The organism is Pseudonocardia sp. UM4_GMWB1 (genome assembly GCF_017312155.1).
In the GTDB taxonomy this organism is placed as follows: Bacteria; Actinomycetota; Actinomycetes; order Mycobacteriales; family Pseudonocardiaceae; genus Pseudonocardia; species Pseudonocardia alni.
The window spans coordinates 281,635-337,238 of sequence record NZ_QJPN01000001.1; the positions used below are offsets into that span (position 1 = coordinate 281,635).

The 55,604-nt window shown below is 73.5% G+C and carries 56 protein-coding genes and 2 pseudogenes (2 of these 58 only partly in view); 18 read left to right on the top strand and 40 right to left on the bottom strand.

Going from position 1 to position 55,604, the window contains the following annotated elements; all coding sequences use genetic code 11:
* The 5 genes from DMP15_RS01405 to DMP15_RS01425 form a co-directional block, all read left to right on the top strand.
* Positions 1-228 carry the 3' portion of an STAS domain-containing protein gene (locus tag DMP15_RS01405; protein ID WP_083658628.1) on the top strand. 183 nt of this gene lie to the left of the window's left edge, so 228 of the gene's 411 nt are visible here — the last part of the coding sequence; its start codon lies off the left edge, out of view; it ends in the stop codon at positions 226-228.
* 38 nt (positions 229-266) lie between these two features.
* Positions 267-854 (top strand): DUF7002 family protein, encoded by a 588-nt coding sequence (locus DMP15_RS01410; RefSeq protein WP_435827767.1) that lies wholly within the window; start codon positions 267-269, stop codon positions 852-854.
* Positions 851-1,567 carry a hypothetical protein gene (locus DMP15_RS01415; protein WP_083658626.1) on the top strand — a complete coding sequence of 239 codons (717 nt, stop codon included), beginning with the start codon at positions 851-853 and terminating at the stop codon, positions 1,565-1,567. Before DMP15_RS01410 ends, DMP15_RS01415 begins: the two co-directional genes overlap by 4 nt.
* A gap of 120 nt (positions 1,568-1,687) precedes the next feature.
* Positions 1,688-6,160, top strand: coding sequence for a Pls/PosA family non-ribosomal peptide synthetase (locus DMP15_RS01420; RefSeq protein ID WP_337825368.1), 4,473 nt, complete (start codon positions 1,688-1,690; stop codon positions 6,158-6,160).
* A 93-nt stretch (positions 6,161-6,253) separates the two neighbouring features.
* Complete coding sequence (locus tag DMP15_RS01425) at positions 6,254-6,652, top strand: group I truncated hemoglobin (RefSeq protein WP_337825369.1); 399 nt, start codon at positions 6,254-6,256, stop codon at positions 6,650-6,652.
* Positions 6,653-6,778: 126 nt separating this feature from the next.
* On the opposite strand, the gene DMP15_RS01430 is transcribed toward DMP15_RS01425, so the two are convergent.
* Positions 6,779-6,946, bottom strand: coding sequence for a hypothetical protein (locus DMP15_RS01430; protein ID WP_167410012.1), 168 nt, complete (start codon positions 6,944-6,946; stop codon positions 6,779-6,781).
* A gap of 84 nt (positions 6,947-7,030) precedes the next feature.
* Positions 7,031-7,921, bottom strand: coding sequence for a LysR family transcriptional regulator (locus DMP15_RS01435; RefSeq protein WP_337825370.1), 891 nt, complete (start codon positions 7,919-7,921; stop codon positions 7,031-7,033).
* Positions 7,922-7,992: 71 nt separating this feature from the next.
* Between DMP15_RS01435 and DMP15_RS01440 the strand changes: the two genes are divergently transcribed.
* Positions 7,993-9,162, top strand: coding sequence for a TDT family transporter (locus DMP15_RS01440; RefSeq protein WP_337825371.1), 1,170 nt, complete (start codon positions 7,993-7,995; stop codon positions 9,160-9,162).
* 130 nt (positions 9,163-9,292) lie between these two features.
* Here the strand turns inward: DMP15_RS01440 and DMP15_RS01445 are convergent, their stop codons facing one another.
* The 4 genes from DMP15_RS01445 to DMP15_RS01460 all read right to left on the bottom strand — a co-directional run bounded on the left by DMP15_RS01445 (position 9,293) and on the right by DMP15_RS01460 (position 11,694).
* Complete coding sequence (locus tag DMP15_RS01445) at positions 9,293-10,162, bottom strand: sulfite exporter TauE/SafE family protein (protein ID WP_073575667.1); 870 nt, start codon at positions 10,160-10,162, stop codon at positions 9,293-9,295.
* Positions 10,159-10,500, bottom strand: a complete 342-nt coding sequence (locus DMP15_RS01450; RefSeq protein WP_073575666.1) for a rhodanese-like domain-containing protein — start codon at positions 10,498-10,500, stop codon at positions 10,159-10,161. Before DMP15_RS01450 ends, DMP15_RS01445 begins: the two co-directional genes overlap by 4 nt.
* Positions 10,497-11,306, bottom strand: coding sequence for a GntR family transcriptional regulator (locus DMP15_RS01455; RefSeq protein WP_083658624.1), 810 nt, complete (start codon positions 11,304-11,306; stop codon positions 10,497-10,499). Before DMP15_RS01455 ends, DMP15_RS01450 begins: the two co-directional genes overlap by 4 nt.
* A gap of 190 nt (positions 11,307-11,496) precedes the next feature.
* A complete protein-coding gene (locus tag DMP15_RS01460) occupies positions 11,497-11,694 on the bottom strand; it encodes a hypothetical protein (protein ID WP_337825372.1) in 198 nt (65 codons plus the stop codon).
* Positions 11,695-12,275: 581 nt separating this feature from the next.
* Between DMP15_RS01460 and DMP15_RS01465 the strand changes: the two are divergent.
* The 4 genes and pseudogenes from DMP15_RS01465 to DMP15_RS01480 form a co-directional block, all read left to right on the top strand.
* Positions 12,276-12,539 (top strand): annotated as a pseudogene (locus DMP15_RS01465) (hypothetical protein); the annotation flags it as partial.
* 75 nt (positions 12,540-12,614) lie between these two features.
* The gene (locus DMP15_RS01470; RefSeq protein WP_073575665.1) at positions 12,615-13,997 is read left to right on the top strand and encodes an MBL fold metallo-hydrolase; all 1,383 of its coding nucleotides are present in this window, start codon (positions 12,615-12,617) and stop codon (positions 13,995-13,997) included.
* A gap of 4 nt (positions 13,998-14,001) precedes the next feature.
* The gene (locus DMP15_RS01475) at positions 14,002-14,877 is read left to right on the top strand and encodes a sulfite exporter TauE/SafE family protein (protein ID WP_073575664.1); all 876 of its coding nucleotides are present in this window, start codon (positions 14,002-14,004) and stop codon (positions 14,875-14,877) included.
* Positions 14,878-14,951: 74 nt separating this feature from the next.
* Positions 14,952-15,578 carry a class I SAM-dependent methyltransferase gene (locus DMP15_RS01480; RefSeq protein WP_073575663.1) on the top strand — a complete coding sequence of 209 codons (627 nt, stop codon included), beginning with the start codon at positions 14,952-14,954 and terminating at the stop codon, positions 15,576-15,578.
* A gap of 4 nt (positions 15,579-15,582) precedes the next feature.
* Here DMP15_RS01480 and DMP15_RS01485 read toward each other — a convergent pair whose 3' ends face one another.
* The 8 genes and pseudogenes from DMP15_RS01485 to DMP15_RS01520 form a co-directional block, all read right to left on the bottom strand.
* A complete protein-coding gene (locus DMP15_RS01485; protein WP_304580119.1) occupies positions 15,583-16,086 on the bottom strand; it encodes a L,D-transpeptidase in 504 nt (167 codons plus the stop codon).
* Positions 16,083-16,556: a hypothetical protein gene (locus DMP15_RS01490; RefSeq protein WP_202417529.1), complete on the bottom strand. Its 474-nt coding sequence runs from the start codon at positions 16,554-16,556 to the stop codon at positions 16,083-16,085. Before DMP15_RS01490 ends, DMP15_RS01485 begins: the two co-directional genes overlap by 4 nt.
* The gene (locus tag DMP15_RS01495) at positions 16,553-17,413 is read right to left on the bottom strand and encodes a cytochrome c biogenesis CcdA family protein (RefSeq protein ID WP_073575662.1); all 861 of its coding nucleotides are present in this window, start codon (positions 17,411-17,413) and stop codon (positions 16,553-16,555) included. Before DMP15_RS01495 ends, DMP15_RS01490 begins: the two co-directional genes overlap by 4 nt.
* Entirely contained in the window at positions 17,410-18,153 is a 744-nt protein-coding gene (locus DMP15_RS01500; protein ID WP_073575661.1) for a DsbA family protein, read from the bottom strand. The genes DMP15_RS01495 and DMP15_RS01500 overlap by 4 nt, the downstream gene beginning before the upstream one ends.
* Positions 18,154-18,243: 90 nt before the next feature.
* Positions 18,244-19,182: a M56 family metallopeptidase gene (locus DMP15_RS01505; protein ID WP_073575660.1), complete on the bottom strand. Its 939-nt coding sequence runs from the start codon at positions 19,180-19,182 to the stop codon at positions 18,244-18,246.
* The gene (locus DMP15_RS01510) at positions 19,179-19,541 is read right to left on the bottom strand and encodes a BlaI/MecI/CopY family transcriptional regulator (protein WP_073575659.1); all 363 of its coding nucleotides are present in this window, start codon (positions 19,539-19,541) and stop codon (positions 19,179-19,181) included. Before DMP15_RS01510 ends, DMP15_RS01505 begins: the two co-directional genes overlap by 4 nt.
* Before the next feature lie 11 nt (positions 19,542-19,552).
* Complete coding sequence (locus DMP15_RS01515; protein WP_337825373.1) at positions 19,553-20,005, bottom strand: hypothetical protein; 453 nt, start codon at positions 20,003-20,005, stop codon at positions 19,553-19,555.
* 68 nt (positions 20,006-20,073) lie between these two features.
* A pseudogene (locus tag DMP15_RS01520) lies at positions 20,074-20,763 on the bottom strand (hypothetical protein); the annotation flags it as partial.
* A 71-nt stretch (positions 20,764-20,834) separates the two neighbouring features.
* On the opposite strand from DMP15_RS01520, the gene DMP15_RS01525 reads away from it, so the two are divergent.
* Complete coding sequence (locus tag DMP15_RS01525) at positions 20,835-21,896, top strand: YeiH family protein (protein ID WP_073575658.1); 1,062 nt, start codon at positions 20,835-20,837, stop codon at positions 21,894-21,896.
* Positions 21,897-21,902: 6 nt separating this feature from the next.
* On the opposite strand, the gene DMP15_RS01530 is transcribed toward DMP15_RS01525, so the two are convergent.
* On the bottom strand, positions 21,903-22,304 hold the full coding sequence (locus tag DMP15_RS01530; RefSeq protein WP_073575656.1) for a hypothetical protein: 402 nt from the start codon (positions 22,302-22,304) through the stop codon (positions 21,903-21,905).
* A 134-nt stretch (positions 22,305-22,438) separates the two neighbouring features.
* Between DMP15_RS01530 and DMP15_RS01535 the strand changes: the two genes are divergently transcribed.
* On the top strand, positions 22,439-23,038 hold the full coding sequence (locus DMP15_RS01535) for a rhodanese-like domain-containing protein (protein WP_073575655.1): 600 nt from the start codon (positions 22,439-22,441) through the stop codon (positions 23,036-23,038).
* 25 nt (positions 23,039-23,063) lie between these two features.
* On the opposite strand, the gene DMP15_RS01540 is transcribed toward DMP15_RS01535, so the two are convergent.
* Positions 23,064-23,987 carry an ATP-binding cassette domain-containing protein gene (locus tag DMP15_RS01540; RefSeq protein WP_139282807.1) on the bottom strand — a complete coding sequence of 308 codons (924 nt, stop codon included), beginning with the start codon at positions 23,985-23,987 and terminating at the stop codon, positions 23,064-23,066.
* An 88-nt stretch (positions 23,988-24,075) separates the two neighbouring features.
* Between DMP15_RS01540 and DMP15_RS01545 the strand changes: the two genes are divergently transcribed.
* Positions 24,076-24,750: a TetR/AcrR family transcriptional regulator gene (locus DMP15_RS01545; RefSeq protein WP_073575653.1), complete on the top strand. Its 675-nt coding sequence runs from the start codon at positions 24,076-24,078 to the stop codon at positions 24,748-24,750.
* On the opposite strand, the gene DMP15_RS01550 is transcribed toward DMP15_RS01545, so the two are convergent.
* The 9 genes from DMP15_RS01550 to DMP15_RS01590 form a co-directional block, all read right to left on the bottom strand.
* On the bottom strand, positions 24,747-25,964 hold the full coding sequence (locus DMP15_RS01550) for an NAD(P)/FAD-dependent oxidoreductase (RefSeq protein ID WP_073575652.1): 1,218 nt from the start codon (positions 25,962-25,964) through the stop codon (positions 24,747-24,749). The two genes, DMP15_RS01545 and DMP15_RS01550, sit on opposite strands and share 4 nt — an antisense overlap.
* A 71-nt stretch (positions 25,965-26,035) precedes the next feature.
* Entirely contained in the window at positions 26,036-26,236 is a 201-nt protein-coding gene (locus tag DMP15_RS01555; protein WP_062399393.1) for a ferredoxin, read from the bottom strand.
* Positions 26,236-27,579: a cytochrome P450 gene (locus DMP15_RS01560; RefSeq protein WP_083658621.1), complete on the bottom strand. Its 1,344-nt coding sequence runs from the start codon at positions 27,577-27,579 to the stop codon at positions 26,236-26,238. Before DMP15_RS01560 ends, DMP15_RS01555 begins: the two co-directional genes overlap by 1 nt.
* Positions 27,580-27,798: 219 nt before the next feature.
* A complete protein-coding gene (locus DMP15_RS01565; protein ID WP_073575649.1) occupies positions 27,799-29,322 on the bottom strand; it encodes an aldehyde dehydrogenase family protein in 1,524 nt (507 codons plus the stop codon).
* The gene (locus DMP15_RS01570; RefSeq protein WP_083658620.1) at positions 29,319-30,374 is read right to left on the bottom strand and encodes an alcohol dehydrogenase catalytic domain-containing protein; all 1,056 of its coding nucleotides are present in this window, start codon (positions 30,372-30,374) and stop codon (positions 29,319-29,321) included. The genes DMP15_RS01565 and DMP15_RS01570 overlap by 4 nt, the downstream gene beginning before the upstream one ends.
* Before the next feature lie 39 nt (positions 30,375-30,413).
* The gene (locus DMP15_RS01575; protein WP_253067746.1) at positions 30,414-30,854 is read right to left on the bottom strand and encodes an SCP2 sterol-binding domain-containing protein; all 441 of its coding nucleotides are present in this window, start codon (positions 30,852-30,854) and stop codon (positions 30,414-30,416) included.
* Between the two features lie 140 nt (positions 30,855-30,994).
* Entirely contained in the window at positions 30,995-32,539 is a 1,545-nt protein-coding gene (locus DMP15_RS01580; RefSeq protein ID WP_337825374.1) for an acyl-CoA synthetase, read from the bottom strand.
* Between the two features lie 142 nt (positions 32,540-32,681).
* Complete coding sequence (locus DMP15_RS01585; protein WP_253067744.1) at positions 32,682-33,071, bottom strand: hypothetical protein; 390 nt, start codon at positions 33,069-33,071, stop codon at positions 32,682-32,684.
* Between the two features lie 20 nt (positions 33,072-33,091).
* Positions 33,092-33,511 carry a hypothetical protein gene (locus DMP15_RS01590; protein ID WP_161151567.1) on the bottom strand — a complete coding sequence of 140 codons (420 nt, stop codon included), beginning with the start codon at positions 33,509-33,511 and terminating at the stop codon, positions 33,092-33,094.
* Between the two features lie 125 nt (positions 33,512-33,636).
* Between DMP15_RS01590 and DMP15_RS01595 the strand changes: the two genes are divergently transcribed.
* Entirely contained in the window at positions 33,637-34,575 is a 939-nt protein-coding gene (locus tag DMP15_RS01595) for an ATP-binding cassette domain-containing protein (RefSeq protein WP_161151568.1), read from the top strand.
* A 36-nt stretch (positions 34,576-34,611) separates the two neighbouring features.
* Entirely contained in the window at positions 34,612-35,103 is a 492-nt protein-coding gene (locus tag DMP15_RS01600) for a COG4315 family predicted lipoprotein (protein WP_073575644.1), read from the top strand.
* Positions 35,104-35,171: 68 nt separating this feature from the next.
* Here DMP15_RS01600 and DMP15_RS01605 read toward each other — a convergent pair whose 3' ends face one another.
* The 15 genes from DMP15_RS01605 to DMP15_RS01675 all read right to left on the bottom strand — a co-directional run bounded on the left by DMP15_RS01605 (position 35,172) and on the right by DMP15_RS01675 (position 51,956).
* On the bottom strand, positions 35,172-35,393 hold the full coding sequence (locus DMP15_RS01605; RefSeq protein WP_073575642.1) for a hypothetical protein: 222 nt from the start codon (positions 35,391-35,393) through the stop codon (positions 35,172-35,174).
* A complete protein-coding gene (locus tag DMP15_RS01610; protein WP_073575904.1) occupies positions 35,390-36,508 on the bottom strand; it encodes a peptidyl-prolyl cis-trans isomerase in 1,119 nt (372 codons plus the stop codon). The genes DMP15_RS01605 and DMP15_RS01610 overlap by 4 nt, the downstream gene beginning before the upstream one ends.
* Entirely contained in the window at positions 36,508-38,883 is a 2,376-nt protein-coding gene (locus DMP15_RS01615; RefSeq protein WP_073575640.1) for a hypothetical protein, read from the bottom strand. Before DMP15_RS01615 ends, DMP15_RS01610 begins: the two co-directional genes overlap by 1 nt.
* 86 nt (positions 38,884-38,969) lie before the next feature.
* Positions 38,970-40,397, bottom strand: coding sequence for an MlaD family protein (locus DMP15_RS01620; protein ID WP_073575639.1), 1,428 nt, complete (start codon positions 40,395-40,397; stop codon positions 38,970-38,972).
* A gap of 15 nt (positions 40,398-40,412) precedes the next feature.
* Positions 40,413-41,708 (bottom strand): MlaD family protein, encoded by a 1,296-nt coding sequence (locus DMP15_RS01625; RefSeq protein ID WP_337825375.1) that lies wholly within the window; start codon positions 41,706-41,708, stop codon positions 40,413-40,415.
* A complete protein-coding gene (locus DMP15_RS01630) occupies positions 41,708-43,051 on the bottom strand; it encodes an MlaD family protein (protein WP_073575637.1) in 1,344 nt (447 codons plus the stop codon). Before DMP15_RS01630 ends, DMP15_RS01625 begins: the two co-directional genes overlap by 1 nt.
* Positions 43,051-44,412, bottom strand: coding sequence for an MlaD family protein (locus tag DMP15_RS01635; protein WP_139282806.1), 1,362 nt, complete (start codon positions 44,410-44,412; stop codon positions 43,051-43,053). The genes DMP15_RS01630 and DMP15_RS01635 overlap by 1 nt, the downstream gene beginning before the upstream one ends.
* A complete protein-coding gene (locus tag DMP15_RS01640; RefSeq protein WP_337825376.1) occupies positions 44,412-45,350 on the bottom strand; it encodes a hypothetical protein in 939 nt (312 codons plus the stop codon). The genes DMP15_RS01635 and DMP15_RS01640 overlap by 1 nt, the downstream gene beginning before the upstream one ends.
* Positions 45,260-45,814, bottom strand: coding sequence for an MlaD family protein (locus DMP15_RS01645; protein WP_337825377.1), 555 nt, complete (start codon positions 45,812-45,814; stop codon positions 45,260-45,262). The genes DMP15_RS01640 and DMP15_RS01645 overlap by 91 nt, the downstream gene beginning before the upstream one ends.
* Complete coding sequence (locus DMP15_RS01650) at positions 45,811-47,097, bottom strand: MlaD family protein (RefSeq protein ID WP_073575634.1); 1,287 nt, start codon at positions 47,095-47,097, stop codon at positions 45,811-45,813. Before DMP15_RS01650 ends, DMP15_RS01645 begins: the two co-directional genes overlap by 4 nt.
* Position 47,098: 1 nt before the next feature.
* Positions 47,099-47,845 carry an ABC transporter ATP-binding protein gene (locus DMP15_RS01655; RefSeq protein WP_051050105.1) on the bottom strand — a complete coding sequence of 249 codons (747 nt, stop codon included), beginning with the start codon at positions 47,843-47,845 and terminating at the stop codon, positions 47,099-47,101.
* Between the two features lie 476 nt (positions 47,846-48,321).
* Complete coding sequence (locus DMP15_RS01660) at positions 48,322-49,203, bottom strand: ABC transporter permease (protein WP_062399364.1); 882 nt, start codon at positions 49,201-49,203, stop codon at positions 48,322-48,324.
* Positions 49,204-49,215: 12 nt separating this feature from the next.
* The gene (locus tag DMP15_RS01665) at positions 49,216-50,085 is read right to left on the bottom strand and encodes an MlaE family ABC transporter permease (RefSeq protein ID WP_301549064.1); all 870 of its coding nucleotides are present in this window, start codon (positions 50,083-50,085) and stop codon (positions 49,216-49,218) included.
* Positions 50,086-50,181: 96 nt separating this feature from the next.
* The gene (locus DMP15_RS01670; RefSeq protein WP_100879229.1) at positions 50,182-50,781 is read right to left on the bottom strand and encodes a hypothetical protein; all 600 of its coding nucleotides are present in this window, start codon (positions 50,779-50,781) and stop codon (positions 50,182-50,184) included.
* The gene (locus DMP15_RS01675; RefSeq protein WP_157818411.1) at positions 50,778-51,956 is read right to left on the bottom strand and encodes a LuxR C-terminal-related transcriptional regulator; all 1,179 of its coding nucleotides are present in this window, start codon (positions 51,954-51,956) and stop codon (positions 50,778-50,780) included. Before DMP15_RS01675 ends, DMP15_RS01670 begins: the two co-directional genes overlap by 4 nt.
* A 493-nt stretch (positions 51,957-52,449) precedes the next feature.
* Between DMP15_RS01675 and DMP15_RS01680 the strand changes: the two genes are divergently transcribed.
* The 3 genes from DMP15_RS01680 to DMP15_RS01690 form a co-directional block, all read left to right on the top strand.
* Positions 52,450-53,073, top strand: a complete 624-nt coding sequence (locus DMP15_RS01680; RefSeq protein ID WP_073575631.1) for a TetR/AcrR family transcriptional regulator — start codon at positions 52,450-52,452, stop codon at positions 53,071-53,073.
* Positions 53,074-53,152: 79 nt separating this feature from the next.
* Positions 53,153-53,992: an SDR family NAD(P)-dependent oxidoreductase gene (locus DMP15_RS01685; protein WP_073575630.1), complete on the top strand. Its 840-nt coding sequence runs from the start codon at positions 53,153-53,155 to the stop codon at positions 53,990-53,992.
* A gap of 71 nt (positions 53,993-54,063) precedes the next feature.
* Positions 54,064-55,604 carry the 5' portion of a flavin monoamine oxidase family protein gene (locus tag DMP15_RS01690; RefSeq protein ID WP_100879227.1) on the top strand. The gene runs 121 nt beyond the window's last position, so the window shows 1,541 of its 1,662 coding nt (coding positions 1-1,541); the start codon lies at positions 54,064-54,066; its stop codon lies off the right edge, out of view.

The following is a 55,604-nucleotide window of genomic DNA, read 5'->3' on the forward strand; positions in this document are numbered from 1 at the left end:
CAGACGCGACCGGCGCGGGCGCTGCTGGACCTGTCCGGCGTCGGATTCCTCGGGTCGCACGGTCTGACCGCGGTGGTCCGGTCCTCCCGGGCGGCCGGTGAGGCCGGGGTCCGTCTCGACGGGGTCACCGGCCCGGGCAACCGTGCGGTGATCCGGCCGGTGCGGATGACCGGGCTGGACCAGGTCATCACCTGGTACCCGGATCTCGACACGGCCCTGGGGGCCTGAGTCTGCACCCCGACGATCTCGTCCGCCGCGCGCCGCGCCTGTTCCACACCACGCCCGCCGCGTCGTGGCCCGGGATCGCCACGCACGGGCTGCTGCCGGTCGCGGGGCTGCTCGACCTGTTCGGGGTGACCGGCGACGAGCGGGAACGGCTGCTGACCACGCGTCGCCCGCGGGCGGTGCGGCTGCACCACCCCGAGCACGGCATCGCCTGGCTGCGTGACCAGCGCCCGCTCAACCCGGCAGCCCTGGGACGGATGCTCGACCCGGGGTCCGGGTTCGGTGTGGCCGACTACCTGCGCCGGATCAACGGCTGCGCGTTCCTGTGGGCGGACCCCGCCCGCCTGCGCCGGCTGCACGCGCTGCCCCGCTACGCCGACACCGAGCACGTCGTCCTCACCGTCGACACCGCGTCCCTGGTGGCCGCGCACGGCGACCGGGTGCTCGTGACCCGGATCAACTCCGGCGCCGCGCTGTTCGCGCAGGGGCGACGCGGGCCGGACACCTTCCTGCCGGTGGGGCGGGTGCCGTCGTCGTGGCGGCCGGTGGAGGTGGCCGTGCCCGGCGGCGTCCGGGACCTGCTCGCGCACCTGGTGGACGCCCCGGCCGTACCGGAGCGCTCCGGATGAGCCGGCCGGTCGCCGTCGTGCTCGCCGACGCCTGGACCCGGCCGTCGGCCGGCGACCACACCGACGACACCGAGGCCGTCGCCGACCTGCTGCGCCGCAGCGGGCACGGGTTCGACGTCCGGACCGCGGGCCCGGCGGGCGACCGTCCGCTGCGGGAGGCACTGTCCGACCCGGACACGGTGCTGTTCGCCCACCCCGGTGCCTCCGGCGACGACGAGTCCGCGTTCCGGCGGCTGCGCGCGGACAAGGGCGCGATCCGCCGGTTCGTCCACGGGGGCGGGTGCTATCTGGGCGTCTGCATGGGAGCGTTCCTGGTGGAGCGCGGCTTCCTCAACCTCGTCGGCCTCGCCGTCGACGAGTACTGGTCCCGCCCGGGGGCCGATCCGTCCACCCCGGACCCGGCCCTGGTCACGGTCCGGTGGCGTGGAGCCGAACGGCGGATGTACCTCCAGGACGGGGGCGTGATCCGGCCGACACGCCGGGCGCTCGCGGAGACCGAGATCCTGGCCACATACGCCGACGGCACGGTGGCCGCCTGCGTCACCCGGTGCGGTGACGGCGCGGTCGGTGTCGTCGGCCCGCACCCGGAGGCCCCGCCCTCGTGGTTCCACGACCACGGTGTCGACCTCCCGGCCGACCATGATCATGACCTGGGGGTCGATCTCGTCGACACCCTGTTCCGGACGGTGCACGGGTCGACGCCGCCGCCGTGACGACAGCGGAGCCCGCGTGTGGCTACGTATTCCACCCGACCGGGGTTCACCACTTTGCGAGTGACGATCGCCACCCCGACCTGCACTTTCCGTCCCCGCGGGAAGGGGTAGGCCGGTGTCATGTCCGACGTGTCCAACCGGTCGGCCCTCACCGGTGGGGTCGACGGCGGCGACGACCGCGCCACGCAGCCGGGGCAGCCCCAGGTGATCCGCCGGGACCTGCCGTACCGCCCCTCGCCGACCCGCCGTCCGGTACCGAGCCCCCGCCCCCGCCCCGGCGCCGTGCCGCTCGACCACCGCGTGCTGGTCCCCGGGGCGACCCTGGAGGCCTCCCGGGCCCGGCCCGGCGAGCAGCTCGCCGAGGTGTTCGAGGAGGCCGTCGACCACCACCCGGACGCCGTCGCCGTCGACACCGGCGACGCCACGCTGACCTACCGCGACCTCGACGGGCGCACCAACCGTCTCGCCCGGCACCTGCGCGGGCGCGGCACCGGCCCCGGCGACGTCGTCGGGCTGCTGCTCGACGACCCGGTGGAGAGCTACACCGCCATGCTCGCGGTGCTCAAGACCGGGGCCACCTTCGTCCCGATGGACGCGGGCTTCCCCGCGGACCGCGTGGCGTTCATCCTCTCCGACTCCGCGGCCGGTCTGCTGCTGGTCACCGACAGCGCGCTGGCGAAGGTCGGCGACCCCGTGCGGGGCGACGTCGAGATCCTCTCGGTCACCGGTGCGGCGGCCGCCGACATCGCCGCCTGCTCCGACGAGCGGCTCGGGCCGGACACCCGTCGCACACCGGGCCGCGAGCACCCCGCCTACCTGATCTACACCTCCGGCTCCACCGGCCGGCCCAAGGGCGTCGTGATCGGACACCCGGCGATCTGCAACTTCGTGCGGGTCGCCGCCGACGAGTACGGCGTCCGCGCCGACGACCGCATGTACCAGGGACTGACCCTGGCCTTCGACTTCTCCGTCGAGGAGATCTGGACCTCGTTCCTGACCGGCGCCACCCTCGTCCCCAAGCCGGCCGGGGTGTCGCTGGTCGGCGAGGACCTGCACGACTTCCTGATCGAGCGCCGCGTCACCGCGATGTGCGTGGTGCCGACGCTGCTGGCCACCGTCGAGGCGGACCTCGACGACCTGCGCTTCCTGCTCGTGTCCGGCGAGGCCTGCCCGCAGGACCTCATCCGTCGCTGGTGGACCCCGCAGCGCCGCTTCCTCAACGTCTACGGCCCCACCGAGGCCACCGTCACCGCGACGATGGCGCAGGTCCACCCGGACCGTCCGGTGACTATCGGACGGCCGCTGCCGACCTACGCCGCCCTCGTCCTGGACACCACCGACCCGACCAGGGTGCTGCCGTTCGGCGAGACCGGGGAGCTGGCCGTCGCAGGGGTGGGGCTGGCCGACGGCTACCTCAACCGCGACGAGAAGACCGCCGAGGTGTTCGTCCCGGCCCCGGTCGACCTGCCGAACAACCCGTCCGGACTGATCTACCGCACCGGTGACCTCACGCGGATCAACGCCGACGGCGAGATCGAGTACCGGGGCCGCATCGACCTGCAGGTCAAGGTCCGCGGCTACCGCATCGAGCTCTCCGAGATCGAGGCCGTGCTGCAGGACCACCCCTCGGTCGCGATGGCCGTGGTGGACACGTTCGAGCCGACGCCCGGCACGAAGGAGCTCGTCGGCTACTACAGCCTGGTCCGCGGCGCGGAACCGCCGACCGACCTGCGGGCCCGCCTGCAGGACCGGCTGCCGTCCTACATGGTGCCCCCCTACCTCGAGCACCTCGAGCTCATCCCGATGACGACCAGCGACAAGGCGGACCGCAAGAACCTGCCCGCGCCGACCGGCAGCCGCGTGGCCGCGACCGGCCCGGTCGTGGGCCCGGCGACCGACGTCGAGCGCGGCCTGGTCGCCGAGCTCGCCACCGTGCTGCGGGTCGAGCCCGCCGAGATCTCGGTCGAGGCCGACTTCTTCGACGAGCTCGGCGCCACCTCGCTGCTGCTGGCCGGGTTCGCCGCCGCCGTGCGCCGTCGCGACGACCTGCCGTCGGTGTCCGCACGCGACGTCTACCGCCACCCCACCGTGCGCCGGCTCGCCGCCGCGCTCGGCGACGTCGTGCCGACCGTGGCCGCGGAGCCGGTCGAGCCGGTGCGCGCCCGCCCGGTGGCGCACACGCTGACCGGGGCCGCGCAGCTGCTGTTCCTGCTCGCCTCCGGGTTCGCCGCCGCCGCGGTGCTGGTCCTCGGCTACCGCTGGATCTCCACTGCCCCCGACGCGGTGTCGCTCACCGGCCGGGCCGCGCTGTGGACCGCGGGGGTACTCGTCGCCGTCGTGCTGCTGCCGGTGCTCGCCAAGTGGACGCTCGTCGGCCGCTTCCGCGAACGGACCGTGCCCCTGTGGGGCGCCGCCCACCTGCGGTTCTGGGTCGTCTCGACGCTGATCCGGACCAACCCGATGGCGCTGGCCGTCGGCACCCCGCTGTACACCGCCTGGCTGCGGCTGCTCGGCGCGCGGATCGGGCGCGGCAGCGCCCTGTTCGGGGCCGTCCCGGTCGCCACCGACCTCGTCCGGGTCGGCGCCCGCACGATCGTGCACCCGGAGGCGTCGCTGCAGGGCTACCGGGCCGTGCCCGGTGCGCTGGAGTTCGGCCCGGTCGGCGTCGGCGACGACTGCGTGGTCGGCGAGGCCGCCGTGCTCGACATCCGGACCTGGATGCAGGACGGGTCGCAGCTGGGCCACGCCTCGGCGCTGCGCCCCGGTGTCACCGTCCCCGCCGGCGAGGTCTGGCACGGCTCGCCCGCCGGCCCCTCCGGCTCGGACTACCGCGGGCCCGACGCCGTCGGCGCGGGGCGGCTGCGCCGGGTCGTCTACTCGGCGGTGTTCGCCGGGCTGTCCTGGGCCGTCGCGACGGCGGTGTTCGCGCTGCTCGTCGGCCTGTTCGCCCGCTTCGCCCCGCAGGTGGCCGGGCTGATCGGCCTGACCGGTGCCGACATGGGCGCACACTGGTGGTTCTTCCTGATCGGCGCGATCGCGGTGGTGGCGCTGGTCGTGGCCGCCCTGCTGGTGGGCGTGCTCGCCGTGCTGACCCTGCCGAGGCTGGCCGCCCTGTTCGTGCCGGTCGACCGCACCTTCCCGCTCTACGGCGTGCGCCACGTCGCCCAGCAGATCGTGACCGGCGTGTCGAACGCGCGGTTCCTGGTGCTGCTGCTCGGCGACAGCTCGTTCATCACCGGTTACCTGAAGGGCCTCGGTTACGACCTGGACGACTTGCGTCAGACGGGGTCGAACTTCGGCACCCAGCTCCGCCAGGAGTCGCCGCGGCACGCCCGCGTCGGCTCCGGGACGATCGTGTCCGACGGCCTGCGGATGATGAACACCGAGCTGTCGCACGACTCGTTCCGGATCCGTCCGGTGCGGCTGGGCCGGGACAACTTCGTCGGCAACGACGTGCACCTGCCCCCGGACGCCCGGATCGGCGACGACGTGCTGCTCGCGACCAAGGTCATGGTCCCGGTGGACGGGCCGGTGCGGACCGGGGTGGGCCTGCTCGGCTCACCGCCGATGGAGATCCCGCGCACCGGCGCGGGGCCGCACCCGAACCACCCGGCGACCGACGAGGAGCTGGCCCGCCGGCTGCGCTCCAAGAACCGCTACAACGCCTCGACCCTCGTCGTCACGGTGCTGCTGCGGGCCCTCGGCGTCGCGGTCGCGCTGGTCCCGCTCGGGATCTCGGTGGCGCTCTGGCCGGCGTGGGGCCTGTGGGCCCTCGGCCCGGCCGTGTTCCTCGGCCCGCTGCTGCTCATGGTGTGGTCGGCGCTGCTGGAGCGCGCGACGCTCGGCTTCCGCGGCCTGCAGCCGCGCACCGCATCCATCTACGACCGCTACTTCTGGTTCCACGAGCGGCTCTGGAAGCTCTACGTCCGGCCGGTGCTGGCCGGGACCCCGCTGCTCGTGTGGCGCAACCGCCTGGCCGGTCTGAGCGCCGGGAAGCGCGTCTTCGACGACGGCGCCGCCCTGCCGGAGAAGAGCCTGGTCTCCCTCGGCGACGACGTCGTGCTCAACTCCGGGTCGGTCCTGCAGTGCCACTCGCTGGAGGACGGCCGCTTCGAGTCCGGCCGGATCCGGGTCGGCGACGGCGTGGCCGTCGGCGTGCGGGCGTTCGTGCACTACTCCACCGACATCGGCGACGGCGCGACGCTGGCCGCCGACTCGTTCCTGATGAAGGGCGAGCAGGTGGCCCCGGGTGAGCGCTGGGGCGGGAACCCCGCCGAGCCGGAGGCGGACGACGCCCCGGTGCCCGACCACCGCGCGCCGGCGGAGCCCGCGGTCCCGGTGTCGGCCGTGCCCGTGCTGCCCCAGCCGTTCACCGAGGAGGTGTTCCTGTCGCGGGTGCAGCAGTACCTGGAGCTGCACGACGTCGCCTGGGCCACCAACGCCTCGGTCGCGGTGCTCGACACCCTGGCCCGCAGCCTCGGCGCGGACACCCGTGACGACCTGGCCCGGCACCTGCCCGCCGGGTTGCGGGCCCAGGTCCCGTCGCTGGCCGGGTACGGCCCGGGACACGGGCAGCACGCGGTCGACGACTGACTGTACGGCCGGGAAACCGGTTGTGCACTATTGACGGCACCCGCACCGCCCGGGATTGTGATCGGGTCCCGACAACGGAGTGGGAGCGTCGTCATGTCCGAACAGTCCCTGTACGACCGCCTCGGCGGCATCTACGCGATCACCGGGACGGTCGACATCCTGGTCGACCGGCTCTTCGCGAACGCCCCGGTCGATGCGAACGAAGGAGTGCACGCCCACCACGGCGACCCGGCGAACGCCCCCGGCTACACGTTCCCGGTCACGGCGTGGTCGGTGCAGGCCGCAGGCGGCCCGCGGTGCTACCCGGGCATGGACATGGTCACCGCGCACGAGACGCTGAAGATCACCGACGAACAGTTCGACGCCGTCGCGCTGGAGATCTCCGCGACGCTGAACTCCTGCGAGGTGCCCACTCCGGAGCACACCGAATTCGTGGAGATCATCGAGAGCTACCGGTCCGAGGTCGTGGAGCAGCGACCGAAGGCCGCCTGACCCGCCCGTCCCGCCGGCGCCGACGGGCGCCGGTGGGATCCGCTCACCGCGTGTCGCCGGTGAGGAGGGAGTACCTCGCCGACGCCGCCGCGCACGGCCTGACGATCGTCGGGCCGGAGGTCCCGCTCAGGACCGGCCGAACAACCTCGCGAGCAGGCCCCCGCCGGAGCGCTCGGCCGGCGCGCAGCGACAGCGCTCGGCCGGCCGCACACCGGCCATGACCTGGTCCACGTGCTGCCCGCAGCCCTGCCAGGTGACCATGCCGCAGTTCCGGCAGGTGGCGCGTCGGCACATCGCGATCGTCTCCTCGCATCGGTCCCGGTCGACTGGATACCCCCGGGAGTACCTTCGAGGATACGCCGTCGCGCATGTCCGGGATCAGCGTCGTGACGCGATCCGCACCAGCACCAGCGCCGGGCCCGACGGTGCCCGGCCGCGGCGCCAGGCCGCCCGCAGCCGTCGCTGCAGGTCCGCCCCGCGCACCGGCACCGCCCGCAGCGTCCCCGCCGTGACCTCGGCCGCGACGGCGAGGCCGCTGATCACCGCGGGGCCCGCCCCGCCGGCGACAGCGTTCTTGATCGCCGTCGTCGACCCCAGCTCCAGCACCGGCGGGGCCAGGGCGCCCAGCGCGCGCTCCAGGAAGTCGCGGGTGCCCGACCCGGGCTCCCGGGCCACCAGCGGGGTCGACGCCAGCCGGGACGCGTCCACCGCCCGGCGCCCCGCCCACCGGTGGTCCGGGGCGACGACGAGCACCAGCCGGTCCCGCGCGACGACCTGGCCGTCGAGGTCGGCGGGCAGCTCGGGCCCCTCGACGAAGCCGAGGTCGGCGTCCCCGGAGCGGACGTCGTCGACCACCTCGGCCGTGTTGTGCGAGGTCAGGGCGACGGCGGTGCCGGGCAGCTCCGCCCGCAGCGCGACCAGCCAGCGTGGCAGGAGGTACTCGGCGACCGTGACGCTGGCCGCCACCCGCAGCCGGGCCGCGCGGTCCGTCCGCAGGGCGGCGACCCCCTCGTCGAGGGCGTGCGCGGCGTCGAGCGCGGCCCGGGCCCGCTCCACCACCAGCGCGCCGTCCGGGGTGAGCCGGGTGCCTCGCGGGGACCGCTCCAGCAGGGTCAGCCCGAGCGCGGACTCCAGGCTCCTGATCCGGGCGCTGACCGCGGCCTGGGAGACGCCGTGATCCACGGCAGCCCTGCCCATGCTCCCCAGGGTCGCGACGGAGACCAACAGGTCGTAGGGCACGAGGTCGGCCACACGCGGAGACAGAGCCACAACCACAGCTTATGACTCCGCAACTCGGCGACGGGTACCGTCCGGCGCCTGCCGCGCGCACCGTGGGGACCATGACGACCTACCTGGACCGCCCCGCAGCCGAGGTCGGGGCCCTGCCCCGGCGGCCGCACGCGCTCGCCCGGATCGGGTTGCTGCGCGACCTCGACCGCCCCGGCGACGCCGTCTCGTCGCTGGGACCCAACTGGTTCGCGTCGGTGATGGGCACCGGGATCGTCGGCGGCGCGGTCGCCACGCTGCCGCTGCGCTCGCCCGTCCTGACGGCCTGGGGCACCGCGGCGTGGGGGCTGGCCTCGGTCCTGCTCGTCGTGCTGGTCGTGGCGACCGCGGTGCACCGCCTGCGCTTCCCCGCCCGGGCCCGCGGGCACGCGGCCGATCCGGTCGCCGTGCAGTTCTACGGCGCCGTCGCGATGGCCCTGATGACCGTCGGTGCCGGTGCCGTCCAGTTCGGGATCCCGGTCCTCGGTGCCACGGCCGCACTCGCCACGAGCTGGACGCTGTGGCTGGCCGGCACCGCGTTCGGCCTGGTCACCGCCGTCGGCGTGCCCTACCTGATGATCACCCGCCACGAGATCGGCCCGGACGCCGCGTTCGGCGGCTGGCTGATGCCGGCCGTGCCGCCGATGGTGTCGGCGGCCGACGGCGCCCTGCTCGTCGCCCACCTCGCCCCGGGGCCGGGCCGGGCGACGCTGCTGCTCGCCTGCTACGCGCTGTTCGGGATGAGCCTGTTCGCGACGCTCGCGCTGCTCCCGCAGATCTGGAACCGGCTGGTCGTGCACGGGACCGGCCCGGCCGCGACCGTCCCCACCCTGTGGATCGTCCTCGGCCCGCTCGGCCAGTCGGTCACCGCGGCGGGTCTGCTGGCGAACGTCGCACCGGGCACGCTGCCGGAGCCGTTCGCGAGCGGCACCGCCGTGTTCGCCGTGCTCTACGGCGTGCCGGCCTGGGGGTTCGCGATGCTGTGGATGGCGCTGGCGGCCGCGGTGACCGTCCGGACGGCACGGCGCGGACTGCCGTTCGCGCTGACCTGGTGGAGCTTCACCTTCCCCCTCGGCACCTGCGTGACCGGGACGAACCTGCTCGCGGCCCGGCTGGGGACACCGGCGCTCGCCGTGGTGGCGGTGGCGCTCTACGGGCTGCTCGTCGCGGCGTGGGCCGTGGTCGCGGCCCGGACCGCGCACGGTGCGCTGGTCCGCGGGCACCTGCTCGCCCCCGCGTCCTGACCACTGCCCCCCTTCCCGCCACCCCGCCGGCTGCTCCCAGGGGAACCATCGGGGCTTCTAGGGCAACGAGAGTTCCCCTGGGAGCACCCGGCGGGGCCGGAGAGCCACAACGGCGCGGTCCCGGGGGCCGTCAGAGGGCGAGCAGGCTCTGCACCCCGACGAACAGCCCGACGACGACGAGCAGCCCGGCGAACGTCCGGTTGAGCGCCGCGCCCGACATCCGGTCGGCGACGAGCTTGCCGCCGAGCGCGCCGAGCACTGCGACCGCGGCGAACGGCCCGATGACCGCCCAGTCCAGGTCGAGGTGCCCGACCCGGGCGCCCAGCGAGCTGATCGAGTTGAAGGTGAGCACGAGCAGCGAGGTGCCGATCGCCGCGGGCATCGACAGGCCCATGAGCATGGTCAGGGCCGGGACGACGAGGAACCCGCCGCCGACCCCGAGGAACCCGGTCAGGAAGCCGACCACCGAGCCGGCCGCGACGATCTTGCCGACACGGCGGGCCACCGACCGTCGCGCGGGGGCCGCGAGGACGGCGGTCGCGCCGGCCGTCCCCGGGCCCCCGGCGGTGCGGGACGCCGGCTCCGCTCCGGCCGCGGCGCCGGCCTCCGCAACCGCCGCGCCGTCGGCCTGCTGCGCCGACGCCCCGCCCTTGACCAGCATCAGCACGGCGATGGCGAGGGTGAGGGCCGCGAAGGACAGCAGCAGGACGGGCTGGGGCACGGCACGGTTGAGCAGCGACCCCGCCCAGGCGGTGGGCACGCCGACGATCCCGAACCCGACACCGGTCCGCCAGTCGATCGTGCGCCCTCGAAGCCGGGCCAGGACGCCGACGGCGGCGATGATGCCGACGATGACGATGCTGCCGGTGGTGGCGGTGCGGGCGTCCTGGCCGAGCGCGTAGACCAGCGCGGGCACGGCGAGCACGCCGCCACCGCCGCCGAGGGTCCCGATGACGAGCCCGACGACCAGGCCCAGCGCTCCGGCCAGGACGCCGGTCACGCGACGGTCCCGGGTTCACCGTCGTCGTCGACGCACGGGAGGCCGGCCTCGGACCAGGCCGTCATGCCGCCGGCCAGGTTCCGGACGTCGACGCCGGCGTCGGCCAGCGCCGCGGCGGCCTTGCCGGACCGGTTCCCGGAGCGGCAGACGGCCACGACCATCCGGTCCCGGTCGAACGCCATCGGGTCCAGCTCGCCGAGTGGGGTGTGCACCGCGCCCTCGATGTGCCCGGCGCTCCACTCTGCCGGCTCACGGACGTCGAGGAGCAGGGCACCGCCGGCCGCGAGCTCACGGGCGTCCACCGAGTCGGTCTGCGGGATCTGGTCGGGCGTGGTCATCGTCGTGGGTCCTTCCGGTCGGGGGAGCCGAGCAGGTCGAGCTGGTAGCCGTCCTTGGTGGAGAAGTCAGCACGCAGGACGAACCGGTCGCCGCGGACGAGGGTCTGGCGCCACTCCACCGGGCGACCCTTGGCGCAGCCGAGTCGCCGGACCGAGAACGCGGCGGTGGACGGGCTGCCGCCCAGCAACCGGTGCTCGGCGGGGGTGGGCAGGATGGGCTGGATGGTCTCCTCACCGCCGGTGAGGACGACCCCGCACAGCTCGGCGTAACGCTCGTAGAGCGCGCCGGTGGTGAAATCCGCCGTCAGCAGCGGGGCGGCGAGGTCGTGCGGGAGCCACACGCGGTCCAGAGCGAGTGGGTCGCCGCCGGCGAAGCGCAGGCGCTCGAGGTGCACCAGGGGGGTGGACTCCTCGAGCCCGAGCCGGGCGGCGATCACGCCGTCGGCGCGGGTGTCCAGCGCTCGCACGACGCTCTGCTGCTCGAGTCCCATCGCGCGGACGGACTCGTGCAGGCTGTAGAGGGCGCCGAGCCGCTGGGCGATCTCCACCGGCTCGGCCTGACGCGACGGGCGTCCGCGCGTCCCGACGACACGGCCCTCGTCGCGCAGTACCTTGACCGCCTGCCGCACGGTGTGCCGGCTGACCCCGTACTCCTCCACGAGCGCCAGCTCGCCGGGGAAACCGTCGGTGAACGCGTCCACGTCGAGGCGGCGCCGCAGGTCGTCGAGCAGCTGCTCCCAGAGGAGGCGGCCGGGCTCGCGCCGGATGACGGCGGGGCCGGGGGCATCGGTCTCGGTGTCGGACACCCCTTGAATGTACGGTCATTTAACCCCGTCGGGCAAGTCCCCCGGCCGTGCCGCACACCACGTCGATGGCGCCATCGGGACCGTGCACGAGGAGCCGCCGGCCGGATGCCGACCGGCACGTGAGGCCGGTCGGAACAGGACCCGGCCGGGGCCGGTCCGGGGCCCTACCGGACGTCGACCCGGACGGGCGTCAGAACGGCACGCCGGCCCGGTGCGCGGCCCGCACCGCCACCGCCACCCGGCCCAGCAGGCCGGGGCGGGCACCACCCTCGGGGTGACCGTTGGGACCCCTGTCGCCCGGCGCGTCCACGGGCGGCGGCGCCTCCGCCGGAGACGGGCGAGCGGCAGCGGGCTCGCCGTCGAAGGCGGCCGCCACGGGGCGGGACATGTCAGGACGGACGGATGTGCGCACGGTCGCTCCGGGATTCCGGTGGGTCGGGACTGAAGGAGCGGCGCCGGTCCTACCGGGCCGCCCGGACTCCCCGACGACAGTGACGGTCGTCGACCGACAGCTGGTCGGTGGCGATCAGGCACACGACGAAGCCGCGATCGACCGACGGAGCTGTGGGGCACACAGGGACCACGACACCACGCGGGCACGCGCCACGCAACAGCCCGGCTCGCCGGGAGCGACCCACCACCCCTCGGCGTACGGTGGCATAAATGTACGATCATTTTAACCGGTGGACGAGAGCGCCTTCGTCGCCACCGTGACCGAGGGCCGGTCGGTGGCGCCGATGTACGTCGCGCACGCCGCGCAGCGCTACCGCGAGTCCCGGCCGGTGCTCGACGAGACCTCGCGGGTCCCGGCGCTGTCGCTGTCGCAGGCCGACGACCTGGTCCGCGGCGGCGCCGTGTTGCTCGACACCAGCGATCCGCAGGACTTCGCCGCCGCACACCTCCCGCGCTCGGTCAACGTGGGCCTCGGCGGCCGGTTCGCCGAGGTGGCCGGTCAGGTCGTGCCGGCAGGTCCACGCCGACGACCCGTGGGGGTTCGCCAACTCGCCGGAGTGGCCGACGACCCGCCCGCCACCGTGACACAACGTCCACGAGCTGCCGCGCATCCGGTCCGAACGGCCGGCGTTCGATCTGCACTACCCGCACCTCGCGCCCCGGGCACGGGCCGAGGCAACCCACACGGGCGGCGGGGCGGGGATACCGGAGGACTCCCCTCTGTTCCGGGCGAATGGGACACGTCACACTGTGCAGCAGGAATGTACGTTCATTTGGTGAAGTTGAGCGAACGTACCCCCAGGGGTATCAGCGGCCGACGGGGCCGCCGTCTCCGAGAGAGGACCGGAACCCGACATGATCACCGTTCTGACCGTCGAGACGCCCGGTCTGGGCGACCGCAGCTACCTGGCGCACGACGGCGAGGTCGCCCTCGTCGTCGATCCCCAGCGCGACCACGACCGGATCCGCGCCGCCGCCGACGAGGCGGGCGTCCGGATCACCCACGTGTTCGAGTCCCACATCCACAACGACTACGTCACCGGTGGTGTCCAGCTGGCCCGAGCGACCGGAGCGCAGTACCTCCTGAACGCGGACGACCCGGTCTCCTTCGAGCGCGTCGGCGTCCGCGACGGTCAGGTCGTCGAGGTAGGCACGATGCACGTCCGGGTCCTCCACACCCCGGGACACACCCACACCCACCTGTCGTTCGCCGTCTCCGACGGCTCCGTGCCCGGCGCCGAGCCGACGGTCGTGTTCACCGGCGGATCGCTCCTGTACGGCTCCACCGGCCGTCCCGACCTGCTGGGACCCGACCACACCGACACGCTCGCCCACGCCCAGTGGCACTCCGCGCGGCGGCTCGCCGCGGAGCTGCCCGACGCGACGGAGATCTTCCCGACCCACGGCTTCGGCAGCTTCTGCTCCGCCACCCAGGCCACCGGCACCGCGAGCACCATCGGCGCGGAGAAGGCGGCCAACCCCGCGCTGACCCGCGAGCAGGACGAGTGGGTCCGCGAGCTGCTGGCCGGGCTCGACGCGTTCCCCGCGTACTACGCCCACATGGGCCCCGCGAACTCCGCGGGCCCGGACGAGATCGACCTCTCCACCCCGGCCGAGGCCGACCCCGCCGAGCTGCGACGTCGCATCGACGCGGGCGAGTGGGTCGTCGACCTGCGCACCGGGACCGCGTTCGCGGCGGGACACGTCGCGGGGACGGTGAACATCGGTCTCGGCGGGCAGTTCGTGACCTACCTCGGCTGGCTCATGCCGTGGGGGACCCCGGTGACTCTGCTGGGCGAGAGCCCGGCCGACGTGGCCGACGCCCAGCGCGAGCTGGTCCGGATCGGGATCGACCGGCCCGCGGCCGTGGCCACCGGCAAGCCCGAGGACTGGACCGGACCGACCCCGCTGCGCAGCTTCCGTCAGGCCACCTTCGCCGACCTCGCGGCCGAGTACGACCGTGGTACGCGCCCGTCGGTGCTGGACGTCCGCCGGAACCCCGAGCGGGCGGACGGATTCGTCGAGGGCTCGGTCGGAATCCCGATCCACGAGGTCCTCGACCGGCTCGACGAGGTCCCGGCCGGGCCGGTCTGGGTGCACTGCGCCGGTGGGTACCGGGCCGCCGTCGTGGCCGGGCTGCTCGACGCCCGCGGGATCGAGGTCGTCGCGATCGACGATGCCTTCGGCAACGCCGAGCCCGCCGGCCTGCCGATCGTCGCCCCGGCGGGGACGAGGTGACGTCGTGACCACCGTCGCCCTGACCCTGACCCTGACGCTCTCGGTCGTGGTCGGCCTGTCGCTGGGTCTCCTCGGCGGCGGCGGCTCGATCCTCATGGTGCCGCTGCTGGTCTACCTGGCCGGGCTCGACGCCCGCGAGGCCATCGCGGCGTCACTGGTCGTCGTCGGGGTGACCGCCGCGGTCGGCGCGGCCGGGCACGCCCGTACAGGACGCGTGCGCTGGCGGACGGGCCTGATCTTCGGGGTCGCGGGCATGGCCGGCGCGTTCGCCGGCGGGCTCGTCGGCGCCCGGCTGCCCGCACAGGTCCTGCTGCTCGCGTTCGCCCTCATGATGACGACGACCGCCGTGGCGATGCTCCGGGGCCGCCGGGAGATCGATCCGGCGGAGCAACACCGCGAGCTCCCGGTCGCCCGGGTCCTGCTCGACGGTGCCGTCGTCGGACTCGTGACGGGTCTCGTGGGAGCCGGCGGCGGGTTCCTGGTCGTCCCGGCTCTCGCACTGCTGGGCGGACTCCCGATCGGGATCGCGGTCGGAACGTCGCTGCTGGTCATCGCGCTCAAGTCCCTCGCGGGCCTGGCCGGCTACCTGACCACCGTCTCGCTCGACTGGACCCTCGTCGGCGCGATCACCGTCGCGGCGGTGCTCGGCAGCCTCGTCGGCGCCCGGCTGGTCGACCGCATCCCGGCCGACGTCCTGCGGCGTGGGTTCGGCTGGTTCGTCCTCGCGATGGGAGCGTTCGTACTGGTCCAGCAGGCGCCCGACGCGATCCGGGTGCCGGGTCTGCTCGCCCTGGCCGCCGTCGCGGTGTCGATGGCGGGCTGCGCCGCGTGGGTCGCGAGCTGTCCGCTGCGGCGGGTCGGGCGTCCCGGCCCGGCCTGAGACCTGCCGCCGCCGGACGGCACCAATGACCGGTCATTCGTCGGGAGGATGCCCGGAACCGCTACCCTTCGCAGATGTCCGTGCCCACCGGTGGACACCGCGTCTTCGCCGCACTGTACGACCGCGTCCTCGACCCCGTCGAACGCCGGGTTCTCGGCCCGCGCCGGGCGGCGCTGGTCGGCGGCCTGACCGGCCGCGTCCTCGACGTCGGCGCGGGTACCGGCGCCAACCTGCCGCACTACCGTGACGCCGACGAGGTCATCGCCCTCGAGCCCGATCCGGCCATGCGCCGCCGGCTGCGCGACCGGGCCGGGTCCTGCGCCGTCCCGCTCACGGTGAGCGGGGCGGGCGCCGATGCGCTGCCGGCCGCCGACGGCTCGGTCGACGCGGTCGTCTTCACCCTCGTGCTCTGCACCGTCCCCGACCCGGCGCGGGCACTGGCCGAGGCGCACCGGGTACTGCGCCCGGGCGGGCGGCTGGTCGCGATCGAGCACGTCGTCGGGCACGGCCGGCCCGCGACCTGGCGACGGCGACTGGCCCCGCTCTGGGAACGCATGGCGGCGGGGTGCCGGCTCGACCGTGACACCGAGGCCGCGGTCACCGCCGCCGGGTTCGTGCCCGGCACCGTCGAGCGGTTCCCGGCCACGCCGTCGTGGGGACCGATCGGGGCGATGGTCCAGCTGACCGCGACCCGGGCCTGACGGCTCAGGACGGGCGGCGGACCTGGACCTGGTCACCGACCTCGAGCGCGTCGAAGAACGCGACCGCGTCCGGCTTCCCGAGGTGCACGCACCCGGCGGACGGCCGTTCGAGCGACCCCTCGTGGAAGGCGATGCCGCCCGGGGCGAAGAACACCGAGAACGGCATGTCCGCGTCGAACTCGCGGCTGTGGTGGTTCTGCGCCTTCCAGTCGACCGCGAACGTCCCCACGGGTGTGGGACTGCGCGGGTCGCCGTCGAGGAACGGGACCGTCCGGGTCACCTCGCCGTCGTCGAGCAGCCACGCCGTGTGCGAGGCCAGGTCGACGCAGGCATCGGCCGACGCGGTGCACGGGGTGCCGGGGACAGCGGCACCGGACGGTGTCGCCGTGCTCGCCGGGGGCGCCGGCGCCTCGGACGCGTCGCCGGCGGCGGACGCGAGACCGGCGCCTCCTACGAGGACGCCCCCGGTGACGACGACGGTCAGGGCACGACGCAGCAGGGTGTTCACGGGATCTCCTCCGGGGACCGGGGTGTCGCCACGGGCACCGGGCAGGCCAGCGCCCCGCGCAGCCGGGCCCGCAGCGCCGCGCCCATACCGGCCACCGCCAGCACCGCCAGGAACGGCTGGACCGGTTCGAACCACGTCATGGCCCCGGCGTAGCCGAGCACCAGCAGGACGAGCTTGTTGCAGACCGGGCAGCCGACGGCGAAGAAGCCGAGCAGCGCGCCCGCCGAGGCGCGGCGGCCGCCGGGCCCGTCGGGGCTCCGGACGTAGGTGGCCGCGACCAGCCCGGACAGGATCGCGACCAGCGCGAGGACCGGGTAGGCCCAGGCCGGGGCCGGGACCTCACGCCAGAACCACGGGTTCGGCAGCACGGCCGTCGGGACCGCCATGACCACGGCCGTCGCGACCGCGGACACCGTGGCGACGGTCCAGTGCCGGACGGTCCAGGCGCGCAGTGCGTCGAGCGCGTTCACCGGACCTCCTCGTGGTCCCGCTCGGCGGCGGTGCCGGCGCCGCGACGGGAGCGCAGCAGCCTGACCACCGCGACGACCAGCGCGAGCAGGACGATCGCGAGCAGGACGACGGCGTCCGGCACCCCGCCGACCAGGTCGCGGATCGCGAGCTGGGCGTCGGCCTGCTGGTCGACGGTGGTGGGCGCGATGATCCCGGCGGTCCCGTCGGTCAGCAGGAACAGCATCCCGATGCCGATGAAGAGCAGCCCCGAGACCAGGCTCGTCGTGTGGGTGCGCAACGGACCGAGGGCGATCTCACGACCGCGCAGCCACGGCCTGCGCCCCAGCCCGAAGCGGTCCCAGAGCAGGGCCAGCACGAACAGCGGGGCGGCCATCCCCACCGCGTAGGCTGCGAGCAGCGCCGCGCCGTAGCCCGGCTCGGCCCCGATCGCGGCGACCGTCAGGACGCTGCCGAGCAGTGGCCCGGCGCAGAACCCGGCCAGTCCGTAGACCGTGCCCAGCGCGAAGGTCGACAACGGGCCCGAGATCCGGATCCGCCCTGCGGCCCGGGCCGCAGAGGAGCTGGCGAACCCGATGCCGAGGACGGCGAGAACCCCGAACACGATCAGGAGCAGCCCCCCGAGGATCGTGACGAGGCCGCGGTAGCGGGTCAGCAGGTCCCCGACCAGGGCCACCCCGGCGCCGAGCGGCACGAGCACCACGAGCAGGCCTGCCAGGAAGGTCAGCGTGCGGCCGATCAGGGTACCGACGCGGTCGAAGGCATAGGCGAAGAACGACGGCAGCAGCAGCGCCGCGCACGGGCTGACCAGGGAGAGCAGCCCGCCCAGGAAGGCCGCCGGCAGGCCGATACTGCTCACCGCGCGGCCGCCAGCGCCTGGTCGATCTGCGCCCGGAACTCGGCGACGGGCTGGGCCCCCATGACCGGGTGCCCGTTCACGACGAAGGCCGGGGTGCTGGGCACCCCGAGCGCCGACCCCTCGTCGAGGTCGCGCTGCACCGCCTGCGCCGCCTCGGGCCCGTGCATGTCGGTCCGGAACTTCGCGATGTCGGGGACACCGACCCTCTCGGCGTAGGCGACGAGCGTGTCCTCGGGCAGGTCCGGGTGGGCACGCTCCGGGCTGTCGGCGAAGACCGCCCTGTTGAACTCCCAGAACCGGCCCTGCATCGCCGCGGCCCGACCGGCCTGGGCGGCCAGCGTGGACTCCGGCCCGAAGATCGGGAAGTCGCGCCACTCGATGCGCAGACTGCCGTCCTGCACGTACTCGTCCACGAGCTGCTGCTCGGTGTCCCGGCTGAACTTCGCGCAGAACGGGCAGCGGTAGTCGGAGAAGGCGACCATCACCACCGGGGCGTCGGTGCGGCCGAGCGCGGCGGGATCCCCCTCCTCGCGACGGGCGATGTCGCCCAGCGGGCCGATGGCCGGCTGTCCGGTGTCGGCCGACTGCCCCGGCGTCGCGGGCGGGGCGGCGTCGTCGCCACCGGTGGCCCCGAGAACGAGGTAGCCGATCAGCCCCAGGGCCAGCACGACGAGGACGACGACGATCGTCACGTCCCGCTGCCGTCCCCGGCGCTCCAGATTGCCGGTCGTGCGTCCCATGCCGGCCCCTTTCTACTATCCGAGTAGTAGCTGTCTACGAACACGGTAGTAGATCGGTGCGAATGTCCGGTCAATGGGGGCGGCAGACCCTCAGGGTGCGAGGCAGGCCGCGAGCACCAGGGCGATCGCCCCGGCCGCGGGCAGCAGCGCGGGCACCAGGGCCACCGCACCGGTCAGCAGCCGGGCCGCGGCGCCGTCGCCGCGCAGGAGGGCCGACCGGGGCGAGTCGAGCCAGGAGCGACGCACCTCGGGGAACGCGTCGAACCCGACCGCGCCGCGCGGCGTCACGGTCCGCCCCGCCGTCCCGGCGAGCGCGGCGCGGACCGCTGGGGGGCCGTGCCGGCGGACCGCCGCCGCATCGGCGGCGAGCTCGCACAGCACCCCGACCGCCCCCGGCGCCGCGCGGCACAGCGGGACCCGGGGCAGCGCGTCCGCGGCGGCGACGGCGAGCGCGACCGCCAGGTGGTGACGGCCCCGTACGTGGGCGCGCTCGTGTGCGAGGACCGCGTCGACGGCCCCGGGGCCGAGGCGGCGCAGACCGGTGGCGGCCACGACGATCCCCCGACGACCGCCGCCGAGGGAGAACGCGACCGGGTCGTCGCACGGGATCCACCAGACGCCGTCGCGGACCTCGGCGACGGCACGCAACGCTCCGGACCGTTCGGTCAGGTGCCGTCGCTGCCGACGCAGCGACGCCGCGAACAGGACCGCGACCCGGGCCAGCAGGGCCAGCAGCGTGACACCGACGAGGAGCCGGACCAGCAGCAGCCAGGGGATCTCGGTGCCCCGCGCCAGCGCGCGCCAGCACACGACCGCGACACCCAGCATCCCGTCGGGCACGGACGGGTCGGGCAGCACGAGCACCGCGGCGGCGGTGACCGCCGACCCCGCCGCCGCGAGCAGCGTGACCACCCAGGCGGACAGGGCGAGGCCCGGATGCACCCGCGGGTCCGCGGTCGGCCGCAGGTAGGCGGGCCCGGTGACACCGAGGGCGACCGCGGCCAGCAGCAGACCGAGGGCGACGGTCACGGGCCGTCCCGCTCGCGGGACAGGGCCCGGCGCAGGAACTCCGACTCCCCCTCGTCCATCCCGCGGGCGAAGTGCAGCAGGACCCCGCGCGGGTCGCCGAGCGAGTCGAGCATGTCGCGCAGCATCTCCGCGCCGGCCTCCTCGCGTGCCCGCGCCGGGGTGTAGACCCAGGCCCGCCCCGCGCGCTCGCGGCGCACCCAGCCCTTGCCGTGCAGGTTGTCCAGCACGGTCATGACCGTCGTGTAGGCGAGCGGCCGCTCGGCAGCGAGTGTCGTGTGGACGGCACGGACGGTCCGGGGGCCGCCGGCATCCCACAGGGCCGCCATCACACGGCTCTCGAGCTCACCCAGACCGGCCACCGCACCTCCTGCTACTGCAGGGCCAGGGTACGGATGACCGCACGGGCCGCCTCGCCGCCCGCCTCCAGCGCCGTCCCCACCGCGCGGGGCACGTCGAGGTCGTCGAGCAGCGCGTCGCGCACCGCGTCCACCGCGGCGGCCGAACCGGGCTTGCGCCCGGCCGCGACGTAGAGCTCCTCCAGCCGGCCGGTCGCGAGCGCGAGGTCCTCGGACCGGTACTCCCACGGCTGTGCCCACGGCCGGTCGAGCAGGAACAGCCGCACCGCGGCCCCCGGGGTGTCGGCGAGCAGGTCCTGCACCAGCACGAGGTTGCCGGTGGACTTGGCCATCTTGGCACCGTCGACGGACACGATCCCGGCCCGGAACCCACGTCGGGCGAACAGGCCCGCGCCGGTCGCGGCCGCGGCCATCGCCGACTGGTACGCGTGGTGCGGGAACGCCAGATCGGCGCCGCCCGCGAGCACGTCGACGACACCCCGAGGGTCGCCAGGGCCATCGCGGCGCACTCGGCGTGCCAGCCCGGGCGTCCCGGACCCCAGGGGCTCGGCCACGCCGGGTGGTCGCCGTCGGCGGGCTTCCACAGCGGCACGTCGAACGGGTCGTCCCGGTGCGGGTCGCGGGGATCGTCGCCGTACTCGGCGGACAGGGCCAGTGCGGTGTCGCGGTCCAGGCCCGCCGCGTCCGGGACGCCGGCGCCACGGAAGTACACCGCGCCGTCGCGCTCGTAGGCGGCGCCGGTGACCAGCAGCACCGCGGCCAGCGCGATCACGTGCTTCACGTGGTGGCGCGCGTGCGGGGCGTGGTCGGGCGGGGCCACCTGGAGGTCGGCCATGGTGCGGTCGAACCAGAACTCCTGGCGCAGGCCGAACTCGTCGTAGCCGACCCGGCGCTCGGCGGCGGTACGGGTGAGGACGTCGTCGACGTCGGTCACGTTGCGGGCCACCCGGGTCGGCGTGCCGGTCGCCCGCACGACCCGGGTCAGCACGTCGGACCAGACGAACGTCGAGGCGTGCCCCAGATGGGTGACGTCGTAGGGGGTGATCCCGCACACGTAGACCCGGGCAGGCGCCGACAGCGGCAGCGACGCCCCTGCCAGCGCGAACGCGGCGCCTCCACCCCCGTCGCTCCCGACCGTGCCGTCCGCCTCGAACTGGTCCATACCGGCCATCCTCACCGATTCCCCGACGCCCGGGGAAGGGCTCCCCGGACCGGTCGTCGACATCGTGATCACGGGCGGTCTACCGTTTCACGGCGTAATGTACGTACATTGACGTCGACCGGAAGGTCCGCACCATGGCGCCCACCGCCGATCGTGCCTCCTCGACCACCGACGCACCCACCGCGTCCTTCACCGACCGGGCCCGCGACCGTCTCCCCGGACTCGCCGTCGCCCTGCTCGTCGCCGCCGTCGCCACGGCGGCCGGGACCGAGACACCCGTGATCGGCGGGCCGGTGTTCGGGATCGTGCTCGGGGTACTCGTCGCGACCGTGCTCCGGCCCGGCGACCGGCTCCGGCCCGGGCTGGCCTTCGCCTCCCGTCCGGTCCTGCAGACCTCGATCGTGGTGCTCGGCCTGACGTTGTCCCTGGCCCAGATCGCCCACGTCGGACTCACCTCACTGCCGGTCATGCTCGGCACGCTCGCCGTGGCCCTCGCCGGCGCCTGGGGACTCGGACGACTGCTCGGGGTGCGGGGCGACGCCCAGCTCCTCATCGGCGTCGGTACCGCGATCTGCGGGGCGTCCGCCATCGCGGCGACCCAGGCCGTGATCCGGGCGAAGGAGTCGCAGGTCGCCTACGCCATCGGCACGATCTTCACCTTCAACGTGGTCGCCGTGCTGACCTTCCCCCAGCTCGGCCATCTGATGGGCCTGGCGCCGCACGCGTTCGGCCTCTGGGCGGGCACGGCGATCAACGACACGTCCTCGGTCGTCGCCGCCGGATACGCCTTCGGCGGTGACGCCGGGCCCTACTCGGTCATCGTGAAGCTGACCCGGACACTGATGCTGATCCCGATCGTGCTCGTGCTCGCCACCCGGGTCGCCCGGCGGGATGCCGAAGCGGCCGGCGAGCGGACCCACTCGCTCCCGTGGCGCAAGCTCGTCCCGACCTTCCTGATCGGGTTCGTCGTCGCCTCCGCCCTGACCAGCGCCGGACTGGTGCCCGAGGCCTGGCACCCGGCGATCACCACGATCGGCACGTTCCTGATCACGACGGCGCTGGCCGGGATCGGGCTGTCGATGCGCCTGTCCGACCTCCGTCGCGCCGGTCCGCGTCCGCTGCTGCTCGGCGCGGGTCTGTGGATCCTGGTCGGGGCGAGCAGCCTGCTGCTGCAGGCGGTGACCGGAACCCTGTGACCCCGGTCAGTCGGCCGTCCAGGTGCAGCCCCCGGTGAGGACGACCGACTCCCCGTCCAGGAACCGTGCGGCGGCCGCGCCGTGCAGCCGGGCGCTGGCGATCTCGACACCGTCGGCCGCGGTGCGCGTGTAGCCGCACTCGGCGCCGGATCCCGGGCCGTCCGTGGCCCAGGTGCCGGGCTCGATGTCGGTCCCGGCCCGGTGGACGCCCTGCCCGGCCTCGCGTGCGGGCGCCGGCGCGGCCTGGTGGGTCGCCGTCGCCCCGGCGGGCTCGTCGGCCACCACGAACGACCGGACCAGCAGCAACGGCACGACGAGTGCGAGCAGCACCCATGGCCACAGCACGGTGCGTTGCCCGGAGGCCTCGCGCTCCGCGTAGTACCGCTCGTACGGCCCGTTCCTGCCCATGCACCCGCCTCACGTCCCGACCTCACTCTGCAGATCGAAGCGGACCCCGGGATGCGTTACCGGCGTCCCGCCATGTGGTCCCAGAAGTACCCCCTGGGGTATATTTGCGGTCTCGCTCCTCCGAAAGGGTTCCCATGACCGCCCAGCCCACCACCCGCACCGTGACCCCCGCAGCCCTGCGCGAGTGGTCCGAGCCGCTGGTCATCGACGTGCGCAGTGCCGCCGAGTTCGAGGCGCAGCACATCCGCGGCTCGTACCACGTCCCGCTGAACACCCTCGCCGAGCACACGGCCGAGCTCGCCCGCCACCTCGACGACCCGTCGTCGCCGCTGGTGCTCGTCTGCCAGTCCGGCGTGCGGGCCGAGCAGGGCCGCAGGCACCTGGCCGCCGCCGGGCTGGACCGCGCCCACGTGCTCGACGGCGGGGTGGCCGCCTGGGTCGCCGCAGGTCACGAGGTCGTGCGGGGGCGCACCGCGTGGGCCCTGGAGCGGCAGGTCCGGCTCGTCGCCGGGTCCCTGGTGCTGACCGGGATTCTCGGCGGACGCCTCGCCACACCGAAGCTGCGGCTGCTCGCGGGCGGCATCGGCGCCGGGCTCACCTTCTCCGCGCTGAGCAACACCTGCGCCATGGGGGCGGCGCTGGCGAGGCTGCCGTTCAACCGCGACGTCACCGAGCCGGCGGCCGCCGCCGTCGTCGAGCAGGTCCGGCGCCGGGAGCCCGGCCCCGTCCGCTGATCCGTCCCGGACGGCCGGGCCGGGATCAGATCGCCGGGTTCGCCACCATGCCCGAGCCGAGGGCCAGCGACAGCAACGCGAGCATCACGAGCAGCACCCCCATGAGCAGCCACGCCTCGCCGAGCCCCTGCCGCCGGGCCCGCCGCGCGAGCGCCGCCTGCTCGGCCGCGGAGGCCACCGGCAGCGACGCCCGCACGCCGAACCGGGCGTCCAGGTCGGCGGCGGTGGTGATCCCGCCGAGCACCTCGTCGACCGGGCCGTCGGCGACGATCCGGCCGCCGAGCAGGAGCGCGACCCGGTCACCCAGGTCCCGTGCCAGGTGCAGGTCGTGGGTGACGACGAGTGCCGTCGCGTCCGCGGCACGCCGGCGCACGGCGCGCACGACCTGCTCGCGGTTGTGCAGGTCCATGGCCGGCCCGGGGTCGTCGAGCACCAGCAGCTGCGGCGCGCCGACCAGGGCCCTCGCGAGCGCGGCCCGCCGGCGCTGCCCCGCCGACACCGCCGACGGCAGCGCGGTGGCGTGGTCGGCCAGGTCGAACTCGTGCAGGATCCGCCAGGTCGCGGCGTCGGCGTCGGGCGCCCCGGCCGCCCGCAGCGGGTAGGCGACGTTGTCGAACAGCGTCAGCGACGCGAACAGCGACGCGTCGTAGACCGAGGACCCGCCGAGCAGGACCCCCATCCGGCGACGCAGCCCGGCCAGCTCGGCGTCGCGCAGACCGGCGACCGCGTGACCGTCCACCAGGGTCTCGCCCGACTCGGGCGCGTAGAGCCCGAGCAGGATCCGCACCAGCGTCGTCTTGCCGACGCCGGACGGACCGAGCAGGACGGTCGTGCGGCCGGGTGGCAGCTCGAGGTCGATCCCCTCGAGCACGGGCTCGGCGTCGAAGGACATCCGGACCGCGCGGAACGAGACCGCCGGTGCCGTCGGGACCAGTACGTCGTCGATCATCGTCACCCCCTCGGGTGACGAACCCTAGGGTCGGGTGGAGCAGCGTGTACAGACATCCGCTGTGCGGCCGGAGGCTAGCCTGCCCCGCATGGTCTCCCCCGTGGACGAACCACGCCCGCCCCGGCCCCGCCGCACCCAGGGCGAGCGCCGGGCCAGCAGCCGGGCGATCATTCTCGCCGCCGCGTTGGAGGAGCTCTACGAGAACGGCTACGCGCACTCCACGACCGTCACCGTGCAACGCCGTGCCGGGGTGTCGCGCGGGCGGCTGCTGCACCACTTCCCCAGCCGCGAGTCGCTGCTCATCGCCGCCGCGCAGTACCTGGTCGTCGAGCAGATCGCCGACATGGAGCAGTGGGTGCCGGCCTCGGAGTACGGCCGCACCGCCGGGCCCGGACGGTGCGACCGGGCGGTCGAGCTGCTGTGGGACACCTTCGCGCAGCCGTACTTCTGGGCGTCGATGGAGCTGTGGGCCGCCGCCCGGACCAACACCGACATCCGGAACGAGCTGTTCCCCGCCGAGCGACGCATGGGCGTCGCGCTGACCCATGTCGTCGCAACGATGTTCGGGCCGGTGCTGTCCAGCCATTCCGACTTCGACGAGTGCCGTGAGCTGCTGTTCACCAGCATGCGCGGGGTCGCGTTGACCTACGCGATCCACCCACGTGACCACCGGACCGACCCGCACCTCGCGAGCTGGAAGCGCCTGGCCCGCCGGATGCTCGACGTTCCCGACGAGGATCCGGCGGGCGGCACCGACGGCTAGGAGACGCCGGCGAACTCCAGCGCCTCGGCCCAGCTCGCGCGCTTCGAGATCAGCCGCTTGTACTTCATGATCTGGGTGGGTCGGTCGATCGTGATCGTCCCGACCAGCCGGTCGCCGCGCCGGTAGAGCGCGAGGAACCGGTCGTCGCCCAGCTCGGAGGACACGACCCGGATCTCGTCGGCGGCCGGGCGGCCGACGAACTGGATCCGGCTAGAGTACCAGTCCGACCAGAAGTACGGCACGGTCCCGAGCTCGGTGGCGTTCGCCGGATCGAGCGCGTTCTTCGCGGCCAGCGCGCCCTGCTCCGCGGCCGTCGTCCAGTGCTCCAGGCGCATGACCTCGCCGTCGAACAGGTGGTTCGGGAAGTGCACGACGTCGCCCGCGGCGTACACACCGTCGGCGGCGCGCAGGGTGGCGTCGGCGACGACGCCCCGGTCCCGCTCGTGCAGCTCGACGCCGGACCCCGCCAGCCATTCCGTGCAGGGGGACACGCCGATGCCGACGACCACCAGGTCCGCCGGGACCACCTCGCCCGAGCCCAGCCGGACGCCGGTGACGGCGCCGTCGGCGGAGGACTCCAGCCCGTCGACCGTCTCGCCGCAGCGTAGGTCGGTGCCGTGCTCGCGGTGCAGATCCGCGCAGGCCGTGCCCATGTCCTCGCCGACCGAGCGGACCAGCGGGACCGGCAGCGTCTCGACGATCGTGGCGGACAGGCCGCGCTTGCGCGCCGAGCTCGCCACCTCCGAGCCGATGAACCCGGCACCGATCACGACGGTGCGGGCGCCCGCGTCCAGCGCGGACCGCACGGCGAGCGCGTCGTCCCAGGTCCGCAGGGCGTGCACGCCGGTCAGGTGCTCCGTGCCGGGCAGCATCCGGGCCGCTCCCCCGGTGGCGACGACGAGCGCGTCGTAGGAGACCTCGGACCCGTCGCCGATGCCGACCAGCGTCGCGCCGGTGTCCAGCGACGTGGCCGGGCTGCCGAGCCGCAGCTCCACCCCCAGCTCGTCACGCAGGTGCTCCTCGGTCCGGTACCGCGGGTCGGCGGGCTCCTCACCGGTGTCGTCGAGGAACGCCTTGGACAGCGGCGGGCGGTCGTAGGGAAGGTGCCGCTCGGCGCCGACCAGCGTGATCCGGCCCGTGTGGCCGGCCCGGCGGGCGGACTCGACGGCACGGATCCCGGCGAGCGACGCCCCGACGACGACGAGGTGCTCCACGGTGGTCCTCCTCGGGAACGAGCAGACGCCGGGGGTGGCGGCCCCCGGCGTCCGCGGTGCGGTGGTGCGGGTCAGCTCTCGACGAGGCGCAGGGCCTCGGTCGGGCAGGAGGCGATCGCCGCCTCGCAGGCCGCGCGGTGCTCGTCGGACGGGGTGGCGTCGAGGATGTCGAGCGACCCGTCGTCACGCACCTCGAACAGCTCCGGCGCCTCGGCCTCGCAGAGGCCGAGCCCGCTGCACTTGCTCTCGTCCAGCTCGATACGAAGACCCATCACGTCTCCAGGGAGAATCGGAACGGCATGCGCTTCACCCCGCGCATGAAGTTGGTGCCCAGCAGCTCGGGCTCACCGACCTCGAACTGCGGGATGCGGAACAGCAGCTCGCGGAACAGCGCCTTCAGCATGGACTTGGCGAGCTGGTTGCCCAGGCAGAAGTGGACACCGCCGCCGCCGAACCCGGTGTGCGCCTTCGCGTTCTCCCGCGACAGGTCGAACTGCTCCGGGTTGTCGAAGACCTTCTCGTCCATGCAGCCCGACGGGTAGAACATGACGACCTTGTCGCCGGGGACGATCTTCTTGCCGCCCAGCTCGGTCTCGACGACCGCGGTGCGACGGAAGGTCATCACCGGGCAGGCGTACCGGACGAACTCCTCGATGGCGCCCGAGATCCGGCCGTCGTAGTCCTCCATGAGCCACTGCTTCTGCTCGGGGAACTGGGTGAAGGCGCGGACGGTGAACGACGAGGTGTGCCGGGTGGTGTCGGTACCGGCGACGGCCATGAGCACGAAGAACGAGCCGATCTCGAACTCGTCGAGCTTCTGCCCGTCGACCTCGGCGTTGATCAGCGAGGTGATCAGGTCGTCGGAGGGCTCGGCGGTCTTGAGCTCGATCAGCTCGGTGGCGATGTCGTGCAGGTTCGTCGCGGCCTGCACCTGCACCTCGTCGGCCTGGCGGCCGGCGAGCACCTCGTCGTCGGCCCAGGCGACGATGTCCGCCGCGTTCTTCTCTGTGGCCTCGCGCAGGTGCTCCGGGATGCCCATGATGTCGCAGAAGATCCGGGTGGGCAGGACCTTCGCGACGCTGGTGACGAAGTCGATCTCGCCGGAGGTCTCGGCGACGACGCCGTCGACGACCTCCTTCGCCGCGAGCGCGATCTTGTCGTCGATCAGCGCGATCTGCCTCGGCGTGAACGCCGAGGCGACCAGCTTGCGCAGCCGGTCGTGCTTCGGGTTGTCCATCGCCAGGAAGGACTGGGTCAGCTCGAGGAAGATCGGCGGGAGCAGGTCGAACAGCACGCCCTGGCCCGAGATGTAGGTGTCGTTGTCCCGGGAGACCTTCACGATGTCGGCGTGGCTGACCACGGCCCAGTAGCCCGGGTCGTCGGGGTCGGGGGTGACCGCGTCGTCGACGGGCCGCTGCCAGGACACCGGCTGCTCACGGCGCAGGACCTTGAAGGTCTCCTCGCGCTGTTCGGAGGTCTGGTTCCAGAACGCCTTGGTGGAGATGTCGACCGGGTAGTGCTCGGGCTTGCCCTCGCTGGTGGCCGGGATCATGTCCACGGCGTCCGGGTCGTACATCTCCGACTCGAAGTCGGTGGCGTCGAAGGTGGCGGTCATCGGATCTCCTCCGAGCCCTGCGGTCTGCTCCGCGGGCGGAAAGCTGGCGACACACGGTCGGGGACAGTGTGCGGAGACGGGTGGGGAGCGGGCGTCACCCCGGGAGGGCGACGTCGTACCCCCAACGGGAGAGGGAGGGGCCCTCCCCGGCACGGGCGGTCGCCGGGGAGGGCCCGGGAGGGTGCTCGGCGTCGAGCTTCGGCCGGTCGACCGCCGGCCTCAGTCCTCGGCGTGGCTGAGCAGCACGTCGTACGGACGGGCGTCGCGGGTGCCGGACAGGTCGAGGTGGACGTTCTTCTCCTCGACGTAGGGGTCCAGCGCGCGCGGGCCGAGCTCGCGGCCCACACCGGACTGCTTGTACCCGCCGAAGGGCACCTCGCAGTTGATCTGGTGCGCGTCGTTGATCCAGACCGAGCCGGCCTTGATCTTCTCGGCGACGTCCAGGGCACGGGAGTTGTCGCGGCTCCACACCGACGACGCGAGCCCGTACTGGGTGTCGTTGGCCAGGGCGACGCCCTCGGCCTCGGAGCCGTAGCGGATGACCGACAGCACCGGGCCGAAGATCTCCTCGCGGGCGATCCGCATGTCGTTGCGGACGCCGGTGAAGATGGTCGGCTGGATCCAGTGGCCGCCCTCGTACCCCTCGACGTGGGCCTCTCCGCCGCCCAGGACGGCGGTGGCGCCCTCGTCCTTGCCGGACTGGATCAGCTCGAGGATGCGGTCCTTCTGCTTCGCCGAGACGACCGGACCCATGTCGGTCTCCCAGTCCCGGGTGTCCCCGAGCTGGATGGTGGAGGCCCGGGCGACCATGCGCTCCACGAACTCGTCGTGCAGCGAGTCCGGCAGCAGCAGCCGGGTCATCGACTCGCAGACCTGGCCGGAGTAGAGCATGCAGCCGTACAGCACGCCGTCGACGGCGATGTCCAGGTCGGCGTCGTCGAGGACCAGCGCCGGCGACTTGCCGCCGAGCTCCAGGGTCACCGCCTTCACCGTGCCCGAGGCCAGGCGCATGATCTCGCGCCCGACGTCGGTGGACCCGGTGAAACCGATCTTGCCGACGCCCGGGTGCGACGCCAGGCGGGCGCCCGCGTCCGGGCCGGGGCCCGGGACGACGTTGAACACGCCCGGCGGCAGCCCGCACTCCTCGGCGATCCGGGCGAACTCCAGCGCCGACAGCGGCGTCTTCTCGTCCGGCTTGAGGATCACCGAGTTGCCGACGGCCAGGGCCGGCGCGAACTTCCACAGCGACAGCAGCAGCGGGAAGTTCCACGGTGCGATCGCGCCGACCACGCCGATCGGCTCCTTGCGGAGCGTCGACTGGCCGAGCACCGGGAACGTCGCCCGCGGCATGGGCGTCTCGAACTCGTAGCGCTCCGCCAGACCGGCGAAGTACTCGAGGTGCGGGGCGCAGTAGCCGACGTGGAAGCCGGTGGCCTGGCGCACGGTGGCGCCGTTGGCCATGATCTCCAGCTCGACCATCTCGTCGAGCCGCTCGCCGAGCCGGTCCGCGATGGCCCGCATCACCGAGGCGCGGTGCGCGGGGGTGGCGCGGGACCAGCCGCCGTCGTCGAAGGCGGCCTGGGCCGCGTCCACGGCCGCGTCGACGGCCGCCGCCCCGCCCGACGCCGCGGTGGCGACGAGCTCGCCGTTCTGCGGGTCGCGGATCTCCAGGTGGTCGCCTCCGTCCACGGCCTTGCCACCGATGTGCATCGGGAAGTGGCGGACCGTCGTCCCGGCGGTCATGCGGTCGGGTCCAGGACGATCTTGGTGGCCTCGCGCTCCTCGAACATCCGGTACGCCTCCGTCGCCTGCGACATCGGCATCCGGTGCGAGACGAACCGGCTCGGGTCGAGCTTGCCGGCCGCGATGAGCGCCAGCGTCTCGTCCATGTAGTTCGTGATGTTCGCGACGCCCTGGGCGATGGTGACGCCCTTGAGGTACAGGTCGCCGAAGGGCAGCTCGATGGTGTCCTCGGTGTACACACCGGGGATCGAGATCGCGCCGCCGGAGCGCACCAGGGTGCACGCCGACAGCAGCGCCGACGGGTGCCCGACGGCGTCGATCACGACGTCCGCCCCGCGCCAGTCGGTGAGGTCCTGGACCGCGTCGGCGGGGTCGGTCTCGTCGGCGTTGACCGGGATCGCGCCGATGGCCTCCGCCTCCTTGAGCCGGGACGGGACCTTGTCCACGACGACGGTCTGGGACGCGCCCAGCACGTTCGCCGCCATCGCGGCGCACAGTCCCACCGGGCCGGCCCCGACCACGGCGACGGTGTCCCCGGGCTGGATGAACTTGCGCACGGCCTCGTAGCCGGTGGCCATGATGTCGCCGACGAAGAGCTTGTCCTCGTCGTTGCCCCTGCCCTCCTCGGGCAGCTTGCGCAGGGTGCGGTCCGCGTTCGGAACGATCACGTACTCGGCCTGGCCGCCGGACAGGCCACCGAAGGTGACGCCGAGCCCGAAGATCATCGTCCCGAAGCACTGGCCGGGGCGGTTACGTCGGCAGTTGTAGCAGTGCCCGCAGCTGACCACGCACGACGCGACGGCCCGGTCGCCCTCGGAGATCAGGCCGACACCCGATCCGACGGCCTCGACGGTGCCGAGGAACTCGTGGCCGAGGACGACGTCGTCCTCGATCACGATGCGCCCCTCGTAGGGGTGCAGGTCGGTACCGCAGATCGCCGTGAGGTCGACCCGCAGCAGGACGTCACCGGGGTCGGTGATCTCCGGCTTCGGGACCTCCATGACCTCGATCTTGTGCGGCTCGCGGAGTACGACCGCCTTCATGGTCGCCATCGGATCGGCGTCCTTCCTCTGCTCTGGGGTGGGGGGAGGTCAGGCGGTCGCGGAGGCGTCCTTCTCGGCGACCAGCTCGCGGTACATCGGGAACAGCGGCTTGGTCAGCGGGACCAGCTTCAGGATCTTGTTGACCGGGCCCTTGGCCTTGACCTCACCCTTGGCCAGCCCGACGGCGAGGTTGTACTCACCACGCCAGAACTTGTCACCGGTGTCGGCGCGCATCATCAGGGTGATGTCGGCCTTGTCGTCGTCGGCGCCGGTGTGGACCTCCATGGCGGGGTCGTGCATCTTGACCCACATCTCGGTGTCCGGGTCGGTGTAGAGCACCCGCAGGTTGATGCCGGCCGCGCGCATCTTCGGCCCGGACTCGGGGTGGTCGTTCGCCGCGCGGAACACACCGCCGATGTACGTGTCGACCTCGGTGCTGTCGGCGAAGAAGGCCATCTCGATCTCCTCGTTGAGTGCTGGTGCGGACACCCGGAGCGGGCGCCGTCGGTGGTAGCAATGCTGTCCGGGAGCGAGGGGGGTCACATCGCTCCCGGGGGGTGGTTCCGTGCTCCTTACGGATGCACGGTGCGTGACGGGCGGCTCCACGGGGTGACCGCCGTCCGCGTGTGTCAGACCCGGGCGCCCTCGGCGTACTGCGCGCGCAGCTCACCCTTGACGAGCTTCCCGGTCGCGCTGCGGGGCAGCTCGGCGGCGAAGTCGACGCTGCGCGGGGCCTTGTAGTGGGCGATCCGCGCGCGGACGAACTCCAGCAGCTCGGCCTCGAGCTCCGGGCAGCCCTCGACGCCCTCGGGGGTCTGCACGACGGCCTTGACCTGCTCGCCCATCTCCGGGTCGGGCACGCCGATGACGGCGACGTCGTAGACCTTCGGGTGCAGGGTGAGGACGTCCTCGACCTCCTGCGGGTAGATGTTCACCCCACCTGAGATGATCATGAACGCCTTGCGGTCGGTGAGGAACAGGTAGCCGTCGTCGTCGACGTAGCCGACGTCGCCGGTGGTGGACCAGTTCTCGTGCTCGGGATGGCGCGCGTCGCGGGTCCGCTCGGGGTCGTTGTGGTACTCGAACGGCGGGACGTCGCGTTCGAAGTAGACGGTACCGACCTCGCCGGTCGGGAGCTCCGTGCCGTCGTCGTCGCACACCCGGATGACGCCGAGGCCCGCCTTGCCCACGCTGCCGGGCTTCTCCGCCCAGGCCGCCGAGTCGATGAAGGTGACGCCGTTGCCCTCGGTCGAGGAGTAGTACTCGTGCAGGACCGGGCCCCACCAGTCGATCATCTTCTGCTTGACGTCGACCGGGCACGGCGCCGCCGCGTGCACGGCCACCCGCAGCGACGACAGGTCGTGACCTCGACGGATCTCCTCGGGGAGCTTGAGCATCCGCACGAACATCGTCGGCACGAACTGGCCGTGCGTGACCCGGTAGCGCGCCAGGTGCTCCAGGGTGTCCTCGGACCGGAACCTCTGCGCCATGACGACGGTGCCGCCGAGGGCGTGCACGATGCCGCCGAAGCGCAGCGGCGCGGCGTGGTAGACCGGCGACGGGGAGTAGTAGACGGTGTCCTCGCCGAACTCGTACATCGGGCCGAACACCGCGGTGTAGAGGTCACCGGGCTCGTCGACCTGGATCGTCGGCAGCGCGGGCTTGATGCCCTTGGGCCGGCCGGTGGTGCCCGAGGAGTAGAGCATGTCCGCACCGCGGGGCTGCTCGGGCAGCGGCCCGTCCGCGGCCAGCTCCATCGCCGCGCCGAGGGACTCGTAGCCCTCGACCGCGCCCCCGAAGGCGAAGCGCCGCTCGACACCGGAGGTCCGCTCCACCAGCGCTTCGGCGAGCTCCCGCTTCGCCGCCGCCGCGAACAGGACCTTCGCACCGCAGTCGGTGGCGATGTAGGCGGCCTCGTCCGGGGACAGGTGGTGGTTGATCCCGGTGACGTAGAGGCCCGAGCGCAGCGCGGCCCAGTAGATCTCGAAGACCTCGGGGGCGTTGTCGGAGACGAACGCGACGTGGTCGCCGCGGCGCAGTCCGGCGTCGCGCAGGACGTGGGCGATCCGGCGCGAACGGTCGTCGAGCTCGGCGTAGGTCGTGGTACGGCCGGTCTCGGGCTGGACGACCGCCGGGTGGTCGGGCCGGGTGCGCGCATGGGTCCCTGGGAACACGGGCTGCTCTCCCCTTCGAGAGTGGATCGCAGCGGCGCCGGGCGAGGCACCGCCGTCGCAGCCCGCATCGTGTCGGCACGCTGTGTGACCCGGCATCCCTCCCGGGGGGGTGGTTCCTCCCCCGCTCGGGTACGCGGGCCGGTCAGGCGGTGCGGCGGTCCCGGTTCCGGCCCGCGAGGTGCCCGGCGATCGCGCCCATGATCACCGCGGTGAGCAGGGTGAGGACCAGCTGCGTGGGGTCGAGCTCCCCGGTGCCGAGCACGACCAGCGGCAGCACGAGCAGGTACCCGGCGACGGCGGCGCCGGCGCCGTGCACACGTGGGTCGACGGCGTCGCCGATCCGGTAGCCGGCCAGCACGAACGCGACGACCGCGGTGATGATCAGCCAGGCCGGGCCGACCACCGGGATCCGCGCGCCCAGCGGCGCGGCGAGGCCGCCGATCACCAGCACGCTGAACGCCAGTGAGGCACCGCGGACCAGGCTGACCCAGTCCACTCGGTCGGAGAACCAGTCGAACCCCGGGACGGCCACGAGGTCTCCCTTCGGTCGGCTCAGCGCAGGTGTCGCAGCGCGGAGGGTGTCAGCAGCGGAACGGTCCCCACCACCAGCAGCACCATCGCCGGGACGGTCTCCCAGCGCCCCGCCGAGGCGAGGAGCACCACCGACACAACGGACAGGACGACCGCGGGGTAACGGGCCGCGCGGCGGCGCAGCGCCAGGCCGGCGCCCGCCGCGACGAGCAGCACCGCGAGCAGGAGCAGCAGCCACGCGGGGTACGGCGCCGTCGTCCCGAGCTCGACGACGGGGGCGCCCTGCCCGGCCAGCGTGCTCGCGGTGTCCTCGTCGACCGTCGACTCGGGCCGCAGGCCCGCCCATGCGACGGCCGGCAGCACCGCGGTCAGCATCCACGCGGCGGCCGACACCACCAGTGCCCACGGCATCGTGGACCGGCTCCGCACCTGCTCGCCCATGGCCGCAGGCTAGAGCTCCCGTCCGTTCGCACGGACCCCTCCACGCGTCGGGACACCCACTACGGGAGAGGGAGTCACCACCCCCGGGAGACGAGCGGCCCGCCGCGACGGCGTCCACTGGTGTGGTGACGGGACCCGTGTCCGGCGCGTCCCCCCGCGGACCCGCGATCGACTTCACCGACGTCACGACGACGATCGACGACACCCCGGTGCTGTTCCGGCTCGGCCTGCACCTGGCGCCCGGCACCGTCACCGTCCTGATGGGACCGTCCGGCTCGGGCAAGACCACCCTGGTCCGTCACCTCGCCGGGCTCGTCGCCCCGGGCCGGGGCACCGTCACGGTCGACGGGGTCGACGTGCACGCGGCGGGCGAGGCGCAGCTGCGACAACTCCGGCGCGGCATGAGCGTGCTGTTCGGCGGGCCGTCGGTCTTCGAGTCGTCGCTGTTCGGCTCGCTGTCGGCCTACGACAACCTCGCCTACGCCCTCGACGGCCGCGGCCTGTCCCCGGAGCGGGTCGAGCGGATCGCGATGCACCGGCTGCGCGAGATGCGGCTGCACGACCGCGCCGACACGCTGCCCGCCGAGCTGCCCGCGCACGGGCGCAAGCGGCTGGCGATCGCCCGCACGCTCGCCGTCGAGGCTCCGGTGCTCGTCCTGGACGAGCTGGAGACCGGGCTGGACGCCGCGCACGCGGACACGCTCGTCGCGGCCGTCCGGGAGCAGCACGAGCGCACGGGGGCGACGGTGCTGGTCACCACGCACGACATCGCGCTGGCCCGGGAGCTGGCCGACACCGTGGCGATCCTGTGCCACGGCCGGATCGTGGCCTGCGGGCCGCCGTCGGAGCTGCTGCACGGCGTCGCCGACGCCGACGACTTCGACCGCCGCTTCCGCATCTCGGACTTCCTCGGCCCGCCCGACCCGGAGGCGACCCGCGCCGAGCTGGACGGACCGCGCCGCCGCTCCCGCACGATCGAGCTGGACCCGCGGCTGCTGGTACCGGCACTCGTGGTGCTGGCGCTGGTCACCTCGTACTGCCTGTTCCTGCTGCTCACCCGCTGAGCCCCACCCCACCGACCCCCACCGTCCGGAGGAACCGTGCCCACCCCGTCCCGCCACCGTGCCGCCCTGCTCCTCGCCGCGGCCGCCCTCACCCTCGGCGCCTGTTCGTCCCCCGGGCCCGCGGCCCCCGAGGAGCGGTTCACCCTCTCCGGCGGCGACACGACCGTCGACGTCGTCACCTCGGCGGCCGGCGCGGTGCTCGCCGACGGGCAGGGCCGGGTGCTGTACGCGCGCGTCCCGGCCGGGGACTGCACCGGTGACTGCCTCGCGCAGTGGCCGGCCTATGTCGCCGACGGCGTGCCGCACCCCGCCGACCCGGCGCTGAACCCGCTGCGCACCGACGTGCTGGGCACCACCCCGACGGCCGGCGGCGGGCAGGTGGTGACCTACGCCGGGCATCTCCTGCACCGCTTCGCGGGCGACGCGGCCCCGGGTGCGGTGACCGGCCAGGGCGTCGAGGCCTTCGGCGGGACCTGGATGCCGCTGAACCCGGACGGCGACCCGGTCCCGGCGGCGGCCGTCCGCTGACCCGCGCGGGAGAGCCCCGGCCGGATCCCGGCCGGGGCTCTCCCCGGGTCGGCGGTGCCGTGACGGCCTCACAGCAGCGGTGCGAGCACCCCGATCACGACGAACGCGACGCCGACCACCAGGCAGGCCGTCGCGCCGCGGCGGATGACGGCGATCCGGTGCTGCTGCAGCTCGGCGGGCATCCCCGGGACGGCGCCGAGGCCCGCCGCGTGCCGGCGTCCCGCCCACCCCATCAGGGCGAGCAGGACGCCGAGACCCGCGAAGGTCAGGACGGTCCAGGCAGGACTCACCCGCCACCGCCCGTCGCGGGCGGGACCGTCTGCGGTGTGCCCGACGGCAGGCCCGGGCTCGCGCCGGTGGGGGCGGTGTCCGGGTCGGCGGGGCGGTAGTCGTCGGCGTAGCGGACGTCGCCTCCTCCCAGTGAGTCGGTCATCCACTGTCCCCAGAGAGCGATCCGGCGGTCGAACAGGACGAGCTCGCGGAGCCGGTCCTTCACCTGGTCGAAGTTCGCCGGGACGCCCGGGGTCACAGCGCCGGACCGGCCGACGTTCCAGCCGAACTGGTTCTGCACCGGGCCGAACACCTGGCCGGCCGGGGCGCCGAAGGCGGCCTTCGCGTAGTCGGGCTGGAGCTGGTCGGCGCTGATCGGGCCCAGGGCGCCGCCGTTCGCGCGGGTGGCGTTGTCGATGGTGCTGGCCCGCGCGACGGTCGCGAAGTCGGCGCCGCCCCGCAGGTCGGCGGCGATCTTCTCGGCGGCCTCCTTGCTGGCGACGACGATGTTGGACAGGTCGCGCTTCTCCGGGGTCCCGAGCCGCTCGGCGTAGCGCGGGAACTCGGCACGCAGGTCGTCGTCGGTGACGGTCACGTCCTTGGTGACCCGGTCGAACAGCTCGCCGACCACCATCTGCTGGCGGACCTCGGTCATCACCTTGTCCTCGGTGGTGCCGACGTTGCCGAGGACCTTGATGAAGTCGTCGCGCGCGCCGGGGCCGTTGCCGAGCTGCTGGGTGATGTACTGGTCGAGGGTCTGGCGGACCTTCGCGTCGGCGATGCCGACGCCCATCTCGGTCGCCCGGTCCTCCAGCACCATGCTCAGCGCGACGGCCTTGGCGGCGTCCCGGCGGAAGCCGTCCATCTTCACCGGGTCCTCGACCGGGGGCTGGACGCCGTAGAGCGCCCGCAGGGTCTGCACCCGGTCGTCGAGGTCGGTGACGGTCACGACCCGGTCGCCGACGGCCAGCGCCGCGCCGTCGGGGACCTGCTGCATCCTCCACCAGACCCCGCCGCCGATCCCGGCGACGAGTGCCAGGACGAGGACGCCCGCCACGATCCGGCCGGTCCAGGTGTTCCGGACCCGGTCGAGGGCGGCGCCGGCGATCCACGCCAGTGTGGACTTGACTCGCATCACATCACTCCAACGAGCTTCTCCCGGGCGGGGGTACTCGGATCTCCCCCACCGCCCGGGGTCCCGGCCGTGCCGTGCGCGGGCGGGAACGCCCGCACGACGAGCCGCGCGGCCAGGTAGGACAGCAGTACGGACAGCGCCAGGAGCAGACCGAACTCGCGCATGAGGGCGAGGTCGGACAGCGCCAGCACGGCGAACCCGGTGCCCGAGGTGAGGGCGGCCAGGGTCACCGCGGTCCGCAGGCGCGGGTCGCGCGTGCGGACGGCGTCGCAGGTCATGACGGTGAACTCGCAGCCGACGGCGGCGGTCAGCGACCCGAGCGCGACGGTGAGCGGGTTCAGCGGGATGCCGAACGCCCAGAGGATGAACAGGTTGGCGCCGGTCGCGAGCACGGCGGCCAGCCCGGCCCGCAGCGCGTCGCGGCGGTGCCGCAGCCCGAGGGCGAGCACCAGCGTCGCCGCGACCAGACCGGCGGTGCCGGCGAGGTAGCGGTCGGCCGAGACGAGCTCGTAGCCCTGCACCGCGACGGCGGGCAGCCCGGACACCTCGGCGACGAAGCCGGGCGGGGCCGGGGGGAGCTCGGCGGTGATCGCGTCGGTGAGGTCGCGGAGCCGGTCGAGGTCGTCGAGCCGGACACCGAACGACAGCACCGCGACCTCGCCGTCGGGCCGCAGCACGGCCCCGGTGAGGTACGGCGGCAGCAGCCGGACCCCGGCGCGGATCTGCTCCTGGTCCGGGGTGGGGCCGAGGAACGACAGCAGCGACGGCGCCGACAGCGCGGGCCGCGCCTCGTCGCCGTGCAGGCGCACGATCTGCTGCTGGGCCGTGGTCATCCACTGCCAGGCCTGGGGGGTGAGGACGTCGCCCGTCCCGTCGGTGGAGCGCAGGACGACGGCGAGCTCGCCGCCGGAGCCGAGGACCTGCTCGACCCGGGTGGCGTCGTCGACGGCGGGCAGACCCGCCGAGAGCGCGTCGACGCTGGTCTGCAGGGGCAGGAAGGGCAGCGTGGCCCAGCCGCCGACCGCGACCAGCCCGGCCAGGACGACCGCGACCAGCCGCGACCGGCCCGGGCGGGTGACCGGCCCGGGCCCGTCCGGCACCGCCACGTCGTCGCCGGCGGGTGCACCGGCGTCGGCCGGGTCGGCGTCGGGGGCGGGCGGCTCCGTGTCGGCCGGGTCGGCGGCGGCATCGGGTGCGGGATCGGTCGCGGGGTCGACCTGCGCGTCGGACGCGGGCCGGTCCGGGCCGGCCCACCCACCGGGCCGGTAGACGAACCAGCCGAGCGCCACCGCGAACGCGACCCCCAGGGCCAGGGTCGACCCGAGGTCGCGTACGAACGGCAGCGGCGAGAGGAGCAGCGCGCCGAACCCGGCCGCCGTCCCCGCCGCGACGACGACGACCGTCCGCGGCCGTGCCCCGCGGGCGAAGTAGGTCGGGTAGTAGCTGCCGAGGCCCACCAGGACCGGCAGGAACGCGACCACGCCCAGCGAGACCGGTCGCCCGGCCCAGCCGAGCACGGCCAGCGTCGCCGCGGTGGCGGCGAGGGTGACGGCCAGCGGGATCAGCCGCCGTCGCCGCCGGGTCCAGGGCACCAGGAACAGGCACAGCCCGATCGCGACGACCGCGACCGCGCCGAGGACCGGGGCCTCCCGGTCGACCGCGACACCGAGCGAGGCGGTGATCGCGGGGACGCCGGAGACGGTCGCCTCGGCGGGCAGCTGGGCCTGCGCGACGGTGTCGTTCACCGCGGCGACGAGCTGCTCGGTCCCGGCCTGGTCGAGTCCCTCACGGGGGCGGACCAGGATTGCCAGGGACCGGTCGTCGGGGACGACGTAGCGCCACTGCGGCCGCGGCTCACCGCCCGATCCCATGATCGAGTGGTCGATGAAGCGCTGGTTGCGCAGGGTGGGCAGCCCGACGGGCAGGCCCTGCACGATCAGCGGACCGTAGCGGGCGTCGAAGGCGGCGACGGCCGCGTTCCCGGCGGCGACCGGGTCCTCGCCGCGCTGCTCGGCGGTGATCGCCGCGGCGCGCTGCAGGCCGTCGCGGCGGCCGGTGAGCTCGGCGAGCAGCTTCTGCGACTGCGACGCCAGCTGGTTCAGCGTCGTCGCCGGGCCGTAGACCGACGCGACGTCGGGCAGCTGGGACAGCTGTCCCTCGACCCCGAGGACCCGGGGCAGCACGTCCCGTTCGAGCAGGCCGGGGGCCTGCGGGGCGCGCAGCAGCACGACGATCGGGTCACCGCCGAAGGACCGGGCGAGCTCGGTGTAGCGCTGCACCGACGGGTCCGACGACGGCAGGAACGACTCGACGCCGGTCTCGACCTTCACCCGGGACACGCCCGCCACGGTCAGCGCCACCAGGGCGAGGACCATGATCAGACCCAGCGCGGAACGCCCCGAAGGGCGCAGCGCCGCGAGTGCGGCCCTACGCCCTTCGAGGGTCGTGCGGGACGGGCGGGTCATCCGCCGAGCCCCAGGAGTCCACCGCCGGACGGTTCCGGCGCCGGCGCGTCGCCGCGGGCGGCGTCGCCCTCGGGCTGCGGCCCGACGGTCGGGGCCGGTCCGGGGGGCGGCGAGTCGTTCGCCGGTCCTGGGTCGGCCACCTGCGGCGGGGGCGCGTCGTCCTCCGGGCTGTTCTGGGTGCCCGGCCGCGGGTACGGGTTGTTGTCGTCCAGCGGCGGGATCTCGTTCAGCGGGACGGGGTTCCCCGCGAACGACTGCGCGTGGAAGACCAGCATCACGCGCAGGAGCGTGCCGTTGGCGTCGCCGCGCGACACCGTCTCACCGAAGTTGGTGAAGAACTGGTAGATGTCGCCGCCGTAGGGCTTGAGGTACTCCAGCATCGGGTTGAGCTGGAGCAGGGCGCGGTCGGCCTCGGGCAGCAGGGCGCGCAGGTCGTCGGAGAACTGCGGGACCTTGTCCAGGGTGACCGGGGCCTTGCCCAGGGTCGCGTCGAGCGAGGGCAGCAGCCCCCGCAGGTCGCGGGTGGTGGCCGGGAGCTCGTTGAGCGCGGCGTTGAGCGCGGGCGCCGCCCGGTCCAGGTTCGCCGCGACCGGGCCGAGCCCGCCGGCGAGCCGGGACAGGTCGTCGCTGGCGTCGTCGGCCGCCTTCAGGGTCGGCGGCAGCTCCCGGATGGTGTTCTCCAGGTCGGTGCGGCTGTTCGCGGTGACCTCGGTGACCAGGTTGGCGTCGGTCACCAGGTCGGCGATGCGGCCGCGCTGGATATCCAGCGCGGCGAGCACCGCGGCGGTGTTCTGCGAGAGCTGCTCCAGGTCCTTCGACTGCGCGGCCAGCGCGTCGAGGGCGGTGCCGCCCTCGCGGCCCAGCCGGCCGAGGCCGGCCAGGGCACCGTCGACGCCGGCCTGGGAGTCCTTCGTGGCCGCACCCAGCGACTGCAGGGTGGAGGCCAGCGCGACGCGGCGGTCCTCGGGCAGGGTCCGGATCAGGTCGTCGAGCAGCACCGCCGACTGGACGGCGCCGTCCGGGAGCCGGCTGCCGTCGGGCAGCTCGGCTCCGCGGCCGTCGACGAGGGACACGTAGGTCTCCTCGACCAGGGTCTTCGAGTTGATCCGGCCGGTGACGCCCTCGTGCAGCGGGATGGCGTCGGCGTCGGTCATGTTGACGAGCACGTCGGCGCGCCCGTCCGGGGTCGCCTCGATGGTCAGGACCTTGCCGACCTTCACCCCGTTGAGGGTGACGTCGGACTGCGGGACCAGGTTGTTGACCTTGTCGACGTGGAACGCGGTCGTGTACTGCTTCTGGGTGTATCCGGGCACGTAGCCGCCGACCGAGGTCCAGAAGAACAGGAACACGAACGCCGACGCCGCGGTGAAGGCGAGCAGGATCGTCGTCCTGATCGCGGGGAGCGCGGAGTGGGGGATCTTCATCCGGGGGTCACCTCCTTACCGGGGCGTCTGGGTGAGCTCGTCGGCGCCGGGCGCCGGGATGGTGGTCGGGCCGAACTGGAGCAGACCGCGCAGGATGCCGCCGTTGGCGTCGCGCAGGCTGGTGACCGACGACGTCTGGTAGACGAAGGCGTTCAGGTCCGGCAGGTACTGCTGGAGACCCGCGGTGACCGGGTCGAGCCGGCCGGAGATCTCCTTCAGCGCGGGCAGCGTCCCGTTCAGGTCGTTCACGAACGGGCGCAGGTCCGCTGCGACCGGCTTCAGCTTCTGCGCGACCGGGCGGGCCTTGTCGACGGTGGTGTCGAGCGTGTCGACGGTGTCGGTCAGCCGGTCCAGGGCGTCCGGCACCTGCTCCGAGGCGGCCCGGACGTTGTCCAGGGTCGGGTCGAGCTGGTCGGACAGCTGCTGGACGTTGCCGGTGGCCGCACCCAGGTTGTCGACGACGCCGGGCAGCTGGTTCAGCGAGTCGCGCAGGGCCTGGCTCTGCGCGGACACCGTCTTCAGCGTGGTCGACAGCGAGTTCGCCAGGGTGGTGAGGCGCTTCTCGTCGCCGCCGACGGCGGTGGACAGCCGGCCGATCGAGGTGACCAGGCGGGCGAGGTTGTCGCGCCGCCGGTCGAGCTGGTCGACGACCGGCTTGAGCCGGTCGACCACCTCGGTGGTGGCGCGCACGCCCTGCGGGAGGTCCTGCGGCGCCGTCGCCAGCGCGACGTCCGAGGCCTCCAGCAGCGACTGCACCGCGGCCAGCGCGTTCTGGTCCAGGTGGGCCAGTGCCGCGTCGATCTGCACCGGCGGCTTGGCGTTGGCGACGGGCAGCACGCCGTAGTCGTCGAGGACCGTGCCGGCCGGGGTGCCGGGGTCCATCTCGATGTACATCTCGTTGAGCGGGCTCTTCGGCCGCAGGACCACGGTGGCGTTGTCGTAGACGGGGCCGTCGTAGTCGTTGCGGTCGATCGCCAGCAGCACCCGGGCGGTGCCCTCCGGCGTCAGCTCGGAGGAGCGGATGTCGCCGACCGGGACGCCGGACATCCGGACCTCCTGGCCGCGGCCCGGGGCGAGCGCCGGGGTCTCGGAGAAGGTCGCGTAGACCATCTTCTCGTTCGCCCACGGAGCGACGAACCGCTGCTGGGACAGGATGTAGCCCCCGCAGACGAGCCCGAGCACCATCACCACGCCGAGGGCGATGACGTTGCGGCCCAGCCCCGGCTCGTTCCGGACGCGGTCCAGACCGGACCGCACCCGGGCGCCGAGGCCCCGCGGGGTCTCCGGTGCAGGTGTGGGAGTTGCCGTCATCATCGACCACCCGTCCCGTGGAAGATCTGCTGGAACATGTTCTCCAGGCTCACCGAGCCCAGGCCGGGCACGGTGCCGAGCCCGGGACCGGGGTGGAAGGACACCGCGTGCCCGTTGGGGTCGACGTAGGCGCCGGTCTTGTTCAGGTTCGAGAACATGTGGCCGACCTCGTCCTTGAGCGGGACACCGCGGCTGTCGACCGCGGAGAAGGGGCCCTCCCCGACGAACGGGGTGTTCAGCGAGTCCAGGACCGGACCGTTGAGTCGCTCCAGCGGAGCGGGCAGGTCGTCGAGGACCCGCGTGGCGCCCTCGCTGGCCGGGATCAGGCCCTCGACCAGCGGCCGGGTGTCGACCAGCGCGGCGCGCAGGTCGGACACCAGCGGGCGGGCGTCGGCGAGCACGGGCTCGGCGCGGCCCAGGAACGCGTCGAGCTCCTGGACGGTCGGCCGGGCCGGGCCCGCGGTGTCGCGCAGCTTGTCCAGCGACACGTTCAGCCGCTTCAGGCCGGCGTCGGTGGTGTCGAGGACGCCGGGCAGCCGGTTGATCGCGTCCGCGACCGGACCGGAGGTCTCGGCCATGACCTGGGTGGTGTCCTGCAGGTTCGCGACGATGCCGTCCAGCTGGCCGGGCTCGCGGTTGAGCGTGCCGGTGGTCCGCTGCAGGCCCCGCACGACGTCGGTCAGGTCCTTCTCCGGCTGGGTGCCGCGCAGGGACTCGATGACCCCGGCGCCCGGCCCGAGGGTCCCCGGCGCCGCGGCGAGGAGCTCGTGCAGCGCCTCGTTGCCGCCGGCGTTGCCGAGGGTCTCGTCGAACTGGGTGACCGCGACCTTCGCGCCCTCCAGGGCGTCGGGCTGCAGCCGCTCGGCGACGTCGTCGACCTCGGTGGGCAGCCGGGTGCGGTCCACCGGGATCTGCTGGGTCCACTCCGCGGTGCGGTCACCGCCGGGGACGATGTCGATGTAGAACAGGCCGGACAGCAGGGTCGTGGGCCGCAGGCGTGCCGACGGCTGGTCGCCGACGGTGTCCACGACCTCCGGGTCGACCACGACGGTCACGATCGCGCCGCCGTCGGGGGCCGGGTCGACCGAGCTGACGACACCGGAGTCGACACCGGCGACCTTCGCCTTCGACGCGTCCTCGAACAGGAACTGGTTCGCGGCGAAGTGGATGGTGCGGGTCTGCGACCCGGTCAGCTTCATCAGCAGCGTCGTGACCTGCGGCTTGAACAGCCCGAGGACCAGCGACAGCAGCATCAGGCCGATGACGGCGAGCGCGGCCACCCACAGCGGGAGGCGGCGCCGCAGCCGCGGCGTGGCGGTGGTGCCCTGTGCGGGGGCGCTCATCAGTTACCTCCGAGAAGGCCGCCGCCGGCGGCGCTGTCGCCCTGGCCGGGCTGCTCCTGGGGCGTCCGGTTGGACGGGCCCGGGGCGGGCAGCAGGCCGAGCGAGGCGTCGTTCGGTGCCTGGCCGGGGGCCGGGTAGGGGTCGCCCGCCCGCGTCGGGTCGGGCAGACCCGCCGCACCGGCGAAGGACTCCGGCCGGACCATCAGCGTGAACCGCAGGTGGTGTCCGGCGGCGTCACCGTCGGACAGCGCGAAGCTGGCGTGGGTGAACCACTGCGCGATCTCCGGCGAGTAGGGCGCCAGCACCTGCAGCGGGGTGTTCGCGAAGCCGACTCCCTGGGTCACCTTCGGCGCCACGGGGCGGGCGTCGGCGACGGCGGGGGTCAGCGAGCCGAGCGCGGGCTCGGCCGAGTCGGAGACGCCGGGCAGCTTGTCCAGCGGCTGCGGGGCCTCGACCAGCACGCCCCGCAGGTCCGGGGTGGCGTCGCCGAGCGAGCGGGCACCGGTCTGCAGCTGCGTCATCGCCGAGTTCGTCGACGCGAGCGGCTGCTGCAGGTCCTCCAGGGCCGTGCGGGCTGCCGGCAGCGCCTCGGGGGCGATGTCGAGGGTGTCGCCCAGCGCCGTGCCCTTGTCCGCATTGATCGCCGCGAACGTGGTGTCGAGCCGGCCGACCAGCGAGGAGATCTCCTGCTCGCGGCCCTGGAAGCGGGACGACAGGCTCTCCAGGGACTGGAGCATGCCGGTCAGGTCGCGGCCGCCGTCGACCGACAGCGACCGGGCGGTCGTGCCGAGCGAGGGCAGGATCTGCGGACCGGCCTTCGCCACGTCCGCCAGGTCCTGGCCGTGTCCGGCGGCGCCGTTGCCGAGCTGCTGGAGCGCGCCGCGGGTGGCGTCCTGGGTGGCCGGGTCGAAGACCTCGGCCAGGTCCAGCAGCTGCACCGCGCCGCGGGAACGCTGGACCGGCAGGACGTCGTCCTCGCCGAGGACGCCCGCCTGCTCGTGCCCGATGTCGAGGTCCAGGTACTGCTGGCCGAGACCGGACCGGCCGGTCACCGCGGCCGAGCCGTCCTTGAAGACCTCGGTCGCGGCGTCGTCGAGCTGCATCCGGACCTGCGGGACGCCGTCGGCGATCGTGATGTCGTCGACGCGTCCGACGCGGACCTGGCCGACCCGGACGTCGTTGCCGACGGCGAGGTCACCGGTGTCCGACACGGCCGCGGTGCGGAACTCGTGCTGGGCGAAGGGCAACCCCTTCTGGGCGTTCAGCGCGACGTAGAGGAAGAACCCGGCCGCGACGAACATCAGCAGGCCGATCAGGCCGGACCGGAAGCGCGCGCCGCGCTTGGGCTTGGCACTCGCCATCACTGGCCTCCCAGCAGGGTTCCGAGCGCGCCCTGCTCCTGCTCGGGGCTGAGCCCGGTGGCGCTGCTCTCGGGGGTGGGCTGGCTCTGCAGCAGGGTGTTGGAGTCCTGACCCGGCTGGGCCGCGGTCCCCGGTCCCGGCTGGGACGGGGCGGGCTCGTTCACCTGCTGGTTCGGGGTGGCGTCCGGGGCGGGCGCGGGCGCGATGTCCGGCAGCCCGCCCGGCGCGAAGCCGGTGACCGGGTCGCCGTTGAGCACGTAGCTGGCCCGGAAGTAGTGGGACAGCCCGTCCTTCTCGTTGGTGGTCAGCGCCCAGTTCCGGATGAAGCCGAGGACGTTGCCGAGGTTGCCGTTGAGGTCGCGCACGATCGGCTCGGCGCCGGTGACGGTGCGCTGCAGGTCCGGGCCCGCGGCCCGGAGCTCCGCGGCGACCGGCTGCGCCTGGTCGAGCAGCTCGCTCGCCCGGTCCAGGACCGGGTCGGCCGAGGCCAGCGCCGGGTCCGCCGAGTCGGCGAAGCGCTGCAGCTCGCGACTGATGTCCACCAGGTTGTCGGTGGTCGGCCGCAGGTTGCCCAGGGTGACCGCGGTGGACTGCGCCGTGCCGGCGAGCTCGCCGAGGGTGGCGCGGGCCGCGGCCAGGGTGCTGGGGAGCTCCTGCAGGGTGCCGCGCAGCTGCGCGTCGCGGGCGGAGGTGGTGTCGAGCAGCGACGTGGTCGAGGCGACCAGGCCGTCGAGCCGTCTGCCCTGGTCGACGGCGAGTGCGCCGGTGACCGGCTCGACCTGGTCGATGACCCGGCCGAGCAGCTCGTTCTGGTCGGACAGGACACCGACGAGCTGGTTGGTGTCCTTCATGGCCGGGGCGAGCGCGGCGAGGGTCTTCTGGATGTTCTCACCGTTGTTCTGCGTGCCCTGGCCGAGCGTGGTGACCAGCGCGGCCAACGCGCCGGCCGTCGGGTCGTCGGGTCGTCGAGGGTGTCGAGGATGTTCTGCAGGTCGGCCTCCTGGCCGGTCCGCTCGACACCGATCGGCGTGTTCATCGGCAGCTCGGGCGAGCCCGGGGTGCCGGTGTTCAGGTTGAGGAAGCGCTCACCGAGCAGCGAGACCGGGGCGACGGTCACCTTCGCGTCGGAGTGGATCGGCAGGGCACGCGCGTCGACGCGGAGCGGGACCTCGGCGACCTTGCGCTGCGGGTCGAACTGCAGCTGGCCCACCTCGCCGACCGTGACACCGTTGATCTTGACCTGCTGGCCGGCGAGGATCGGGCTGACGTCGGTGAACTCCGCGATCACGATCCGGCCGGACTCGGCGTTCGAGATGCCGGCCGCGGCGCCGGTGCCCGCGAGGAGCGCGACGAGGCCGACGGCGAGGATCCGCCAGCGGGAGAAGCCCAGGGTCGAGCTCATCGCGGACCCTCCCCGCTGGCGTCACCGAGCTGCGGCAGGAGCGGCGCGCCCGGGTTCTGCTCGCCGTTGCCGGAGGTCTCGTCGGCCGAGCCGGGGGCCGGGTTCGGGTTGGGGACGATCCCCGGCGGCGTGACGCCCGGCGGGTAGATGACCGGCGTGGCGGGGCCGGCCTGCGCGAAGATCCGCATGTAACGGCCGTTCGAGTCGAAGTTCTGGGCGGCGGAGCCCCACGTGGAGAGGAACCCGACGACCTCGGGGGTGTAGGGGCGCAGCGCCTCGAGCACCGGCGCGTAGCCGCCCGCGGTCTCGGCGAGGCCCGGCAGCGCGCGGTTCGAGGAGTCGAGCAGGCCGGGGGTGCGGTCGAGCAGCGCCGACGCCGCCTCGAGGGTGGGCTTGAGGTCGGCGACCAGCGGCCGCAGGTCCTGCAGCAGCGGGGCGAGCTGCGCGGACACGCCGGGCAGCTTCTCCGTCGCCGGGCGCAGGTCCTCCAGCAGCGGCAGTGCCTCGTCGGTGACGCCGGGGACCTTGTTCAGCGTGCCCTGCGCGGTGCGCAACGTCGGGGGCAGCTTGGCCAGCGCGGCGCGCAGCTGCTCGCGCTGGGCGGCCGTCGCGCGGGCGCTGGTGCCCAGCTCGTCGACGACGGCGCCGAGGTCCTGCTGGCGCCGGGCCAGGGTGTCGACGGTGCCGTTCAGGTCCGTGACCAGCTTGGAGATCGCGGGACCGTCGGTGCCGATGCCGCGCAGCACGTTGCCGACCGCGGCGAGCGCGGGTCCGGCGGTGTTCACGGTGGCGTTGAGGTCCTGCTCGTGCCCGGTGACGGTGTTCTGCAGGGTCCCGACCAGGCCGGTCAGGCGCGCCCGGGTGGGCTCGTCGAGGGCGGCGAGCACGTCGGCGACCTCGGTCGGCTTCGGGAAGTCGCCCTGCACCATGCCGCCGCTGGGGATCTCGGCGTAGTCCTTGGGACCGTCCTGCACGAACAGCAGGCGCTCACCGACGACGGCCTTCCACTGGACGTGGACGAACGCGCCGGCGTGCAGCGGGGCGAGGCCGTCGTCGACGGTGAACTCGACGACCGCGTGGCCCTCCTCGGGCCGGACGGAGGAGATCTCCCCGGCCTGGAAGCCGTCGATGTAGATCGGCGCACCGGGGATGAGGTTCGGGTTGCCTGCCGGCAGGACGGCGCTGACCGTGTAGGGCTGCGTGCCGCCGACGGCGACGAACACACCCCCCACCACGAGCAGCGCCACCATCCCGGCGGCGAGCTTGCCCAGGAGTCCGCTCATCTCAGTCCATCCCGAGGGGTCCGGCGGACTGCCCCGCGAGGAACTGCTTGACGAACGGGTCCTGGTGCTCGAACGCCTCGTGCGCCGGTCCGTAGTGGACGACCTCGCCCTTCCAGATCAGTCCGACGTAGTCGCTGACCTTGCGGGCGGTCTTGATGTCGTGCGTGACCAGCAGGTACGTCCCACCGTGCTGGTTGTGGACGTCCATGATGATGTCGCAGAGCAGCGAGGTACGGACCGGGTCGAGACCGGAGTCCGGCTCGTCGAACAGCACGATGTCGGGGTTCATCACCAGCGCGCGGGCGAAGCCGGCGCGCTTCTTCATGCCACCGGACACCTCGTTCGGCGCCTTGTGCGCCGCCTTGGCCAGACCGACCTCGTCGAGCGCGGTCATGACCGTCTTCTCGACCTCCTTCTCCGACATCCGCGTGTGCTTGCGGAGCGGGAAGGCGACGTTGTCGTAGAGGTTCATCGAGCCGAACAGCGCACCGTCCTGCCAGCAGACCCCGAACCGGGTCCGCATGTCGTAGCGCTCGTTCTCGCTCATCGACCAGATGTCGACGCCGCCCACGTAGACCGCGCCGCGGTCCGGGGCGAGCAGGCCGACCAGGTGCTTGATCAGCACCGACTTACCGGTACCGGACGGGCCCAGCACGGTGGTGATGGCGTCGTGCTGGAAGTTGAAGTTGATGTTCTTCAGGATCTGGGTGCTGCCGAACGACTTGGCGAGCCCCTCGACCTGCAGGATCGGGTCTGTCCCGTACCGGAACTCCCGGGTCTCGGTCGACCAGCCGGGGCCACGGGTGGCCGTGGCCTGGGTCCCCCCGTCGTGGACGGGTGGAATCTGCTGGGTGGGGTACTCGGAGCCCGATGGCGTGTGCCGCGGCTGGTTCGGCGAGGTCACTGATCCTCCTGGACGACCTGGCGCGTGCCGGCGCGGGGGAGCCGGCACGCGGATCACGTGCTGCGGGAGCGGTCCCCGGAGGCTTCCGGGGACCGTGGACGCGGCGTACGCGTCCTGCGGTGGTACGGGGAACGAGCACTGCGATCCGGGGAGCGGGCGCGGTGCGATGGACCGGGCGGGGGAGCGACGTCCGGTCCGTGGCCGGCTGGGGAGGGCCGGGCCGTGGTGGGGGGGTCTTCGTCGGGGGCGGGGATGTCGTCGGAGTGCGGGACTCCGGGGCCCGGCCGCAGGGGATGTGGCGGCGCGGGCCCCGGAGGGACTCAGTTGGCGATCGGGGAGTTCGTGTCGAGCCCCCAGAAGGCCAGGGTGCCGATCGCGCCGATCGCGGAGATCAGCACCAGGTTGATGATCATCGACTTGGCGGTGGCGCGGCCCACGCCGACCGGGCCACCGGTGGCGTTGTAGCCGTAGTAGAGGCCCACCCCGACGATCACGATGGACTCGACCATGACCTTGGTGAGGGCGGCGATCATGTCGTAGGGGCTCTGGTAGAGCCAGAACAGGTACAGGAACCCGCCGGGTGAGACGCCGCCCAGGTTCACCACCGTGACCAGGTACATGGCCAGGTAGAGGATGGCCAGACCGACGAAGTACATGAACGGCACGGCGATCACGGTGGCCGCGATCCGGGTCCCGACCAGGAAGGACTTGGACTTGATGCCCATGACCTCCATGGCGTCGATCTCGTCGGAGATCCGCATGGAACCGATCTCGGCGACGTAGCCGCAGCCGACCTTGGCCGCGAGGATCCAGCCCCACATGTACGGCGACAGCTCGCGCAGTCCGCAGTAGGCGTCGAACACCGCGGAGTACAGCGGGGCGCCGATCTGCTTGAGCGTGTAGCTGGCCTCCAGGCCGCACTGCCCGCCCATGATGAACATCATGAACCAGATGATCAGCGCGGAGCTGAAGATCAGAATGCCCGCCTGGCGGAACACCTCGGGCACGTAGCGGCGGAACATGTCCGGGAAGTCCCGGACGACGTCGGCGGTGAACCGGCCGATGTCACCGGCCTCGTTCAGGCCGGTCTTCAGCTTTCCCGTGATGGAGGAGAAGCTGACGTCCACGCCCTGCTTCTCGGGTGCCCGGAGCTCGGGCTCCTCGGGTCCGCGGCCGGAGCCACGGTCGTCGAGCTGTGTCATGTCCCCTCCTCCCTACTTGTAGACGCTCATCTGCGGGTTCAGGCCGAGCATGGTCAGCGTGAACACGAAGTTGATGACCCAGACGCCGGCGAACGAGATGACGACCGCCTGGTTGACCGCCTTGCCCACGCCGATCGGTCCGCCCTTGGCGTTGAGACCGATGTAGCAGCAGACGACACCGATGATCAGGCCGTAGAGGGCGCACTTCGCGACGCTGCCCCAGAGGTCGACCGTGTTGAGCAGGTCGAAGAGGGAGCCGTAGTAGCCGGCGTAGCTGGCGTCGAAGATCGGGCCGGCCGCGACGTAGCCGCTGACCAGGCCGACGACCAGCGCCAGGATGTCCAGGACGGCGGTCATGATCGTGCAGGCCAGCACCCGCGGCAGCACCAGCGTCCGGATCGGGTCGACGCCGAGGACCTCCATGGCGTCGATCTCGTCGCGGATGCGGCGGGCGCCGAGGTCGGCGGTGATGGCCGTGCCGACGACACCCGCGACGACCATCCCGTTGATGAACGGGGCGAACTCACGGACCGACGCGAACTCGAAGAACGCCCCGAGCCGGTAGGGGATGCCGAAGGTGTAGAAGATCGCCCCACCGGTCAGGCCGGGGGCACCGAACCCGAACCCGAACGCCGCGAGGGACATCGGGAGCCAGGTGAGCTTGAGGATGTCGAAGCACTGGTCCCGGGTGTCGGCCCAGAAGCCGACGGGCTTGCGGACGGCAAGGACGAACACCTTGACCATCAGCTGCCACATCTCGCCGGCCATCACGAACGGGTCGGCGACCTTCCTGAGTACGCCCGACCCGCCGGGACCCGCCGTCCTGCGCGGTACCTCGACGGTCTCGTCGGGCGTCTGGGTGAGGGTCCCAGGCGTGGTCATAACTCTCCTTCGAGTGCGGGCCGGAAACAGTCCGGGTCCACCGACCGGAAGTGTCGCTCCGCCGGAGAGGGGGTCACACCTCCCGTGGGGGGCGGATCACCCTCCCCCTGGGGGGGTATCGGTGGTGCCGGCGACCGGCTCTGCGGCGTGCTCCGTGGAAAGTGCCCTGCGCTGGGCCCGGCGCTGGATCAGCAGCACCGCACCGAGGACGAGCGCGGCCGACAGGGCTCCCGCCCCGAGGCCGCCGAGCAGTGCCCCGGCCACCGGCTGGACGCCGGTCAGCAGGGGAAGCGCGACGGCGCCGGCCACCACCAGGACGGTGGCGGTCAGTGCGTCGCGGACCGGCCAGGTCGGCGCACGCCAGACCCGCACCAGCCCGATCAGCCCGGTCACCCCCGCGGTCAGCAGGGAACAGCCGAGCAGGTGCACCACCACGGGGTCGCGGGGTACTGGGGAGGTACCCCCCACGGGGGTGGGAACGAGGGCCGCGGGCGGGCCGAGGCGGTCGAGGGCGCGGACGAGCCGGTCCTCCGTCGGGGCGGGACCGGCGGTGCGTGCCACCTCGCTCCAGACGTGCGAACGCAGGTCCTGGCGGGCGGTGGACGACAGGTGCCGGGCGGCGACGTCGAGCCGGTGCAGGTACTCCCGCAGGGGGGTGGGCAGCGCGCCCCGCGACACCCGGGCGCCGGCGGTCACCGGTATCCGGCCGGACCGGCGGCGGCCCGCCCGGAGCGATCGTGCTCGGCACGCAGCCAGTGCGAGACGGCCTCGGCCCGGTTGGCCGCGCCGAGCTTGCGCAGGATGTGCTTGACGTGCGACTTCACCGTGCCCTCGGAGATCACCAGGCGGCCGGCGATGCGGGCGTTGGTGTCGCCGGTGGCCATCAGCCGCAGGACCTCGACCTCGCGGCGGGTGAGCGACGGGTCGACCGGCGCGGAGCGCAGGAAGCCGTCGACGACACTGCGCTGCGGGCCGGTGTGCGCCACCGGGGCGCCCTCGGTGACCCGGCCGTTCTCGCCGTGGCCCCACCAGCCGTCGCCGAGGTCGCCCTCGCGGGCGTCGGTGACGCGGCGGGCGAGCCGGTCGACATCGGCCCGGATCTGGTCCATCTCGTCGAGGACCATCGTGCGGGACAGAGCCTGGCCGAGCCCCTGGGCGTAGAGGGTGAGCAGCTGGCGGTCGAGCGGGTCGACGTTGCGCTGCTGGTAGTAGCAGTCGGCGTGCACGAACCCGGCGACGACGCCGTGCACCACGATGGGCGCGGCGCAGTAGCTGCGCGACATCGAGGCGTCGGCGATCGGCCGGTTGACCCCTGGGCGCTCCTGCACCTCGTCGACCAGCAGGGAGGTGCGCCGGCGGACCATCTCGGACTCGACGATCCGGCCGTCGAGGGTCTGCGGGTGGGTGCGGCCCATCGCGAGGATCTCCTCGGCCCAGGCGGGGTCGCGCTCCACGTGCACGCGCTCGGGGATCCAGAGGGAGTCCGCCACACGCGAGACGATCGAGCGGTCGAAGCCGAGGCCGCAGGCGGTCGAGGCCGCCGTGTCGAGCAGGGCGGTACTGGTGCGGGCCTCGCCGAGCTGCGCGAGCGCGGCGCGGACGCGCTGCAGGGCGCGGTCCTGATGGGCGAGCTGGTCGAGCAGGAGCTGCTCGTCGATCTCCTTGACCTCGCCGAGCATGCTCACCAGCTCCGGCGACGGTGCCGTGCCGGAGCCGAGCGAGGACATGGCCTCGGCCCACACCGACCGCAGCACCGCGCGGGCCGACCCGAGGTCGACGACGTGCTCGGGGTGCGGGAGGCGGCTGTCGTCGAGGAGGCGACGGGCCGCCAGCAGGAGGTCCACCACGCACGACGACTGGGCCCTCGGCATCCGGCGTCCCTGTCCGGGCCATCGGTCGCCGGAGTCACAGCGGCGCATGTAGGCCACGCGGCTCGTGCTCTCGCCCATACCGTTCCTCCTCGTCGAGGTGGCATCCACCGGACGTCGCCGTCGGGTGCGTTGCTCACCCGTGCAACGAGACGGCAACGGCCTGGATGCGACCGTCCACACCCGCAACCCGACACAACTTCCGGTCACGCATGACGGTTTTAGGATGCGACGCGGGTCACGTGTCTGGCAAATCCACGCGGCCGGCGCCACCCGAACACGCTGGTGATGCCCCTCTCGGCCGCATCATCCGGTCACGGCGGGTGGAGAAACCGAACGCTCGGACTGTTTCTCGGAGCGACGGTCGCCACGCCGGTCGTACACAGCAGGTCCACCCGGTCGAGGTAGGCGAGGCGGGGGCGCACCCGGGCCGTCCCCGTCCTGCCGCAGCACCGGGGAGCCCGGGGGTGCGACCCGTCCGTGCTGGAATGGCGGGGTGAGCACCGGCCGGACCTACGCGGGCGCGTCCGCGTCGGACCGCGCCGAGGACCGTCGCCGCCGGCTGCTCGACGCGGGGCTGGAGGTGCTGGGGACCGACGGCTACCGGGCGGCCACCGTGCGCCGGATCTGCCGTGAGGCACGCGTCGCCGACCGGTACTTCTACGAGTGCTTCGAGGGCACCGAGGCACTGCTGCTCGCCGTCTACACCGAGTGCACCGCCCGCCTCCGCGACGCGGTGCCCCCCGCACTGGCCGCGGCGCCCGGCACCGACCCGCTCACGCTGGCCCGGGCCGGCCTCGACGCGTTCCTGCGCGTGGTGGAGGACGACCCGCGGCTCGCCCGGGTGGTCTGGTTCGAGGTGCTCGGCGTGAGCCCCGAGGTCGAGCAGACCTCGCTGGAGACCATGTCCGGCTTCGGGCGGCTGCTGCTGGCGCTCACCGCGGACCACGCCGACCCCTCCCCCGCCGACACCACCGCCACCCGTCTGCGCGCCGACGCCGTCATCGGCGGGATCAGCCACGTCGTCATGACCTGGACGGTGAGCGGGTTCGACCCGCCCCGGGACCGGGTCACGGACGCGCTCGCCCTCTTCCTCGTGGGCGGCACCGGCCTGGGATGACGCCGGTCACCCCGCTATGTGGAATCACGCGTCATCAGATTAGGGTCGCCCACCACACCCCGCTCGTGAGGAGCCGACGATGAAGTCCTTCACCGGTCGTACCGCCGCGATCACCGGAGCCGGGTCCGGCATCGGGCGCGCGCTGGCCCTGCGCCTCGCGGGCGACGGCTGCCACCTCGCCCTGGCCGACCGGGACGCCGCGGGCCTCGCCGAGACCGCCGCGCTCGCCGGGCCGCAGGTGCGGGTCACCACCGCCGAGCTGGACGTCTCCGACGAGAAGGCCGTCTACGGCTGGGCCGACGCCGTGGTCGCCGACCACGGCGCCGTCCACATGATCGTCAACAACGCCGGCGTCGCGCTGTCGGGCACCACCGGGGCACTGTCCCTGGAGGACTACCGATGGATCATGGACATCAACTTCTGGGGCGTGGTCTACGGGACCAAGGCGTTCCTGCCGCACATGGAGACCGCGGGCACCGGCCACGTGGTCAACCTGTCGAGCATCTTCGGCGTCGCCGCGCAGCCCCTGATGAGCGGCTACAACGCGAGCAAGTACGCGGTCCGCGGGTTCACCGAGTCGCTGCGCCAGGACCTCGAGCTCACCGGGTCCCCGGTGTCCGCGACCTGCGTGCACCCCGGCGGGATCCGCACCAACATCGCGAAGGCCGCCCGGGTCGACGACAGCGTCGCCGCCGCCACCGGCCGCCCGGCCGCCGACGCCACCGCCGAGTTCGAGCGGATGCTCACCACGACCCCGGACCGGGCCGCGAAGACCATCCTGGACGGCGTGCAGCGCAACCAGCGCCGTGTCCTCATCGGACCGGACGCCTGGGCCATCGACTCGATGGTGCGGCTGCTGCCGACCACCTACCAGCGGATCGTCACCGGCGTCGTGCGCTCGCGGCGCGGAAAGGGCTGATCCGGGGCGGGGATCCTGGATAGGGTCGCGGGGCCGGGTGATCCCCGGCACACGACCCGAGGAGCCCACCCATGAGCCCCGAGCAGCCACCCGTCACCGCGTTCGGCCCGGACTTCCCCTTCCCCTACGACGACTGGCTGGCCCACCCGGCCGGACTCGGCCGGGTCCCACCGGACCGGCTGGGGACCGAGGTCGTGGTCGTCGGGGCCGGGATCGCCGGGCTCGTCGCCGCCTACGAGCTGATGCGCATCGGGCTGCGGCCGGTCGTGTACGAGTCCTCCCACCTGGGCGGACGGCTGCGCTCGCAGCCCTTCGAGGGTGCCGACGGGATCGTCGCCGAGCTGGGCGGGATGCGCTTCCCCCGCTCCTCGACGGCGTTCCACCACTACGTCGACCTGCTCGGGCTGCCCACCGCGCCGTTCCCGAACCCGCTGACGGAGGCGGCCGGCAGCACGGTGATCGACCTGCACGGGCGGACGTACTACGGCCGGACCCTGGCCGACCTGCCCCCGTTCTTCACCGAGGTCGCCGACGCCTGGGCGAGCGCGCTGGAGGAGGGCGCGGGCTTCACCGACCTGCAGCAGGCGATCCGCGAGCGCGACATCCCGCGCATCCGGGCGCTGTGGGCGGAGCTCGTCGAGGTCTGGGACGACCGCACCTTCTACGACTTCGTGTCCACCTCGAAGGCGTTCTCCGACCTGTCCTTCGCCCACCGCGAGGCGTTCGGGCAGGTCGGCTTCGGGACCGGCGGCTGGGACTCGGACTTCCCGAACTCGATGCTCGAGATCCTGCGGGTGGTGCTGACCGGCTGCGACGACGACCAGCTGCTCGTCGTCGGCGGGGTGGAGCAGGTGCCGCAGGGGTTGTGGACCCGCACCCCCGACGATCTGGTGCACTGGCCCGCCGGGATCAGCCTGTCGTCGCTGCACGGAGGCGGGACCCGCCCGGGCGTCGCGCGGCTGCACCGCCTCGACGCGGACACGATCCGTGTCACCGACGTCTACGGCGGCACCCGCGACGTGTCCGCGGTGCTCACCACCTGCCAGAGCTGGCTGCTGTCCACCCAGATCGACACCGACGAGTCGCTGTTCGGCCAGGAGGTGTGGATGGCCCTGGACCGCACCCGCTACATGCAGTCGACCAAGACGTTCGTGATGGTGGACCGGCCGTTCTGGCGCGACGTCGACCCGGCGACCGGGCGCGAGGTCATGTCCACGACGCTGACCGACCGGCTCACCCGCAGCACGTACCTGTTCGACAACGGGCCGGACCGGCCCGGGGTGATCTGCCTGTCGTACTCGTGGATGAGCGACTCGCTGAAGATGCTGCCGTACCCGGTCGAGAAGCGGGTCGAGCTGGCGCTGGGCGCGCTGCGCAAGATCTACCCGACCGTCGACGTCGGGGCGCACGTGATCGGCGACCCGATCACCGTGACCTGGGAGTCCGACCCGCACAGCCTCGGTGCGTTCAAGGGCGCCCTGCCCGGGCACTACCGCTACAACCGGCGGATGTACTGCCACTTCGTGCAGGACGACCTGCCCGCCGCCGAGCGCGGGATCTTCATGGCGGGCGACGACGTGTCGTGGACCCCGGCCTGGGCGGAGGGCGCGGT

What these genes read in the sequence shown, in the direction of transcription:
- DMP15_RS01460 (WP_337825372.1), bottom strand. Translation starts at nt 11,694, where the DNA reads ATGTCCCGCCCCGTGGCGGCCGCCTTCGACGGCGAGCCCGCTGCCGCT.
- DMP15_RS01545 (WP_073575653.1), top strand. Translation starts at nt 24,076, where the DNA reads ATGGTCTCCCCCGTGGACGAACCACGCCCGCCCCGGCCCCGCCGCACC.
- DMP15_RS01685 (WP_073575630.1), top strand. Translation starts at nt 53,153, where the DNA reads ATGAAGTCCTTCACCGGTCGTACCGCCGCGATCACCGGAGCCGGGTCC.
- DMP15_RS01665 (WP_301549064.1), bottom strand. Translation starts at nt 50,085, where the DNA reads ATGACCACGCCTGGGACCCTCACCCAGACGCCCGACGAGACCGTCGAG.
- DMP15_RS01450 (WP_073575666.1), bottom strand. Translation starts at nt 10,500, where the DNA reads ATGACCACGCCCGACCAGATCCCGCAGACCGACTCGGTGGACGCCCGT.
- DMP15_RS01540 (WP_139282807.1), bottom strand. Translation starts at nt 23,987, where the DNA reads ATGATCGACGACGTACTGGTCCCGACGGCACCGGCGGTCTCGTTCCGC.
- DMP15_RS01430 (WP_167410012.1), bottom strand. Translation starts at nt 6,946, where the DNA reads ATGTGCCGACGCGCCACCTGCCGGAACTGCGGCATGGTCACCTGGCAG.
- DMP15_RS01470 (WP_073575665.1), top strand. Translation starts at nt 12,615, where the DNA reads ATGATCACCGTTCTGACCGTCGAGACGCCCGGTCTGGGCGACCGCAGC.
- DMP15_RS01415 (WP_083658626.1), top strand. Translation starts at nt 851, where the DNA reads ATGAGCCGGCCGGTCGCCGTCGTGCTCGCCGACGCCTGGACCCGGCCG.
- DMP15_RS01625 (WP_337825375.1), bottom strand. Translation starts at nt 41,708, where the DNA reads ATGACGGCAACTCCCACACCTGCACCGGAGACCCCGCGGGGCCTCGGC.
- DMP15_RS01635 (WP_139282806.1), bottom strand. Translation starts at nt 44,412, where the DNA reads ATGGCGAGTGCCAAGCCCAAGCGCGGCGCGCGCTTCCGGTCCGGCCTG.
- DMP15_RS01440 (WP_337825371.1), top strand. Translation starts at nt 7,993, where the DNA reads ATGACGACCTACCTGGACCGCCCCGCAGCCGAGGTCGGGGCCCTGCCC.
- DMP15_RS01675 (WP_157818411.1), bottom strand. Translation starts at nt 51,956, where the DNA reads ATGCCGAGGGCCCAGTCGTCGTGCGTGGTGGACCTCCTGCTGGCGGCC.
- DMP15_RS01660 (WP_062399364.1), bottom strand. Translation starts at nt 49,203, where the DNA reads ATGACACAGCTCGACGACCGTGGCTCCGGCCGCGGACCCGAGGAGCCC.
- DMP15_RS01555 (WP_062399393.1), bottom strand. Translation starts at nt 26,236, where the DNA reads ATGGGTCTTCGTATCGAGCTGGACGAGAGCAAGTGCAGCGGGCTCGGC.
- DMP15_RS01500 (WP_073575661.1), bottom strand. Translation starts at nt 18,153, where the DNA reads ATGGGACGCACGACCGGCAATCTGGAGCGCCGGGGACGGCAGCGGGAC.
- DMP15_RS01630 (WP_073575637.1), bottom strand. Translation starts at nt 43,051, where the DNA reads ATGAGCGCCCCCGCACAGGGCACCACCGCCACGCCGCGGCTGCGGCGC.
- DMP15_RS01425 (WP_337825369.1), top strand. Translation starts at nt 6,254, where the DNA reads ATGTCCGAACAGTCCCTGTACGACCGCCTCGGCGGCATCTACGCGATC.
- DMP15_RS01535 (WP_073575655.1), top strand. Translation starts at nt 22,439, where the DNA reads ATGACCGCCCAGCCCACCACCCGCACCGTGACCCCCGCAGCCCTGCGC.
- DMP15_RS01565 (WP_073575649.1), bottom strand. Translation starts at nt 29,322, where the DNA reads ATGACCGCCGGGACGACGGTCCGCCACTTCCCGATGCACATCGGTGGC.
- DMP15_RS01615 (WP_073575640.1), bottom strand. Translation starts at nt 38,883, where the DNA reads ATGGTCCTCGCCCTGGTGGCGCTGACCGTGGCGGGCGTGTCCCGGGTG.
- DMP15_RS01530 (WP_073575656.1), bottom strand. Translation starts at nt 22,304, where the DNA reads ATGGGCAGGAACGGGCCGTACGAGCGGTACTACGCGGAGCGCGAGGCC.
- DMP15_RS01570 (WP_083658620.1), bottom strand. Translation starts at nt 30,374, where the DNA reads ATGGCGACCATGAAGGCGGTCGTACTCCGCGAGCCGCACAAGATCGAG.
- DMP15_RS01560 (WP_083658621.1), bottom strand. Translation starts at nt 27,579, where the DNA reads ATGACCGCCACCTTCGACGCCACCGACTTCGAGTCGGAGATGTACGAC.
- DMP15_RS01650 (WP_073575634.1), bottom strand. Translation starts at nt 47,097, where the DNA reads ATGAGCGGACTCCTGGGCAAGCTCGCCGCCGGGATGGTGGCGCTGCTC.
- DMP15_RS01480 (WP_073575663.1), top strand. Translation starts at nt 14,952, where the DNA reads ATGTCCGTGCCCACCGGTGGACACCGCGTCTTCGCCGCACTGTACGAC.
- DMP15_RS01420 (WP_337825368.1), top strand. Translation starts at nt 1,688, where the DNA reads ATGTCCGACGTGTCCAACCGGTCGGCCCTCACCGGTGGGGTCGACGGC.
- DMP15_RS01525 (WP_073575658.1), top strand. Translation starts at nt 20,835, where the DNA reads ATGGCGCCCACCGCCGATCGTGCCTCCTCGACCACCGACGCACCCACC.
- DMP15_RS01590 (WP_161151567.1), bottom strand. Translation starts at nt 33,511, where the DNA reads ATGGGCGAGCAGGTGCGGAGCCGGTCCACGATGCCGTGGGCACTGGTG.
- DMP15_RS01610 (WP_073575904.1), bottom strand. Translation starts at nt 36,508, where the DNA reads ATGCGAGTCAAGTCCACACTGGCGTGGATCGCCGGCGCCGCCCTCGAC.
- DMP15_RS01620 (WP_073575639.1), bottom strand. Translation starts at nt 40,397, where the DNA reads ATGAAGATCCCCCACTCCGCGCTCCCCGCGATCAGGACGACGATCCTG.
- DMP15_RS01645 (WP_337825377.1), bottom strand. Translation starts at nt 45,814, where the DNA reads ATGAGCTCGACCCTGGGCTTCTCCCGCTGGCGGATCCTCGCCGTCGGC.